Below are 57,671 nucleotides of genomic sequence, written 5' to 3' on the forward strand. Positions count from 1 at the left end.
GGCACGGGCTCCCCGTGCCCTCGACCCGCGGATCAACCGATCAGCGTCCGGCGTCCTGGTAGGCCTTCACCGCGGCTTCCAGCTCGTCGAGCGCCTTACCGAAGTCGGAGAAGTTGCCCGTCCGCATTGCGGTGCGCACCGCCTCGATCCTGCGGTTCAGTTCGGCGGCCGCGGCATCCTGGGCTCCTGAGGAACCCGCTGGTGGCGGCGGTGTCGAACCTTCGACCGGCGGAGGTCCGCCATTCTCCGCAGGCGGCGGCGTCGAGCCCTCGACCGGCGGCGCGGTCCCCGGCTGCGGCCGGATCGCCGGATCACCGCCCGGCGGCGTCGCCAGTGCACCCGCACCCGGCAGGACCTGGTTCAGCGCTTCGGCCAACGTCGAGGCATAACCGACCTTCACACTGCCCGCCTGGTCGCGGTAGCTGACCAGCACGCGCAGCAGCTGCGGGAAGGTCGCGGTGTTCGGGCCGGTATTGCGTTCGTTGTAGAACGGCTCGACGTACAGGATGCCGCCGTCGGCGACCGGCAGCGTCAGCAGATTGCCGTATCTGATCTTGTTCGAGTTGGACAGCAGCGTCTTCTCCTGCGAGACCTGTGGCGCTGTCGTCATCGTGTTCTGCGTCTGCTGCGGACCCTGGGTCTGGGTGTCGGTCGGCAATTGCAGGATCCGGAACTTGCCGTACCCCTCCGGATCGGACCGCACCGAGATGTAGGCCGACAGGAACTGCCGGTTGTAGCCCACCATCGCGCTGGTCAGGTTGAACACCGGCTTGCCGGTCTCCGGATCACCGAGCAGCACGTAGTACGGCGGCTGGCTGGCCGTCACGCCCTCGACGGTCGGATCGGCGGGCACCGACCAGAACGCGTTGTTGGTGAAGAATTCGCGCGGATCGTCGACGTGGTACTTGGTCAGCATGTCGCGCTGCACCTTGAACAGGTCCTCCGGATACCGGAAGTGCTCGCGCAGCTCGGGGCTGATCTCGCTCTCCGACTTCACGGCGTCCGGGAACACCCCGCGCCAGGCTTTGAGCACCGGATCCGAGGAGTCCACCTCGTACAGGTTCACCGTGCCGTCATAGGCGTCGACAGTGGCCTTGACCGAGTTGCGGATGTAGCTGACCTCCTTGCGTGGCAGCAGCCTGCCGGTCTTGCGGTCGATGCTGTCCTCGACCGCGCCTTCCAGCGAGGAGATCTGGGCGTAGGGGTAGTTGTCCAGCGTGGTGTAGGCATCCACGATCCAGACGATCCGGCCGTCGACGACCGACGGATAGGTGTTGCCGTCGGTGGTCAACCACGGCGCGACCTTCTGCACCCGGTCGCGCGGGTCGCGGTTGTACAGGATCTTGGAGTCCTCGCCGATCGCCGAGGAGAACAGGATGTTGCGCTCGGCGTACTTGGCCGCGAAAGCCAGGCGATTGAACCAGTTACCGATCGGCACGCCACCGGTGCCCTCATAGGTGTAGCGGGCGTCGTCCTTGTCGTATTCGCGAGGCGCCTCGCCCTCGACAGCGCCGACGATCGCGTAGTCCGGGTTGGACTGCGAGATCAGTTCGCCGTAGTAGATGCGTGGCTGCTCGACCTTGATGCGCTGATCGTCCGGCTTCGTGAACAGGTCACTGACCATGAAGATCGGATAACCGGAGTCGCTACTGCCGCCAGCAGCGTTGGGATCATCCGATTGCGGCCGGTTGACGCGGTTGGCGGGCGCGGCGACGAAGCCGTTGCCATGGGTGTAGACGGTGTGCTTGTTGATCCAGTCGGTCTGGTTGCCGGTCAGCGAGGACGGCGACAGTTCACGTGCACCGACGATGAAATCCTGGACCTGACCGTTGATGGTGTAGCGGTCGATATCCAGTGACTCCGGGAAGCCGTAGAAGTTCTTCAGCTGACGCAGCTGGGTGAACGTCGGCGACAGGATGTTCGGATCGAGCAGCCGCGCGTTGGCGATGGTGGCGTTATCGACCGGAATGCTGGCCGGGTTCTTACTGCTCTCACCGGAATACGGGACGTAGTCGATCTTGTCATCTGTGATCCCGTAGGCCTTGCGGGTAGCGGCGATGTTTCGCTCGATGTACTCGCTTTCCTTCTCCGCGGCGTTCGGGCGCACCGAGAACTGCTCGACCATCAGCGGCCATACCGCACCGACCAGCACCGACGACAACACGAGCAGGGCCGCGGCCATGGCGGGCACCCGCAGATCGCGCAGCACGATACCTGCGAAGAACGCGACCGCGCAGATGATGGCGATCGACATCAGGATCAGCTTGGCGGGCAGCACCGCATTGATGTCGGTGAAGGAGCCACCGTTGAAGGTTGGCTCCTTACGGCTGCTCATGAGCAGTTCGTAGCGGTCGAACCAGTACGCAATGGCCTTGAGCAGCACAAAAGTTCCGGCCAGTACCGCGAGCTGGATACGCGCAGCATTGGTGAGGGTGCCCTCGCGACCGGACAGGCGCAGGCCGCCGAACACGTAGTGGGTCACCAGATTCGCGAAGAACGCGATGACGATGGCGACGAACAGCCAGTTCAGGATCATCCGGTAGAACGGCAGATCGAAGGCGTAGAAGCCGACATCGAGATTGAACTGCGGGTCGGTCTCACCGAAGGAGCCGCCGTGCAGGAACAACTGAACGGTAACCCAATTCGACTGCGCCACCAGGCCGGAGAGCACGCCGAGCAGCACCGGGATCCCGATGCCGAACAGCTTCAGCCTGCTCATCACGGTCGTGCGATAGCGCGCGATGGGGTCGTTGGGCCCCGCAGTGGGTACGAACACGGGCCGGGAGCGGTACGCCAGCAGCAGCGCACCCCACACCACCAGCCCGACGAACAGCCCCACCACGGCGAAGATCAAGATCCTGGTCCACAGGACCGTGACGTAGACGCCACGGAAGCCGACTTCGCCGAACCACAGCCAGTTCGTATAGGTGTCGACCAGTCGTGGTCCCACCAGTAGTAGCGCCGCCAGAACGACGGCCGCCACCAGCAGCACACGGCTGCGGCGGGACAACGAAGGTAAGCCCGAGGGGGGCCGCATGCCCACGATGCCACTCTCCAAGGTCCGGCGGCGCCAACGCCTGCACGCCGCAGTCCGATGTTGCGGATGGTCCGATTCGGACCGTTGGCGCCCACTCTACGGAAAATCGGACACCGCGCAGATGGCAGGGCGGTATCCGGTGCCGCTGCGCAAGCCGAAGGCAAGCAGCGGCACCGGAAACGCGAGACACAAGGGGGCCGCGAACACGCGGTGCCTCAGGCGGCGCACAACAAACACAGCCCCGCGAACACTCGGTGCCGCAGGCGGCGCAAAATAGACACAGTGAGCGCTGACCTGCATGCCGAAGTGGTGTTGTCCCGTGCCGTCCGGGAGGTGGCCGAATTCGTCGACTCCGAAGGGTGGGGACGTCCGCCGCAGATGTTCGCGCTGGTGCCGACTGCCGATCTGGTGGCCGCTGAGCCGGGGCTCATCGATCAGGTGGATGCCGGTGACGAACTCACTCCGGTCGCCCAGGAACCGTTCCCCGAGGACGTGACCGGTGGCTCGATTGCGCTGGAGGAAGTCCTGGCCACCACGAGCTGGCCACCCGCGGTCGCCGGATGCGTGCTGGTGCAGGAGATCGTGGTGCTGCCGCCGACTGCCGAGAGCACCCTCGATGACGCGTTGACGCCGCTGCTCGCCGATGACGATGCGGCCGACGCCGCCGGGCGCGCCGCCGCCCACTCCCATCCGGAACGCCGGGAGGCCCGGTTGTTCGCGGCGGCCCTTCGGGCGGGCACCACCCTGTGCCTGTTGCAAGTGCGTCCCGACGACGACGCCGACGAGTTCGCCGACCTCGAACTGCGGACCTACCCGAACCTGGCCGCGAATGTGGCCGAGGCCCTGCGGCACACGCTGGACTGAGCCCGCGCGGCGTCCCGTCTAGCCGCAGCCGACCGTCGGACGTCCGGCACTGAGATCCTCGAGCGACTGCACGGCGCCGGCGAGGTTGTCCACCTTCACCAGGCGCAGGCCGTCCGGGGTGCGCTGCCTGGCCTCGTTGCAGTTGGCGGCCGGGACAAGGAAGGTCTCGGCGCCCGCCTCGCGCGCGGCCATCATCTTGTACTGGATGCCGCCGATCGGGCCGACCTTGCCGTCCTGATCGATCGATCCGGTGCCTGCGATGAACGTGCCGCCGTCGAGTTCACCGGGAGTGAGCTTGTCGATAAGGGCGAGGCTGAACATCAGGCCCGCGGATGGTCCGCCGATATCGGCCAGATTGAACGTGACCTCCATCGGCGGACGTGCGCCCGCACCGGGCGTGACACCGAGATAGCCCTTGTTCGGGTCGTCCTCGCGGGCGCCAAGCGTCACGGTGACGGTCTGCTCGGCACTCCCGCGACGGGTCACCATGGTGACCTCGCTGCCAGGAGGCAGTTTTCCGATGGCGTCGACCACGTCCTTGGGTTCGACCATCGGGACGCCATTGATGCTGACGATCTCGTCGCCTTCTTCCAGCACCGCCGTGGCCGGTCCGTTGTCGGCAACTGTGCGAGCAAGCACCGCGGTGGGCAGGTCGAGGAAGTTCATCGTCGCGATCTCGGCGTTGCTCTCGGAGTCCTTGAAGTCCTGCTGGTTGGACTTATCGATCTCCTCCCGCGACACACCGGGCGGATAGACCTCCGAGCGTGGGACGAGCCCGTGCTCACCGCTGAACCAGAAGCCGATCGCCTCGAAGATATTGAGCCCGTCGCGCACCGACACCGTCGTCATATTGAGGTTTCCGGTCGTCGGATCCACCTCCACACCGGTGACGTCGACGACCTGTTTGCCGTCCACTTCGCCAAGAGTGTTGAACGTCGGCCCGGGGCCGAGAGCGACGAAGGGCACGTTGAACCAGTTCCCCGCGACGCCCAGCACGAGCACCGGGAGCAGCGCGGCGAGCAGAGTGATGATCCGACGATTCACGCGGCCAACAGTAGCGATCGCGGCGGCCACGGGGCGGCACCGGCGGAGATTTCGCGGTTCGCGGGTGCTCGGATCGACCGTCGTGAGAGTGCTCACGCGTGCGCGCGGCCACCGCGCCGATTTCGCGGCGCGCGAACATCGCCGCCGGTCCACGCCGCGTAACGTAATGGGTATGAGTGACCACCCGTTCGGATTCTCGAACCGCGACGACGACGATGACCGCAAACGCGGCGATGAGCCGAGCGGTCCCGGCGCGGGCGACCCGTTCGGCTTCGGCATGGCCGGTTCCGGTGCGGGTGGATTCGATCCCGCCCAGCTCGGACAGATGCTGACGTCGCTCGGCCAGATGCTCAGCGGTATGGGTCAGGGAATGGCCCAGCCGGGCTCGGAACAGAGCGGTCCGGTCAATTACGACGTCGCCAAGCGGCTGGCCCGTCAGCAGCTCGGTGCGAGTGTCACCCCGGTGTCCGCGGGCACCGCCAGTGCCGTTACCGACGCCGCACACCTGGCAGAGCTGTGGCTCGATGGTGCGACAACTCTGCCCGCCGGCGCGACCAAGACCGCCGCGTGGACAGCCAACGACTGGATCGAGGAGACCCTGCCGACCTGGCAGCGGTTGTGCGATCCGGTGGCGCAGCAGATCTCCGGCATGTGGACGGCGAACCTGCCCGAGGAGGCCAAGCAGTTCGCGGCGCCGATGATGGGGATGCTCGGCCAGATGGGTGGACTGGCCTTCGGTTCGCAGCTCGGCCAGGCGCTCGGTCAGCTCGCCAAGGAGGTGTTGACCTCCACCGATATCGGCCTGCCGCTGGGTCCCGCGGGCACCGCCGCCCTGCTGCCCGCCGCCATCTCGGAGTTCAGCGCGGGTCTGGAGCAGCCCGAGAGCGAGATCATGGTGTTCCTCGCTGCCCGCGAGGCGGCCCATCAGCGTCTGTTCGGGCATGTGCCGTGGCTGCGGCAGCAGGTGCTCGGCGCGGTCGAGGACTACGCGCGCGGTATCAAGATGGACTTCTCGGCGCTGGAGGAGGCGGCCCAGGGCATCGATCCGATGTCGCTGACCGATCCGAGCAAGCTCGAGGAAATCCTGTCCAAGGGCACGTTCGAGCCGCAGACCACGCCCGAGCAGAAGCAGGCGCTGGAACGGCTGGAGACACTGCTCGCCCTGATCGAGGGCTGGGTGCAGGTCGTGGTGTCCGAGGCCGTCGGCGAACGGCTGCCCGGTGCTGGTGCACTGGCCGAGACGCTGCGCAGGCGCCGCGCCACCGGTGGCCCGGCCGAGCAGACATTCGCCACTCTGGTGGGTCTGGAGCTGCGGCCGCGCAAACTGCGTGAGGCGGCGGCACTATGGCAGCGGTTGACCACCGATGCTGGGATGGAGGCGCGCGACGGTATCTGGGCCCATCCCGATCTGCTGCCCGATGCCAGCGATCTGGACTCCCCCGTAGGCTTCATCGATGCGGTGATCGGCGGCGGCACGAATGCTTTCGACGATCCACTGGCGCAGCTGGCCGAAACCGAGGCGCGCGAACGCGACGAACGCAACAAGGCCGGTGGAACGGGCGATAAGCCAGGCGAATCCGGCGGCGACACCGCCTCCTGAGCACGGGATCCACCGAGCCGACAGGGTCGCCGCGTCGGGCGATCGACGCGGCGGCGCCCTGTGGATAACTCCGGTTGTCGTCCCGGTTCGGCTGTGGGCGGATCCGCATACTGCTCGCCATGACATCGCTGTGCTTGCGCGGGCCGATGCTGCACCCGCACTTGCTGATCCTGACCCGGTCCTCCGGTGCGGTTCAACTCGGCTGGAATCCTGATTCCGCGCGTCAGCTCGCGGTCCCCGGCCTCGACCCCGATACCGTCCTGCAGTTCTTGCAGCTGCTCGATGGGTTACGTACTCGTCCACAGATCATGTGGCTGGCAAGCGAACTCGGTATCGGTGCACACCGCGCGAGCGAGCTGCTGGCCACACTCGACGACGCGGCGTTGCTGGTGTATCCCGACGCCCCTGCCGGTCGCGTCCGTCGAGTCCGGATCCACGGGCTCGGCCCGCTTTCTGATGCGGTCACAACGGGGCTGCGCCGGTTCGGGCTGCGGCCACAGCGGTCCCGCGGCCCGCGCATCGACCTACGCCAACGACCGGATCTGGTGCTGCTGACCGACACGCTCGTCCCGGACCCCCGTTTGATCGAGCAATTGCTGCGCGCACGGATCGCCCATCTTCCGGTGCGCTTACGTGACGGTGCCGGTCTGGTCGGGCCGCTGGTGCAGCCGGGGCGAACCAGTTGCCTGCGCTGCGCCGACCTGCTGCGCGCGGACTACGACCCGGACTGGCCACGCCTGGCCGCGCAACTGCTCGGCCGGGTCGGACACGCCTCCCGCTCCGGAATCGAGGCCACCGCGGCGCTGGCGCTGCGCGAACTGGAGTCGATCATCGCGTGTTCGGCCCGGCGGCCACCGGCCGTTCTGGAGGCTCAGCTGGAGCTGGATCTGGATTCGTACCGGCTCGACATCCGGCACTGGGCGCCACACGCGCGCTGTGTTTGTCGGCACATCCGTCCCGGTACCGAGGGTTCGATGTGACGCGCACCACTCCGAAAGCGGGATTCTCAGTGGATTTCAATGGCACAGCAGCGGCCCGGTCGGCCATGATGGGTACGTGTCCGAGATCGTGCGCCGCAGCTCCTCCCGCAATGCGAAGTTAGCCAAGATTCCCCTCGGGATCGCTGGACGAGCCGCCGTAGGTTTCGGCAGGAAGCTGGCCGGGGGCGATAAGGGCGAGATCAACGCGAAGCTGAACCAGAAGGCTGCCGAGCAGCTGTTCACCGTCCTCGGCGAGCTCAAGGGCGGCGCGATGAAGTTCGGCCAGGCGCTCAGCGTCATGGAGGCCGCAGTCCCCGAGGAGTTCGGCGAGCACTATCGGGAAGCGCTGACCAAGCTGCAAGCGGCGGCGCCACCGATGCCGATCGAGACTGTGCATCGGGTACTCGATCAGCAGCTCGGCACCCAGTGGCGGACCCGCTTCCACTCCTTCGACGACTCGCCCGCTGCCTCCGCGAGTATCGGCCAGGTGCACCGAGCGGTGTGGTCGGACGGTCGCGCCGTCGCGGTGAAGGTGCAGTATCCGGGTGCCGACGAGGCGCTGCGCGCTGATCTGAAAACGCTGTCGCGGATGACCGGACTCATCTCATCGGTGATTCCCGGCGCCGATGTGAAGCCGATCCTCGCCGAGATCACCGAGCGCACCGAGGAAGAGCTCGACTATCGCAACGAGGCGAACAATCAGCGCGCCTTCGCCAAGGCCTTCGACGGCCACCCGGAATTCGTTGTACCCAAGGTGGTGGCCAGCGCACCGAAGGTGATCGTCACCGAATGGCTCGACGGCACAGCGGTTTCCGCGATCATCGCCGCGGGCAATGCCGATCCCGAAGGCACTCGCGAACTCCGTAACCGGGTCGCCACCCTGATGGGCCGATTCCATTTCTGCTCACCCGAACTGGCCGGGCTCCTGCATGCCGACCCGCATCCGGGCAACTTCATGGTGACCCCGGAGGGCAAACTCGCCGTGATCGACTTCGGTGCCTGCGCACCGCTGCCCAACGGCTTTCCCGAATTGCTCGGCCGGATCCTGGCGTTGGCGGTCGATGAAGAGTTCGAGGAGCTCACCGCACTGTTGCACGACAACGGATGGGTGATCCCCGGACGGGTCATCACCCATCAGGAGATCGCCGACTATCTGCGGCCGTTCACCGATCCGATCAAGTCCGATTCCTTCCACTTCACCCGCAAGTGGATGCAGCGTGTGGCCGGGCGTGCCTCGGACTTCAACAGCCCGGAGATGAAGACAGCGCGTGCGCTGATGCTGCCGCCCGACCATGTGATGATCTTCCGGGTGCTCGCAGGCTCGATCGGTATCAGCGCCCAGCTCGACGCCGAGGTGCCGTTCATGCAGCTGGCAGCGACCTGGATGCCCGGATTCCGGGAACAGCGCGACAGCGCGTAAGTGGCCAACCCGAAAACTCAGCTACCCCAACGATAAACAAAGAACCCGCCGATCACCGGCGGGCGCAACCCGATACAACGGCCGGTCACACCTCACATTTCGAGCGAAGCGAGACCGAGCACAGTTCGCGGCCCGTCTCGCGTTTCCGCTGCCGCTGCTCGAGCCGAAGGCAAGCGGCGGTAGCGGAAACGCGAGACACCAAGGGGCCGCGAACACGCGGTGCCGGAGGCGCCGCAATTAAACACAGGCAACAACCTTGCGGGGGCGACCACGGGGCCGCTTGCGGGCGATCACGACACCCTGGTCGAAGATCTCCCCACCCCACACGCCCCACGGCTCACGGCGATCCATGGCTGCGCTCAGGCAGCCCTTACGGATCGGGCAGGATGCGCACAGCGCCTTGGCCTGCTCCAACTGGACCGGGCTCTCAGCGAACCACAGGTCCGGGTCCCCGGCCCGGCACGGCACGGTGGTGGTGACCTCCTGGTCACGGGGAGCGGTTGCCACGGTTCGGCATGTCACGTCAGTAGTGGCCGTCGGCCAGCTCTCTGCGGTGAACACGTCGTTCTCCTTCAGCTCGTTTGCAGCGGTTCGGTGTCGTTCATTCCGCGAAACCGGGGCTGCCGGCTGAAGGGCCGGAGAAATATGGCCACGGTTTCGCTTCGTGCGATCCGTGGCCAGGAGGTCGGGGAGAGTTCCCTACCTAGGTCGACATCTGTGTCGAGTCCTGATCACGGACGCTGGGTGTGCGTTGCGGAGGCGTGCTGCCAGCAGCTGCACCGGCTCATTACCGGTTTCGGCTGCGTAGGCGCCGACGACTGCGGGTGCAGCGGCCAGATGCCAGTCCGCGCTGGGCTTGTCCTGCGGATCGATGAGAATCGGGGTGAGCGTGTTATCCACGTGTGTGCCGAATGCACCGACGCCGGACAGACCGATCCCCTGCATGGCGAGGATCCCCCGGGAGGCAGAAACAGCCGACAAGGACACGTCGGTCCCGATCACGTCGAATGCTGTGATGCTGTTCATTTCGTCTGCCTCCCTCCTGTACTCGTAATCTGTCTGAACTGTCCGCGCCGAGATACCCTCCCGGTGCGTGCTTCCCACCGTATGCGATCTCGGAAGAACCGACAACCTATTTTCTACCTGCGGTTTTGTGATTCGTTGCGGTGCGGGACCTGACCAATGCGATGACGTCGGCACCGTACTGTTCGATCTTGCGCGGTCCGATACCGGAAATCGCGGCGAGCGCTGCATCGTCGGTGGGTAGCTGTTCGGCGATAGCCGTGAGGGTCGTGTCGGTGAACACACTGAACTCCTTCAGCCGCTGGTCCTGTGCCTTCTCCGCGCGCCACTCGTGCAGCGCGGCAAGCAGTTCGACGTCGAGTTCGGCCGGGCATCTGCGGCAGCGGCCGAGCATCGTGGAATAGGTGCCGATCAGCGGTTTGGCGCAGACCCGGCACAGCGGGCGGGTGCCGTCGGCGGAACGGTCGGTCGAGGGTGCGGCAATGCGGGACGCCGGGGAATCGTCGGGGACGAGCCCGTTGAGGAAGCGGGAGCGGCGCCGGGTCCGACGACCACCCGCGTTGCGCGCCAGGGCCCACGACAGCTGCAAATGCTCGCGTGCCCTGGTCACACCGACGTAGAGCAGGCGACGTTCCTCCTCCAGGGCGGCCTGATCGGCGACGGATCCGTCATCGGCGAGGACGTGCGCGATCGGCAGCGTGCCATCGGAGAGGCCGACCAGGAAGGTGGCATCCCATTCCAGCCCCTTGGCGGCATGCAAGGATGCCAAGGTGACGCCCTGGACCGTCGGTGGGTGCCTGGCCTCCGCGCGCGCGGCGAGCTCGCGCAGCAACCCCGGCAGGTCGAGGCGCTCGTCGTGAGTGGTGAGCTCCTCGGTGAGCTGGACCAGCGCGACCAGCGACGACCACTTCTCCCGAGCCTGCGCCCCCGTGGGTTCGGTGGCGGTGAGCCCGAGCGGGGCGAGCACGGCACGAACCAAGGTGACCAGGGCATCGCCGGTGCGCGCCTGGTCGGGCAGGTCGTCGCGCGCGGCGGCCTGCCGCAGCGCCTGCACGGCCTGGCGGACCTCGGCGCGGGTGAAGAAACCTTCGCCGCCGCGCACCTGGTAGGGGATGCCGCGTTCGGTCAGCGCCTGCTCATAGGTTTCCGATTGCGCGTTGATCCGGTAGAGCACCGCGATCTCGGCCGCAGGGGTACCGGCGGCGATGAGTTCGGCAATGGCGCGCGCGACCCCTGCCGCCTCGGCGGGGACATCGTCGTATTCGGCGAAGGTCGGCTCTGGCCCATCGGCGCGCTGGCCGATCAGCTGCAAGCGGGTGCCTGCGATGCGTCCGCGGGCCATCCCGATCACCCGGTTCGCCAACGACACCACCTGGGGTGTCGAGCGGTAGTCGCGCTCGAGTCGGACGACGGTGGCGTCGGGGAATCGACGCGAGAAATCCAGCAGGTGAGCGGGGCTCGCGCCGGTGAACGAGTAGATGGTCTGGTTGGCGTCGCCCACGACGGTGAGATCGTCGCGCTCGCCAAGCCAGGCGTCGAGCACCCGCTGCTGGAGTGGGGTGACGTCCTGGTATTCGTCGACGACGAAACACCGGTAGCGGCCGCGGAATTCGTCGGCAACGGCGGGATAGTCCTCGAGCGCCGCCGCGGTGTGCAGCAGTAGGTCGTCGAAATCGAGCAGCAGCCCGTCCGGTGTGGTCTTGAGTGCTTCGTAACCGGTGTAGACCTGCGCGATCCGGTTCGCGTCGAACGGAGCGTCGCGGTGGTGACGGGCCACCGCCGCCGGATAGTCCTCGGGGGCGATGAGCGAGGATTTCGCCCATTCGATCTCGCTGAGCAGATCGCGCACGCTTTCGGTGCCCGATGGCAGGCCGGCACGGTGGGCGGCCTGCGCGACCACCGGGAACTTGCTGTCGAGCAATCGCCACGGCACATCGCCGACGACCTGCGGCCAGAAGTAGCGCAGCTGACGTAGCGCGGCGGCGTGGAAGGTGCGCGCCTGCACCTGGTTGGCCTCACCGCCGAGGCCGAGCGCCCGCAGCCGCCCGCGCAGCTCCCCCGCCGCCCTGGCGGTGAAGGTCACCGCGAGCACCTGATCGGCCTTGACCTGCCCCGCGGCGACCAGATGCGCGATCCGATAGGTGATGGTCCTGGTCTTGCCGGTGCCAGCGCCTGCGAGCACACACACCGGCCCCCGCGGTGCCCGCACGGCGGCGGCCTGCTCGGGGTCGAGGGCGGTGAGGTCGAGTGCGGGCACGCGCTCCATCATGTCAGCGCACACCGACAGCGGGGCGGCTGCCATGTCACCGGCCTGCCGACCGCGCGGACTGCCCATCCTCCGGTGGGCCCCGCCGGAACAGGAACGGCGCATCGGGCGTTGCACGATCCGTGACCGAGCAGAACATCGACCTGACCATGTACTCGACCACCTGGTGCGGCTACTGCCGCAGGCTGAAGAAGCAGCTGGATGAGGCGGGAATCACCTACGCCGAGATCGATATCGAGCAGGACCCCGCGTCCGCCGAGTTCGTCGGCAGCGTCAACGGCGGCAATCACGTGGTCCCGACGGTGAAGTTCGCCGACGGTTCGACGGCGACCAATCCGTCGCTGGCCCAGGTCAAGCAGGCGCTGGCCGCCATCTCCTGAGATAGCGATCACCGCGCTCAGTCGAGCGCGGCCCAGGACTCCACAATGGTGCGGGCGATCGAGATCGAACCAGGCAGCAGCAACCTGGCACCCTCCGAACGCGTCGACCAATCGCCCGCGTCCAGCGCCGCCCGCACTTCGGCGCGGGTGAACCAGTGCGCGTCGGCGATCTCGCCGTCGGAGAAGACCAGCGGCTGATCGGGGTCGGCGACCGCACTGAATCCCAGCATCAGCGAGCGCGGGAACGGCCACGGCTGGCTGCCGAGATAGTGGATGTCACCGACATCGAGGCCGACCTCTTCGCGCATCTCACGTTCCACGCAGCGCTCCAGCGATTCGCCCGCCTCCACGAAGCCTGCGAGCAGTGAGAACAGCGTCTCTGGCCAGCTGTGCTGCCGGGCAAGCAGCACCCGATCGCCGCCGTCGTGGATCAGGCAGATCACCGCCGGGTCGATGCGCGGGAATTCCTCGAACCCTGTCTCGGTGGAGCGTGACCAGCCACCCTTGACCGACAGGGTAGGGGTGCCATCGGCCGCGTGATAACCGGCCTTGTCGTGCCAGTTGAGCAATGCCAGCGCGGTGGACAGCAGGCCCGCGGTGAAATCGTCGACGGTGGCGGCCATAGCGCGCAGGTCCAGCAGCGATCCGGCGAGTTCGGCATCGCGCACCGCCCACAGATGCACACCATCGGCGATACCGAGGAACACCGCCGCCGGATCCGGTTCGGCGGCCAGCTCGACGGCGGAGCCGAAGACCAGCGCACCCTCGTCGAAGCGCACTTGGCCGCGCCGGTTGATCCGCAGCAGTTTGGCGGTGGACCAGCCTTCCTTCAACGCCTGCGGGTCGGCGCGCACCTCCTCGGCCCGATCGACGGCGGAACGAGACAGCAGCGGAACGCTATTGAGCTGGAATGCCACAACCCGAGCTTAGTGGAGAGCTGCCGGGTGAAATCAGCGCCCGGCGCGGCGCAGATACAGCAGCTTGTCGCCGTGGTCGAGCGCATCGACCTCCGGTTCGCCGACCCTGATCAATTCGCCCGCACGCACGACACCGAGCACGATATCGCTGAGATGGCGCGGGGAGCCGCCGACCTCACCGGGATCGACCTCGCGTTCGGCCACCGCGAATCCTTGCTCCGGGGTGAGCAGATCCTCGATCATCTCCACCACCGTCGGCTTGGTGGTCGCGATGCCGAGCAGCCTGCCCGCGGTCTCGGAGGACACCACCACCGAATCGGCCCCCGACTGCCGCAGCAGGTGGGTGTTCTCGGCCTCACGGATGGAGGCCACGATCTTGGCGCTCTTGGTGAGTTCACGTGCTGTCAGCGTGACCAGCACCGCGGTGTCGTCGCGGTTGGTGGCGACCACGATGGACGAGGCGTTCTGTACACCGGCCAGCCGCAGCACATCCGACTGGGAGGCCGAGCCCTGCACGGTGACCAGACCGGCGTTGGCCGCCGCTTCCAGCGCGACGGAGTCGGTGTCGACCACGACGATCTCCGACGGCGACGCCCCGTCACCGATCATGGCGTCGATCGCGGTGCGGCCCTTGGTGCCGTATCCGATGACGACGGTGTGATTGCGCACGCTGTGCCTCCAACGCTGAATCTTGAATGCCTGGCGGGACCGTTCCGTCAGCACGCTGAGCGTGGTACCGACGAGCACGATGAGGAACAGCACGCGTAGCGGGGTGATGACGATGATGTTGATCAGTCGCGCCAGCGGGGTCACCGGCGAGATGTCGCCGTATCCGGTGGTCGACAGTGACACCGTCGCGTAGTACAGCGCGTCAAGGAACGACAGTGGATTCTCGGAGGCGTCACGGTAGCCGTCGCGGCCGATGTACACCACCAGCGCGGCGCCGAACAGCAGTCCGATCGCGAACAGCACCCGGCGCGTCAATGAGGTCCATGGGCTGGCTTGCGCTTCGGGGATGCGCAGCACACCCACGAGAGCGAAGTCCGGCTTGTCGGTCATCCGCCCCAGCCCACTGCGCGCGCGGTCACCCAGATCATCGAGCAACGCACTCACCGCTCCCTGATTCCCCGGCGCCGATTCCGGCCGAATTCACCGGCTCCGGCATAATTTCTCCCTCCGGCACAGCACCGGAGCCTACCCGGTCGGCCCACCGGACGACGGTCTCGACGCGACGGACGACGGCAGACGCAGCCGGGCCTGCCGCTTAGAGTGGGGCGCATGGCCGTTTCCGAGTCCGTCGAACCCGATACCAGCCGTAGACCGGCGCTCGCTCTGGCCGCGTTGTTGTTCGGCTCAGGCGTGCTGCATTTCGTGGTGCCCAAGCCCTACGACTCGATCGTGCCGCACAAGCTGCCCGGCCGCGCCCGCACCTACACCTACGTCTCCGGTGTGGCCGAACTCGGTGTGGCCACCGCGCTGGCCGTGCCGCGCACCCGGCGCCTCGGCGGACGACTAGCGGCCGCGTTGTTCGTCGCGGTGTTCCCGGCGAATGTTCAGTTCACGGCGGATTCGCTGAGGAGCTCGAAGGCCGGATGGCCGGTGAAGCTGATCTCGGTGCTGCGGCTGCCGCTGCAAATTCCGTTGATCACTAGCGCGCTCGCGGTGAGTCGTCGGGCGCCGCGGATCTGATCAACTCGGTCAACTCGCTCGCGCCGGGCAGATCGGCAGGCGCGACGGTGCGACCGCTGCGAACGTAGTGGAACGCGGCGCCGATCCGATCGAGCAGCTGCTCCGGATCCGCGCCGGTGCGCGCCGCCATCAGCCGAGCCCAGGCCAGCCGATACACCGCCAGCTGCACGGCGACGGCGGGCTCGTCGGCGGCGTTCGGTTCGGCGCCGGTCTTCCAGTCCAGGACGGTCCACCGGCCGTCCGGTTCGGCGAAGACCGCGTCCATCCGGCCTCGGATCACGGTGCCCGCGATGGTTGTTTCGAAGGGGACCTCCACCTCGATGGGGCTGCGGTGCGCCCAGCGCGAGGACAGGAACGACTCCTGCATGCGAGCCAGCTCCACGTCGGCACTGTCGACGGTGTCGGCGGCGCCGGGTAGTTCATCCAGGCCGAGCAGGCGATCGGCGGCGAACCACCGCTGCACCCAGGCGTGGAAGGCGGTGCCGCGCCGGGCCAACGGGTTCGGCGGATAGGGCAGTGGACGACGCAGCCGCGCCGCCAGCCTGGCCGGATCGGCCCGCATCTCCACCAGCGCGGTCGCAGGCAGTCTGGTGGGCAGTTCCACTTCTTCGGCAACCACACTGGCACTGCGGTGCTCGGCCAGCAGTGCCTCGACATCGGCGGCCCAGCCGTCGGGGTCGTCGCCGTCGACGTCATCCGGTGCGGCCCCGGCCGATGGGTCCGCCGCGAGTTCGGTCATGGCGGCCCGGACCAGCCGCGCGCCCTGTTCGATCGGGTCGCGGCGCCTGCCGAGCGGGTCGCGCGGCCAACGCGCGGTGGCAGGGTTGTCGGTGAACGGATTGACCGCCTCCGGGTCCGGCGGATCGTCCCAGCGGGCGAGTTCGGCGGCACCGTAGGCGGGGCTGTCGGTGTTCTCGTTCGCCTGCTTCAGTTCGAGCAGGAACTCCGAGGGTCCCTTGACCGACGGGCTGGTATCGGACCAGTAGTGGCCCGAAACCAGCAGTACTCGTTCGGTTCTGGTGAGCGCGACGTAGAACAGCCTGCGGTCCTCGTCGAGGCGGCGGCGGTCAAGCGCGGCCTTGTGCGCCTTGATGGCGCGGTCGAGATCGGAGCGGTCGTAGAGGTCGGACAGGTCGAGCACCGGAACACCGTCGGCGCCATCGTCGTCGTGGGCACGGTCACCGCGCAGGGTCGTTGGTAGTTCGGCGAGGGCGCCGAGCCAGCTCCCGGAGGCCTTGCCCGACGGGAAGACATCGCGCACCACATGCGGTACGGCGACGATCTCCCATTCCAGTCCCTTGGCCGCATGCACGGTGAGCACCTGCACCCGGTCCTTGGCAACCTCCACCTCACCCGGTTCCAGTCCGTTCTCCACCGATTCGGCGGCGGTGAGGAAGGCGAGCAGCCCGCTCAGCGATGCGCCGGAATCGCCCGCATATCCGGCGACGACCTCGGCGAAGGCATCCAGATGTTCGCGCCCCGCTCCCGCACCGGACATCGCCCGCCTTGCCTGGGTCTCCACACCGACGCCGATGGTGCGTTCCACGTCGGCGACCAGCTCCGTCAGCGGCTGGCCGCTGCGTTCGCGCAGGGTGGCCAGTTCGCGGCCCAAGGCCACGATGCGCCGGAACCCGTCGGCCGAATACTGTTCCGGCGAACCAGGGTCGGCGATGGCGTCGGCGAGCCCGGCCTGTTCGGCCGGTTCGGGGGCGACCTCACGCAGCGCGACGGCCAGCGCGGCACCATCGGTGATATCGCCGGTACCCGCGGTGCCGCGACCGATGGACAGATCCCTGGCCCGGCGGGCGAGCGCGGACAGATCGGACACTCCGATCCGCCAGCGCGCGCCGGTCAGGATACGCACCGCCGCGCTACCCGCGCCTGGTTCGGCGATCAACCGGAGGGTGGCCACGATATCGGCGACCTCAGGGGTGGCCAGCAGCCCACCGAGGCCGACGATCTCCACCGGCAGCCCCTGCTCACGCAGCGCTTCGGCGATGGGCGCGGCATCGGCATTGCGGCGCACCAGGACCGCTGAGGTCGGCGGCTGCTCACCCGCGTCGTGCCGCGCGGCCCAGTCCGCCGCGATTCGGGTGGCGAACCATTCCCGTTCGTCGGCAACGGTGTCGGTGAGTGCGACAGCGACCTCGCCCGGTTCGGCGGCGGGCTTGGCGCGCAGGGCGTCAACGGTGACGCCGCCCCCCTCGATCGCCTTGCTGCGCAGTGGTTCCGCGACCAGGTTGGCCAACGCCAGCGCTTCGGGTGGGTTGCGCCAACTGGTCAACAGCGACAGTGTCGGTGCGGGTACACCCGGTGCGGTGGGGAAGTCGGCGGCGAACCGCGGGAGGTTCGCCGCCGAGGCGCCGCGCCAGCCGTAGATGGATTGCATGGGGTCGCCGACCGCGGTGACCGCCGGACGGTCGGTGCCGGAGCCGTGCCCGCCGAACAGTGCGGCCAGCAGGATGCGCTGGGCATGGCCGGTGTCCTGATACTCATCGAGCAGGACCAGCCGGAAACGGGCGCGTTCGGCGATACCGACCTCGACATGCTCGGCCGCGAGCCGCGCCGCCAGCGACATCTGCGCACCGAAATCCAGTGCGCCGCGTCGCCGCAACGCCTCGGCCAGCTGCCGTACCAGCGGCAACAGCGCCACGCGCTCGCGCTGCACCTTCAGTATCTTGAGCAGTTCCTGGCTCGGCCCGCCGCGTTGGCGCGGACCCGCGGGCAGGGTATGCACCAACTTCTCCAGTTCGGTGTGCGCCTCGGCGAGGTCCTCCGGCTCCACCAGATGTTCGGCGAGCTGACCGGACAGCGCCAGCACCGCCTCGGTCACCGAGACGGGCGTGCGTTCGGTGTCGAGATCGGCGTCCCAGGCGCGCACCACCTGATGCGCCAACTGCCACAGCTGGGTTTCGGTGAGCAGCGTCGCCGACGGCTCGACCGGCAGCAGCAGACCGTGCTCGGTCAGCAGCCTGCCCGCATACGAGTGGTAGGTGCTGATCTCCGGTTCCGCGCCCGCAAGCGACGCACGCAATCCGCCGGTCGGATCGAGTTCCCGCAGCAACGGTGCCCCCGCGAGCCGGGCAAGGCGGGTCCGGATACGGGTGGTCAACTGCTGCGCTGCTTTTCGAGTGAACGTCAGGCCGAGGACCTCATCGGGCAGCACCAGCCGATTGGCCACCATCCAGACCACCCGCGCCGCCATCGTCTCGGTTTTGCCCGCACCCGCACCCGCCACGACCAGCGTCGGGCCGGGCGGTGCCGCGATCACCGCGGCCTGCTCGTCGGTGGGTGGGGGCAGACCGAGTGCCTCGGCGAGCTGCCACGGCGTGACCCGGGCGCGTACGCTTCGCTCACTCATTCGTCGGTCACCTGGCGTCCGGTGTCCTGAACCGGGCAGCTGCCCGCGACGGCGCAGTGGCGGCAGCCGTCATTGCGCATGGCGAGGTAGCTGGGGCCTTTGGTCGCCGCGGCGGCATCGTGGATGGTGCCGCGCCAGGTGTGCAGGGCTTCGCCGTCGAGCGGTTGCTGGGTGCGCTGGGTCGCGCCGTCCTTGGTGCTTGGCTTGGCGACGTAGACGAGGCGGGCGCCGCCTGGTTCGCCGAGTTCGAGGGCGGGATGCGGGTTGTTGCCGGGTTCAGCGGCGTCGATTCGGCCGGGTACGTCGTTCTGGCCGGGGTCGTTGCCAACGGCGGCACCGGAACCGGAATGTCCTTCATCTGCCGGCACGTCGTCGAATTCGCGCCACGCACGGTCTGATTCGTCAGAATCAGCGTCGAGCGCGCCGAACGCGGCGGCAACCTGGTAGGTGGCCAACTGCGCGTGGTCCTCAACGGCCTTGACCGAGACAGGGTTCTTGCCGGTCTTCACATCGACGATGACGAAGCGCCCCTGCCCATCACGTTCGAGCCGGTCGACGCGGCCGCGGATGCGCACCGGAGGTTCGTCATCGGCGCGTGGCGGCAACACACAGTCCACGGGCACCTCGATACCGACCTGGGTGAGCTCGCCGCGAGTGTTGTCGACCCAGGCCAGAAAGGTTTCCAACATGGCTTCGGTGCGGCGGCGCTCCTGCCGGGAATGCCAGCCCGCGTCTGCGTCGACCGACTGCCAGACCGCGTGCAGCGCTGCCCGCACCTGAGCGGTCGGCACCTTCCCCGCCAATGCCTGGACCAGCGTGTGCACCAGATTGCCCTTGACCGCGTGTGGGTTGTCGCCATCGGTGCCGCCGTGCCGTTCCAGCGCCCAGCGCAGCGGGCAGGTGCGCAACAACTCGACCGTCGACGGTGACAGGGCCACTGCGGATTCGTCGTCGTCCCACAGAGGCTGTTCGGTACTGAGTTCGGCGATGCCGTACCAGTCGTCGGGGCCGGTGCCGCGCACACCCGCCTCCGCCAAGCGGGCCAGATGCCGTGCGGCGCGGCGTTTGCGGTCCGGGTCGGCCTCGGGATCGCAGACCACACCGCGCAATTCGGCCACCAGTGACCCCATGACCAGTGCGCGACCGGGATCGGCCACCGGGAGCGCGCCCGGTTCGCTGTCGTCGTCATGGCCGAGCAGTTCGGCGAGGAACCGTGACGGCACCAGATCGCGATCACCCGTCACCGACTCCACCGCCGTGACCAGCAAAGATCGCCGGGCACGGCTACACGCCACCAGCAGCAGCCTGCGCTCTTCGGCCAGGATCGGCGCCGCCCGACTGACCCGTTCGCCGTCGGTGAGAACGCCTGCCGCGACGTCGACCAGGTCCTCGGTATGCAGTAGCGTGCCGCGCGGACGCGGGTCCGGCCAGATCCCCTCCTGCACACCGGCGACCGCGACCACGTCCCATTCCCGGCCCGCGGCCGAGTGCGCGCTCAGCAGTTCCACCGCTTCGACGGGATTGGTTCTCACCGCGGCATCGTGCGGGATCTCCTGGTGCAGCAGGTATTCCACGAAACCCTCGATTCCGGCTCGCGGCAGCCGGTCGACGTAGGCGGCGGCGGCATCGAACAGCGCGACCGCCGCGTCCAGATCACGGTCGGCCTGCGCACCGGCGGCGCCGCCGCGTTCGGACTGCGCGACCCAACGCCGCTCCAGCCGCGCCCCGGTCCACAACGCCCACAGCACATCCTCGAGCCCACCTCCACGCCGCCGTGCTTTCCGTGCCCGCTCCAGCGCGGTCAGCACCCGCCGCAGCGGGGCCGACTCGACCTCGGTGAGCCCGGCGACGAGCCGCGCATCACCCACACCGAGCAGTAGGTCGCGGAGTACCTCGGCGGAAGATTGTTCCGAGGGCGAGTGCTCGGCGGCGGGCTCGGCCCTGAGGTCCGGCAGGTCGCCCTGGTCGGCGCCGGTCGGCGTGTTGTCGGCGCCGTCCTCATCGTCGGCGCGAACAGTCTGCACGCCATCGAGTTCCATTGGGCGTTCGAGGATCTCATTCTCGCTACCGGAATCGTTGTCCCAGTGTGCGTCTCGATCGTCGATGGGATCCGGAACAACATCGGTATCAGGCGTTTCCGCCGTGAGCCCGTAGCGGTCTTCTTCGCGATCGGGTGGGTCGATATCGATGCCGTACCAGTCGGCATCGGCCGACATCCTGGACGCCTGTTCGATCGTCCATTCCGGGGTGAGGTCGGCGCCGGCTGGATCCGGGGGTGGTGGGATGTCCTCCGGCTCCGGTGCCGGTTCGGCATTCGCCAAGGGGATATCGGCCGCGCGAGCGGCGACGACGCGTTCCAGATCGAGTGCGGTGCGGCGGATACCGCGGCGCAGGCGGCGCAGGGCGATCTGGTCGGCGCCGCCGAGGGGGCTGGACAGCAGATCCAGAGCGTCATCGGGAGTGAACATGGCCTCATGGCGATGCGGGCCCGCCATCGAGTCACCCGCCACGGACGCTTCCGAGGCGAGGATGGCTCGCAACGACGACAACATCCACGCGGCGCCGCGCCGACGGGCCAAGGGAGTGTCCAGCGCGGGCTGACGTACCGGAACACCGGCAGCCAGCAAGGCGCGACGCAAGGGCGGAAGCGACAGCGGCACCGAGCGCACCACCACCGCCATCCGCGACCACGGCACACCCTCGGTGAGATGGGCGCGACGCAGATGGTCGGCGATCAACGCCGCCTCCTTGGCCGGGGTGGCGAGCACCCTGACCCTGACATCGGCCCCCTGTTCAGGCGTGCGGACGTCATCGTTGCCCGGCCGTGGCCGCTGCGGTGCACTTCCGGGCAGTCTGGTGGCGACCCGGGCGACGGCCAGCCGCACCCCGGGTACCGCACGATGGTTGTCGCGCAGCACGATTCGCTGCCGGGCGGGCACGTCGAGGTCGAGCAGGAAGCGCGAATCCGCACCGCGGAAGGCGAACACGCCTTGATCGGGATCACCGGCGATCACGGTGACCGCTGCGCCCGCACTGAGAACTCGCACCAGCATCGCGGCCTGCGGATCCAGATGCTGGGCGTCGTCGACCAGTAGGTAGCGCAGCCGATCACGTTCCTCGGTCAGCAGATTCGCGTCGGTAGCCAGCGCGTCGAGCGCGGCGCCGACGAGTTCGGCGGCATTGAGCGCGGGCGCGGAGGCTTCCGGCGCCGCCACTCCCACCGACCAGCGCAGCAGCATCGCCTGTTCGTAACGCGCGGCGAAACTGCCCGCCGCCACCCACTCCGGCTTGTCGCGCTCACGGCCGAGCCGGACCAGATCCTCAGGGCCGAGACCACGCTCGGTGGACCGCAACATCAGATCGCGTAGCTGATCGGCGAACCCAGCGAGTCCCAGCGCCGGATGCAGGCGCTGCGGCCAGAGATTCGTCGCCCCCTCGGCGATATCCATCAGATCGCCACGCAACATCTCCCGCAGCACGGCATCCTGCTCCGAGCCGGTCAGCAAGCGCGGCGGCGGATTGCCATGGGCGACGGCGTGGCGACGCAGGACGGCGAAGGCATAGGAGTGGATGGTGCGAACCAGGGGTTCTCTGGTCGCGCCGGGAACACCGAGGAAGTGCGCCGGGTCGGTCTCTGGATCTGGGACCGGCGCGGCGGCTTCCGGAGCCAACCCGTGCCGAGGGGCCGCGCCGAGCGGGCTGATCTCCGGCTCCACGCCCGGCCACTCGAGTGCCGCATCCAGCTCATCGACCGCGAACAGGCCCTCCCCATCCCACGGCGCCTCCGGATCGGGTGGAGGTTCGAAGAGTGAATCATCGTGATCGGTGACGACCGCGCCGTAAGCCTTCTGCTCCCCCGCCGAGCTGCTCTCGGCCGGCGCCGACAATCGCGCGGTAATCGCGTCGCGCACCACCGCGGCCGCGTTCTTGGAGTGCGCGAGCAACAGCACCGACTCCGGATCGGCACCCGCGGCGATCCGATCGGCCGCCACATCGACCAGCAGCGAGGTCTTGCCGGCGCCCGGCCCGCCGAGTACCTGCCACATACCGTTCCCCGGCCGGACCGCGCCCGGATCGGCAGCGGCGGCGAACAACGCGCGAACGTCGGCGCCCCAGACCCTTGGCCCGGGCGCCGCCACCTTCCGGCGAACCAGCCGCACCGCGTTATCCGATCGCACCACGTGGGCTATTGCAACAGACGAGGCCGACACACCCGATGTCGGCGCCGCACCGCCTGGTGCTGCGCCCGAATCGGTCAACCGTCAAAATGTCACCGTGCCCCCACTTCACGTTCACCGTTTCGGCCCACGCACCGGCCCGGTGGTGCTCGCCCTGCACGGGGTGACCGGTCACGGCAGGCGCTGGGCCGATCTGGCCGAACGGTTCCTGCCCGATGTCCGGATCCTCGCCCCCGACCTGCGTGGACACGGCCGCTCGACCTCGCTGCCACCCTGGAATTTCGAGACGATCGTCCAGGATTTGGTCGAGCTGCTGGCCGAGGAGACCGACGAGCCGGTGGTACTGGTCGCGCATTCGTTCGGCGGCGCCTGCGCGTTGCATCTGGTGCGCAACCATCCGCAACTGGCCCGCGATCTGATCCTGCTCGACCCGGCCATCGCCCTCGACCCGACGCGGCTGCACGAGATCGCCGTGTCCACCCTTGCCTCCCAGGACTACGACGACGTCGAGCAGGCGCGGATGGACAAACTGCACACCGGCTGGGGGGATGTCGCCCCCGAGCTGTTGCGGGCCGAACTGGACGAGCACCTGATGCCCACCGCGAACGGGCGGGTCGGCTGGCGCATGAGCCTGCCCGCGATCAACTCCTACTGGGGACAGCTGGCCCGCCACTTCGTGTTGCCACCCGAAGATCTGCCGACGGTGCTCGTGCAGGCCATGAAGGTCGATCCCCCCTTCGTCACGCCGGAATTCCGTGAGGCCATCACCGCCCATATGGGCCGGCACCTGACCGTGCACGAATGGGACTGTGACCATATGGTCGCCCAGGCCTTGCCCGCGGAGACCGCGACGCTCATCCGCACCGTGCTCTGATGGCCACCTCCGACGCCGAGATCGAACGAGTCCGCGATCTGGTCGCGTCGATCCCACGCGGCCGGGTGGCCACATACGGCGACATCGCCGCGGCCGCCGGGCTGTCCACCCCGCGCACCGTCGGCTGGATCATGCGCACCGACTCCGCGGACCTGCCCTGGCACCGTGTCCTCGGCGCCGCAGGCCGTCCGGCATCTCACTTGGCGGACAAACAACTGCGCTTGCTCGCGTCCGAGGGCGTCCCGGTGCACGACGGCCGAGTGAATCTGCGAACCGTCCGATTCTCCTTCCCTGACGACCTCGCACCGTAGCGGTGTCGCCGGCCAGGCAGACCGTTCCCGCACAGAACCCCGGGTCACAGACAATTCGCCCCTGCCCTCCCGATCTGCGGCTACCGTGGAGTCATGACCACCCGTCTGGCGTGTGTGGTGTTCGATGCGGACCAGCCACGTATGGTGGCGGATTTCTGGGCTCGGCTGCTCGGCTGGACAGTGACGCTGGATCGGCCGGGTGAAGTCGATGTGGCGGCGCCGGACGCCGCGGGCCCCGACCTGGCCTTGACCTTCCTGCCCGCGTCCCGGGCCAAGAACGGCAAGAACCGGATTCACCTCGATGTGGCCAGCCGATCCACCGATCATCAGCGTATGCAGGTGGACCGGGCGCTCGCGCTCGGCGCGCGGCCAGTGGACATCGGGCAGGGCGAGGTGCCGTGGATGGTGCTCGCCGATCCGGAGGGCAACGAATTCTGTGTGCTCGAACCACGCGAGGAGTACGTGGACACCGGCGCGGTGGCCGCCATCGTCGTCGACACCAAGGATCCACAGCGGTTGGCGGAGTTCTGGTCGGCCGCCTCCGGGTGGCCGGTCGCGCGTGGCGGCCCACCGGTGACGGGCCTGCGCTCGCCGACCGGTCTCGGTTCCTGGCTGGAATTCGTCCAGACCGCCGAGACGAAACAGGGTCGCAACCGGCTACGCCTGGATGTGACGGCATTTCCCACCGACGACCCGGCCGCCGAGGTCAACCGGCTGCGTGCCGCGGGAGCGAGCACGATCGAACCGCTCGGCGCCGAACCGGGCCTGCCGCTCGCCGACCCCGAAACCAACGAATTCTGCCTGCTCGCCCCCGCCAACGACAGCTCGCCGATCTGATCGGTCCGCACCCATCCGACGGCGCGGGCCGCACGGCGGCGGTTGATCGTCGAACTAGCATGGACACATGTCGAACCACAGCGAGGATCGCGGCCGGTGACGGCTGCCGATGCGATCGTGCTCGCCGGGGGCCGGGCGAGCCGGATGGGTGGTGTCGACAAACCGGCGATCGTCATCGGCGGGCGATCCATGCTGAATGTGGCGTTGGGGGCGGTGTCGGGATGCGTCCAGACCGTCGTCGTCGGACCGCATCGACCGGAGCTGGACCCGACTGTCCGGCAGGTGCGTGAGGTGCCGCCGGGCGCGGGACCGGTGGCTGCGATCGGAGCGGGACTACGCGCGCTCGGCACCGAGGCCGCACCGCGGGTCGTGGTGCTGGCCGCGGATCTGCCGTTCCTGACCGAGTGGGCGGTGGCCGACCTGCTGCGGCGCAGCGATCAATCCGGCGCCGACGCGGTGTTCGCGGCCGACGAGTCCGGACGTCCGCAGTATCTGATCGGCGTGTGGCGCCGCAGCGCGCTGACAGCCAGGCTCACGCGGCTGGACTCGTTGGTCAATCAGCCGATGAAGGCGCTGGTCCCCGACGACACGGTGATGGTGACGCTGGACGGCGTCACCGACTGTGACACCGATGAGGAGGTGCGGGCGGCGCGCGCTGTCATCGACGGCGGGCACGATCCGGGCCATCAGCGGCCGCCGCTGCTTTTGAATGAAGCGCGACAGACCTTGCGCGACAACCTCACTCGCCTCACCCCCTATCACACCGACCTGTTCGAGGTGGCAGGCGCCGCATTGGCGGCGCCGATCCGGGCGGCCGGGCCGCTGCCACGCTTCGATGTCTCGGCCATGGACGGTTACGCCGTCGCGGGCGATGGTCCGTGGCGGCTGCGCGCCGATATCGGATTCGCCGGAGGACAGCGTCCGGTCGGGCTGCTGCCCGGTGAGGCGGTGCGCATCGCGACCGGCGCGCACGTCCCCGATGGCACCACCGGTGTCCTGCGCGACGAATTCGCCGGCGTCACCGACGACCACCAGCTGCGCCGACTGCCGGACTCCCCGATCCGCAGCGATATTCGCCGCCGCGGCGAAGACCTGGACCGTGGTGATCTCATCGCCGATGAGGGCGCCCCGGTGACGGCCGCCTTGATCTCGGCCGCTGCGGCCGTCGAGGTCCCCGAGGCCGCCGTCCGCGGTCCGGTGCGGGCTCGAATCATCATGACCGGCGATGAGATCCGCGCCTCAGGCCCGTTGCACGGCGGCCAGACCCGTGACTCGATCGGCCCGATCCTGCCGGATCTGTTGGCGCGACACGGTATTCGCACCGTCGACCGCGTACATCTGCGCGATACCCCACACGGATTCGATGAGGTGCTCGCAGGCACCGACGGTTTCGATCTGCTCGTCGTCGTGGGGGCGACCGGGTCGGGCGCCGCCGACCAGCTCCGCGCCGCCCTGAGCCGCGCCGACGCCCACGTCCTGGTGCACCGTTTACGGCTCCGACCGGGCGGTTCCACCGTTGTCGCCGAATTAAGCACGGGCGCAACAGTTCTCGGCCTACCAGGAAACCCGTTCGCCGCAGTCGCGGTGCTCACCGCCCTGGCCGGGTCGCTGGTGGAAGGCCGCACCGGCTCGCCACCGGCACACCCACTGCTCGGTCCGCTGCACAACGCGAGCGAGATCGCGGGCCAGGTCCCCCGGATCGTGCCCGCCGTTGCGGACCCACGTGGCGGCTGGCGCGGCGAGCCCGCGGTCCGCACCGCACATCTGGGCGGGCTGCTCGGGCGTGACGGCATGGTTGTCGTCCCCGCCGATGCTCATGATGGCGCGCTGGTGGAGTTCTTGCCGCTACCCGGCTGAGTCCTGTCGATCAGCCCAGGTCGCGCACGATGGTGTCGATCCGGTTGACGCGGGTCTGCTCGCGTTTGGCCTCGGTGACCCGGCGTACCGCGTCGCGACGCTTGGAGTAGGACAGCTCGTCGAACCGTGGCCGCAGGCCGGCCGTCTCGAGGACCGCCGCCAGGTCGTCGGGGACGTCCACCGTCCGTTCGGCGGTATCACGTTCGACGGTGACCGTCACCAGATCGCCGGGTTCCTTCCCGAGTTCACTGCGGATCGCCATCAGCATGCCGAGGCACGGGCCTGCGCCCATCGAGACGATCGACCCGGTGTAGCCGATGTGGTCGAAGCGGGCGCGTACCGGGATCCGTCCGCCACCGCCGAGCGCGTCGATCACCTCGGCAGGCACGGCGACGTACGCACCGCCGCCGACCGCGGACTCGATTCGTGCTTCGAACTCGGCCACCACCGCAGAATATCGCGTGCATGATCAATATTCGGCAATTATTCGGCGAATGGGAGTGGCGCCCGCCACTTTCGCCGTGTTAACAAATGTAAAGCGCCCGAGAAGCGGTGGTTTCCAAAGCTTCACCGATGCTCACGGAACCGCCCGTCGGCGCGCCGTTCGCCTACCGTCCGCGGCAGGTTTCCCCAGGTCGGACCGGATGGCACGGGAGTACTCGTACCCTGCGGAATGACGCTCGGGTTGCGCCGACCTCACAGCTCACAATGGTGCCTTGCGCGCTGTGAGAGATTCGTTTGGACGCCGGTCGTGACCTCCTTACAGTCGGGACATCAGCCCGATTTCACCGCTCGAAGGGGGCGTCGTGGTTAATTCACGCACTCAGGGTTCCGCGCCCTCCGATTCGGCCCACAGGCCCGACGCCGGCGACGCGCTGCTGCGGCTGGGCAAATACTTCACCAAGGGCGAAGTATCGGCCGATCATCGGACGCTGCACAAGACCGGTGGCCGCAGTGCCGACGAGTTCTACCGCGATCGCTGGTCCCATGACAAGGTCGTGCGCTCCACCCACGGCGTCAACTGCACCGGGTCGTGTTCCTGGAAGATCTACGTCAAGGACGGCGTGATCACCTGGGAGTCGCAGCAGACCGACTATCCCTCGGTGGGCTCGGACAAGCCCGAATACGAGCCGCGCGGCTGCCCGCGTGGCGCGTCGTTCTCCTGGTACACCTACTCCCCCGCGCGGGTGCGCTACCCGTATGTGCGTGGCACGCTGCTCGAGCTGTACCGCGAGGCCAAATCGCGGCTCAAGGACCCGGTACTGGCCTGGGCCGAGATCGTCGAAGATCCCGCGAAGGCCAAGGCGTACAAGGCCGCTCGCGGTAAGGGCGGATTCGTGCGCGCGGAATGGTGGGAAGCCGCCGAGATCGCCGCCGCCGCACACGTGTACACGATCAAGCAGTACGGCCCGGACCGCGTCGCCGGATTCTCGCCGATCCCGGCCATGTCGATGGTCAGCCATGCCGTCGGCGCCCGGTTCATCTCGCTGCTCGGCGGATCGATGCTGTCGTTCTACGACTGGTACGCCGACCTGCCGGTGGCCTCACCACAGGTCTTCGGCGACCAAACCGACGTGCCGGAATCGGCCGACTGGTTCGACGCCGGCTACCTCATCATGTGGGGCTCCAACGTTCCGGTGACCCGCACCCCGGACGCGCACTACATGACCGAAGCCCGCTACCGCGGCCAGAAGGTCGTGGTGGTCTCCCCCGATTACGCCGATAACACCAAGTTCGCCGACGAATGGGTGCCCGCCCGTCCCGGCACCGACGCCGCGCTGGCCATGGCCATGGGTCATGTGGTGCTCAAAGAATTCTTCGTGGAGAAGAGCACACCGCGGTTCCTCGACTACATCAAGCGCTACACCGACCTGCCTTACCTGATCACCCTGGATGAACGCGACGGCGTCTTCGTCCCCGGTAAGTTCCTGACATCCGCCGATCTCGGCAGCGATTCCGACAGTGCCGAATTCCGCACGGTGTTGCTGGATGCCGACGGTAGTCCGGTGGTGCCGGGTGGTTCCCTCGGCGATCGGTTCGGTGAGGACGGCACCGGACGCTGGAATCTCGATCTGGGGGACGTCGATCCCCTGCTGACTCTGCACGGCCGTACCGATGACGCTGCGGCCGTGCAGTTCCCGCGCTTCGACACCGACACCCCCGATGTGCTGACCCGCGGCGTCCCGACCATGTTCCTGGCGGGCAAGCGCGTCACCACCGTTTTCGACCTTCTACTGGCCCAGTACGGTGTCGCCCGCAGCGGGCTGCCCGGTAGCTGGCCCACCGGCTTCGACGACGCCTCCGAGCCCTACACCCCGGCCTGGCAGGAATCGATCACCGGCGTGCCCGCCAAGCAGGCCGCGCGCATCGCCCGCGAGTTCGCCGATAACGCCGACAAGTCCGGTGGCCGTTCGATGATCCTGATGGGCGCGGGCACCAACCACTGGTTCCACTCCGATCAGATCTACCGCGCGTTCTTCACGCTGACGCTGCTCACCGGCTGCCAGGGCGTCAACGGCGGCGGCTGGGCCCATTACGTCGGCCAGGAGAAGTGCCGTCCGGTGACCGGCTGGTCCACGCTGGCCTTCGCCTCGGACTGGCAGCGTCCGCCGCGCCAGATGCAGGGCACCGTGTTCTGGTACCTGACCAACGATCAGTGGCGCTACGACCCGTTCACCTCCGATACCTTCGCCTCCCCACTCGGCGACGGCCGGTTCACGGGACGCACGGCGGCCGACAATATCGCGCTGGCCAGCCGTCTCGGCTGGATGCCGACCTACCCGACCTTCGACCGCAACCCCCTCGACCTGGCCGATGAGGCCGAGCAGGCCGGTAAGTCGGCGGCCGATCATGTGGTCGACGGCCTGAAATCCGGTGAACTGAACTTCGCCTGCGAGGACCCCGACGCACCGGAGAACTTTCCTCGCGTGCTCACCGTATGGCGCGCCAACCTGCTCGGTTCCTCCGGTAAGGGCAACGAGTACTTCCAGAAGCATCTGCTCGGCTGCGGCTCCAACCTGCAAACGACCGACGACACCGGTGTCCGTCCGCAGGAGCTGCACTGGCGCGAGGAAGCGCCGACCGGCAAGCTCGATCTGCTGCTGTCGCTGGACTTCCGGATGACAAGCACCACACTGTTCTCCGATATCGTGCTGCCCGCCGCCACCTGGTACGAGAAGCACGACCTCTCCAGCACGGATATGCACCCGTTCGTGCACGCCTTCTCGCCCGCCATCTCTCCACCGTGGGAGGCCAAGACCGACTTCGACGCGTTCCACCGGATCGCGCGCGGGTTCTCCTGGATGGCGGAAAAGCATCTCGGCGTCCGCAAGGACATCGTTGCGGTGCCGCTCCAGCATGATTCGCCCGACGCCATGGCCCAGGCCGGCGGTCGCGTGCTGGACTGGAAAGCCGGTGAATGCGAACCGATTCCGGGCAAGACGATGCCGAAGCTGGTGGTGGTCGAACGTGATTATGGCAAGATCGCGGAGAAGATGGCCGCGCTCGGGCCGCTGGTCGAAACGCTCGGCCTGACCACCAAGGGCGTCACCACCCTGCCCGACCAGGAGGTCGAATACCTGGCAGGCGTCAACGGCACGGTGGTGTCCGGTGTGGCGCAAGGACGCCCGTCGCTTGCCAAGGACACCCACGCCGCGGAGGCAATTCTCGCGCTGTCTGGCACCACCAATGGCAGGCTCGCGGTCGAGGGTTTCGAGGAGCTGGAACGGCGCACCGGCACCAGAATGGCCGATTTGGCCGCCGAGCACGAGGGCAAGCGGATCACCTTCGCCGACACTCAGGCTCGCCCGGTGCCCGTCATCACCTCACCGGAATGGTCGGGCAGTGAGACCGGCGGCCGCCGCTACTCCCCCTTCACCATCAACACCGAGCGGCTCAAGCCCTGGCACACCCTCACCGGACGCCAGCACTTCTACCTCGACCACGACTGGATGATCGAACTCGGTGAGCAGCTGCCGATCTTCCGGCCGCCCCTGGATATGACCGCGCTGTTCCGGGAACCGAATGTCGGCGAGGTCGGCGAACGCGGGGTGACAGTCCGCTACCTGACCCCGCACTCGAAGTGGTCGATCCACTCCGCCTACCAGGACAACCTGCACATGCTGACGCTCTCGCGCGGCGGTCAGACGATCTGGATGTCGGACAAGGACGCCGCCAAGATCGGGGTGGCCGACAACGATTGGATCGAGGCGATCAACCGCAACGGTGTGGTCGTCGCCCGCGCCATCGTCAGCCATCGGATGCCCGAGGGCACCGTGTTCATGTACCACGCCCAGGACCGGGCGGTGGACGTGCCGCGCATCGAGGGCCCCGACGACAGCGCGGCCTCCGGTAAGCCGTTCAACGGCAAGGGCAAGCGCGGCGGTATCCACAACGCGCTCACTCGGATCATGATCAAACCCTCCCACCTCATCGGCGGCTACGCCCAGCAGTCCTTCGCCCTGAACTACCACGGGCCGACCGGAAACCAGCGCGACGAAGTCACCACCATTCGTCGGCGTAGCCAGGAAGTGGAGTACTAACTATGCGCGTCATGGCACAGCTGGCGATGGTCATGAACCTCGACAAGTGCATCGGTTGCCACACCTGCTCGGTCACCTGCAAGCAGGCATGGACCAATCGCGGTGGCACCGAATACGTCTGGTTCAACAATGTGGAGACCCGGCCCGGTCAGGGCTACCCGCGCCAATATCAGGACCAGGAGAAGTGGAAGGGCGGCTGGGCGCTGAACAAGCGCGGGAAGCTGACCCTGAAATCCGGTTCGCGAATGAAGCGGCTGCTCAACATCTTCGCCAACCCGGACCTGCCAACGGTCGAGGACTACTACGAACCGTGGAGCTACGACTACGACAATCTGCTGTCCTCCCCGGCCACCGACACCACACCGGTCGCCCGGCCCAAATCGCTGATCACCGGCGAGGACACCAAGGTCACCTGGGGCGCCAACTGGGACGACGACCTGGGCAGCGGCCCGGAGCAAGTGGGCAAGGACCCGCTGCTCGGCAAGCTGGAGGACAAGGTGAAACTGGAGTTCGAAGAGACCTTCATGTTCTACCTGCCGCGCATCTGCGAGCACTGCCTTAACCCCTCGTGTGCCGCGTCGTGCCCGTCGGGTGCGATCTACAAGCGCGCCGAAGACGGCATCGTGCTCGTCGACCAGGACAAATGCCGTGGCTGGCGTCAGTGCATCACCGGCTGTCCGTACAAGAAGATCTACTTCAACCACAAAACCGGCAAAGCGGAGAAATGCACGTTCTGCTATCCGCGCGTCGAGGTCGGAATCCCCACCGTGTGCTCGGAAACCTGCGTCGGGCGCCTGCGCTACATCGGCGTGATGCTCTACGACGCCGATGCCGTGCTCGAGGCCGCGTCGGTCACCGAGACCAAGGATCTGTACCCATCACAGCTCGGTGTGTTCCTCAACCCGCACGACCCGCGGGTAGTCGCCGAGGCCGAACGGGCCGGTATCTCGCCGGATTGGATTCAGGCCGCACAGGATTCGCCGGTCTACAAGCTGATCGTCGACTATCAGATCGCGCTGCCGCTGCATCCCGAATACCGGACCATGCCGATGGTCTGGTACGTGCCGCCGCTGTCACCGGTGGTGGACGTGCTCTCGGAAACCGGGCACGACGCCGAGGACGCGGGCAACCTGTTCGGTGCCATCGACGCGCTGCGGATTCCGGTGGAGTACCTGGCCGAACTGTTCACCGCCGGTGAGATCGGCCCGGTGCGGGCCTCCTTGCAACGGCTGGCGGCGATGCGCTCGTTCATGCGGTCGGTGAACCTCGGTGTCGAGCCGGATCCGTCGATCGCGCCGTCGGTGCGGTTGGAGCCGGAGGAGATCGAGGCCATGTACCGGCTGCTTGCCATCGCCAAATACGAGCACCGCTACGTCATCCCGCAGGGCGCGACCTCCAAGGCGCACGAACTGGATTCGCTGGCCACCGGCTGCTCGCTCGATACCGACGGCGGACCCGGTATGACCGCCTTCGACCAGATGGTGGAGAAGTTCCAGCTCGCCGACACCAATGAGGCGGCGCCCGAAGAGAAGTCGGGGCGGATCAACCTGCTCAACTGGGATGGGAAGAGCACCTCGGGGCTGCTGCCGGGTGCCAACGGGAGCGCCGAAAGCAATGGTGCGGATGTGAAAGGCAATGGTCACGCCGCCAACGGCAACGGCAACGGCAACGGCAACGGCAACGGCAACGGCAACGCTGTCACCAGCGCCAACGGCAGCGAACTCGCCGACACCTCCGGTAGCGCGACGGGCGGACGGCCATGATCCGGCGGCAGCCGCATGGCTGTGCCGCGAGCGTCTTGCCCGCGCTGACGCGTAGCTTCGCGCCCGGCCGGGTGCATCCGGTGGCCGAGGCAGGTGCGTCGTCGCGGCACCCGTTCGGCTCGGCACCGGCGCCGACGGGCGCTCGCACGCCTGCGGTGGTCCCCGCCCGGCCGAGGCGCGCCTCGCACGCCATGCGACCACCGATGGATGGGGGCCAGGCATGTCCCTGTTGAGGATTCGACGACGACCGGAAGCCGTTGTCGCACTGAGTGACCGCGATCGGCGGTTGGTGTGGCGGACAGCCGCCCTGCTGCTGGACTACCCGAGTGCGGACACACTGAAGGTGCTCGATCAGCTGACCGATGCCGTGGCGCAGCTACCGGATTCGATGCGGCTTCCACTCGATGCCGTGATCGACCATCTGCGTGCGACACCGGCACTGGAGCTGGCCGCGCAGTATGTCGAGACCTTCGATATGCGTCGCCGAGCCAGCCTGCATCTCACCTTCTACGCCTACGGCGACACCCGCAAGCGCGGAATGGCGCTGCTGCGGTTCAAGCACGCCTACCGGCACGCCGGAGTCGAACTCGGCGACGAGGAACTGCCCGACCATCTGCCGGTGCTGCTGGAATTCGCGGCGACCGTCGACACGATCGGCGGCGAGCGTCTGCTCGGTGAGCATGTTCCAGTGCTGGAGTTGCTGCGGTTGTCCTTGTCGGACAACGGTTCCCCGTATGCGAGCGTGCTCGCGGCCGTCGTCGCAACTCTGCCGCCGCTGACCACCGCCGACCGGCGCAAGATCGCCGAGCTCGCCGCCCAGGGCCCGCCGGAGGAAGAGGTCGGCCTCGACCCCTTCGCCATGGATCCGACGATGTTCGCACAAGCAGAAGGCCGCCGATGAACACCCCACTGCACCTGCCGACCGAACTGTGGCTGATCCTGCCCTATATCGCCTTCACTTCGTTCGTGCTCGGCCATATCTGGCGCTATCGCAACGACCAATTCGGTTGGACCACCCGGTCCTCGCAGGTCTACGAGAGCCGGTTGCTGCGGCTGGGCAGCCCGCTGTTCCACTTCGGCATGGTCGGCGTGTTCGGCGGACATGTACTCGGCGTACTCATCCCGGAGTCGTGGACCGAGGCGGTCGGCATCAACGAGCACACCTACCACCTGATCGCCGTCGGCGCCGGTTCGGTGGCAGGGCTGTCGGTGCTGGCCGGTGTCGGCATCCTGCTCTACCGCCGCTTCACGGTGACCGCCGTCCGCAAGGCGACCACCGCCAACGACAAGCTCATGTACGCGCTGCTCACCGCCGCACTGGTGACCGGCCTGATGAACACCTGGGGCGCCAACCTGCTGTTCGGCACCTACAACTACCGCGAAACCGTCTCCCCCTGGTTCCGCAGCCTGTTCACCCTCAACCCCCAGCCGGAACTCATGGTCGACACCCCCTGGCCGTTCCAACTCCACGGCCTCGTCGTCCTCACCCTGGTAGCCCTGTGGCCCTACACCCGCCTGGTCCACATGTTCAGCGCCCCGATCGGGTATCTGGTGCGGCCCTATGTGGTGTACCGCAGCAAGGAAGTCGCGGCACCGGACAAGCGCCGGTACTCGCGGGCATGGGATTCACCGGTGACGCCGGAGCGGTGGCGGTAGCTCGGCCAACCGGCCTGGTTTGGGTTGCGTGAGCCGCTCACGCCGCGGAGCCGCATCCGGCCATCCGTCCGGCCAGAAGATTGTCGGTGAACAGCCGGATGCGGTCGTGCATCTGCTCGCGCACCGACGGCGCGGGAACCTCCACGGCAAGTACTTCTCGCATATGGTGAAGAGCCCCGTCGACGAGGTCGGATGCGGCTCGTAGGCCCCATTCTTCGATCTCGGCCACGAGATGATCACGAGTGAGCGCAGCGTGCCGATACTCACCGCCGACAGCTAATGCCATTCGGCCGTCATTCCCGGTCAGATGCGTATGTGGCACCGCGTCATAGGTCGGAGCCAGCCGTGCCTAGCTATCAGGATGATGGATCAAACCGATGTTCTTCGCATGCATGTCGAGATTTCCGATCGCAACCGCGAACACAACCATCCGAGCAAGAGTGGCTCGATCACTCGCTGCACCGACAACTTTCAGGACATCGGCCACCCGCGAGAGGCTGACAACACCACCTAATTCCTGATACTTCGCAGCACCAGAAGCTCCGAGTGCCTGGTTGAAGTCCTCTTAGTGTATCCGCCCGCCAGGCGTGGCGGGGTCACGGTCGTATCGTTCGATCACCAAAGCCGGTATGCCGGCGAAGTCATCGATGTCATCTCCAGGTGCCAACCCAGCCGCAATGTTCATGGCGGTCAGCTGATCACCTTCTGGCAGCAGCTCCTGGAAGAAACTGCGACGTCGTTTCGCCTTGGCACGGCTGGGTTTCGGAGAAAGTGGGATCGACGCTGACAACACATGACTGTTGATTCCGAAGCGGTCAATAGCATTCGGATCGGAATGGAAGTCGGCGGACGCTCTGTCGGTACCTTCCAGCGTTCCCACCAGTGTGCCGTACAGCTCGACAGCCAGGCGCCTCACTCGTCGTCATCCCATTCAGCCGTGAGCGAGACCCCACATTCGGAGAGCAGGTCGAACAATCGCTCGGCATAACGAGTGTGCTTGCCACCTTCCATGTCGCTGATCACGCTCTGCGGATAGCCGACCCTTCCCGCCAAGTCGCGCTGCGTCCATTCGAGGGCGAGTCGGGCCTGCTGAATTGCCAGCCCGAGGTCGTGGGGACTCCGGATGCGCGCTCTGCGATGTGCCACAGCCTTCACCTCCGCCATCGTGATCGCGATTCCACGATCATACTCCATGATCGCGATTTAACGATCACGCAGCCTGATCGTGATTTCGCGATCAGGCTGGAAAGGCTCGGCCACGGCGCGCACTGGGCTGATCGCCGACAACGCCAGGCTGGAACCCGAACAGCCCGTCGAGCCGAGCAAGGAAGCGGTCTCGGCCTTTTGCATCGCGCCTGGGACGACACCTTCGCGGCGCTCGTCCGGATTCCGGATAGTCGGCGTGATCGCGATATGGCGATCAATTCGGGACCGCCGCATCACTTCACCCGTCGACGACTCGATGAGAGAGCGATGGCACATCCGGATCGGCGCGATGGTGCGGCGGCACTCCGGACCCCGCATGCTCCGCATTGTGGATCGCGTCGATCACCAGTTGCCGGACGTGGGCGTTCTCGATGCTGTAGTACACCGTCGTGCCCGAGCGGCGGGTGCGGACGAGGCGGGCCATACGGAGTTTGGCCAGGTGTTGGGACACCGAGGCGGGGGCCTTCTCGACGTACTCCGCGAGTTCGTTGACCGATAGCTCTCCGCTGGTCAGGGCCCATAACACCCGGATTCGAGTGCCGTCGGCGAGCATGCGGAAGATCTCAACCACCAAGTCGAGCTCATCGTCGGGAATGCGACGCGGCAGCTTATTGCTATCTGCATCCATGCGTAGATAATAGACTTCGTAGGAAGCGGGGCCCCGATGATCACTTCGTTGTTCGCCAACCGCGACTACCTGCGGCTGTTCATCTCCCAGGTATCCGCGCTGTTCGGGACCGGGCTCACCACGGTCGCGCTCGTCCTGCTCGCCTACGAGCTGACCGGGGCCGGCGCCGCGGCGGTCCTCGGTGCCGCGCTGACCATCAAGATGCTCATCTACGTCACGGTCGCGCCGATCGTCGCGGCTTACGCCGACCGGTTCCCGCGACGGCTGCTGCTGGTCGGGCTCAATGCGATCCGGGCACTGGTGGTGCTCGCGCTGCCGTTCGTCGACCAGGTCTGGCAGATCTTTGTTCTGATCGCAGTACTGCACACCGCCTCGGCCGCCTACACCCCGACCTACCAGGCGATCATTCCCGACATTGTGCTCGATGAGCGCGAGTACACCAGGGCGCTGTCGGCCTCGCAGCTGATCGCGACGATGGAGACCCTGCTCAGCCCCGTGCTCGCCGTGGCCGCGCTGGCTCTGGTCAGCTTCCACTGGCTGTTCGTCGGTACCGCCATCGGTTTCATGGTGTCGGCGCTGCTGGTGATCGCCACTCGGATACCGGACGCGAGCGCCACTACGGACGGGTCGTTCCTGGGACGCATCTCGGTGGGTATGCGAATCTTCGCCGCCACCCCGCGGCTGCGCGGGCTGGTCGGCCTGAATCTGGTGGTCGCGGCCGCAGGCTCGGTGATCATGGTCGATACCGTCAACTATGTGCGCGACACCCTCGGCGGTGCGCAGTCCGGTGTGGCGATGCTGCTGGCCGCCAATGGGTTCGGCACCATGGTCGTCGCGCTGTCGCTGCCCCGTGTGCTCGACCGGGTCGGAGCCCGGCCCGTCATGCTGACCGGCGCCGGCGTCCTGCTCGCCGGACTCGGCTCGGCTGTCGTCCTGTCCGCCGCCGCCACCGGCGACTGGCGCTGGGGTGCGGTGCTCGCGGTGTGGTCGGCAATCGGTGCGGGCACGGCCGCGGTGCTGACGCCCACCGGTCAGGTGCTGCGGCGCTCATCGAGACCGGCCGACCGCCCTGCGTTGTTCGCCGCCCAGTTCTCGCTCTCCCACGTGGCCTGGCTGATCACCTACCCGATCACCGGATGGCTCACCACCGCAGTTGGGTTCACCATCACCTGGGCGACCCTGATAGCACTCGCCGCCTCGGGCGTGCTCGTGGCGCTGCGCGCGTGGCCGAGGCACGACCCTGCTGTGATCACCCACCTGCACGACGTGGACACCATCGACCCGGCCCGGTTGACCGACGCCATCCAGGTGAGCGAGCGGCTGTTCCAGCACACCCATGAGTTCGTCATCGACGCCGAACACCCGCGCTGGCCGAGCCGGACCTCGCGGGAAACCGTACATTCCGCCTGAGGTCGAAGCACGCGGTCCCAAACCCTCGGAAGGACAACGATGTTCCAGCCTGGAGCACGTCGAGCACCCGGTAGGCTGTCCATGGGCTCCGAGGGGGCGGGGCCCGTCGCCCGACTCGAACGTCCCCCCGCTGAACACACAAGCGAAGGGCCTTCGACATGAAATCCATCATCGTGTGCGCATCGGTATCGCACGGCAACACCAAGCGAATCGCCGAGGTCATGGGCGAGGTGCTGCAGGCTCGGGTGGTGGATCCGCAACAGGTCGATGCCGCCGAACTCGCCTCCTACGATCTGGTGGGTTTCGGCTCGGGGATTCGCAATATGGACGTCTACCCAGAGCTGCGCGCACTCGTGGCCTCGCTCGCGACGCAGCAGCGGAGCAAGGCCTTCGTCTTCGCCACCAGCGGATTTCCGGAACCGCCGTTCCGGCGCTACCTCAGCGGCCTCGCCGGGAAACTCGAGCAGAAGGGCTTCGAGGTGGTCGATACCTTCAGCTGCCGCGGGTTCGACACCTGGCTGCCGTTGAAAGTCGTCGGCGGCATCCGCAAAGGCCATCCCGACGACAACGACCTGCAAGCGGCACGCGCATGTGCCGAAGGCCTGCGCGCCGGAGCGTCAAGCCTTCGGCGGAAGTGAGCGGGCGAACTCCACGCCGCGGGTGACCCACTCGCGCAGGTTGGCGTCGTCGTCGACATGTGACGCTGTCACCCGCACCCAGCCGGTCATTTCGCGACTGCCCATGATCGCGGGGGCGACGGCCTCGTCTTCGACGATCTGCTCACTCAACTCGGCGCCGACCCGTACCAGCAATCCGCCCTTGCCGCTGACCGCAAGCGCCATATTGCCGCCCACCAGGAAGGACAGACCGCCGAACATTTTGCGTTCGCTGACCGTCGGCCCGGGTTCGATGAGGTCCCGGATGCGTTCGGCCAATTCCTCGTCGTATGCCATGGGTCACAGTGTGGACCCCGGCACCGACATCCTCGGCCCGGATCGGTGCCGGACCGAGGATGTCGCGACCGGTCATGCGCGGTCGTAAGCGTCCTGCAAGGCCCGCACGTCGAGCTTGGACATCGTGCGCAGGGCCGTGCCGACGGCGATGGTCTTGGCGGGGTCGTCACCACCCATCAGCTTGGGCAGCACCGACGGCACCACCTGCCAAGACAGTCCGTAGCGGTCGGTGAGCCAGCCGCACGGGCCGGGTTCCCCGCCCTCGGTGAGCGCATCCCACAACCGGTCGAGCTGCTTCTGCGAGTCGACGACGATCTGCAGTGAGGCCGCATCGGTATGCGGGTGGCCCGGCCCGCCGTTCATCAGCGTGACGGCCTGCCCGTCGAGGTCGAGTGCGACGACCAATGCCGACCCGTCGCCATTGCGGCTGATCTCGACGACTCGCGAGTTCGGCACCACCGACGCGTAGAACTCGCCGGCCTCCTCGGCCGCGCTCTCGAACCACAGGAATGTGTTGATGCTGGACATGATGTTCTCCTCCACTCGGTAATGGCGTGCTGTCGTCCGGTGGTCGGAGCCGGGCCGGCCGGATCGACACATCTCGACGGACTTCCTCGAGATTTCGACCGCAGTCCGCGGATGGCGTCCAGGCATAAACGGTCCACCCCGACATCGAGCACTGATAGCGTTTCGACATGATTACCGGTGCGCACTCCATCGTCTACGCGAGCGACGCCGAGGCGGCGCGAGCGTTCTTCCGGGACGTCCTCGGCCTGACCACCGTGGACGCCGGGCACGGCTGGCTGATCTTCAAGTCCCCGCCCGCCGAGCTGGCGGTCCATCCCACCGGTCCACCGGACAGTGGACGCGTCGAGCTGTATCTGATGTGCGACGACCTCGCGAAAACTATCGCTGACCTGCGTGACAAGGGTGTCGAGGTCGCTGATCAGGTCGAGGAGGCGGGGTGGGGCCGGGTCACCAGGGTGACCGTGCCCGGCGCAGGCGAGATCGGCCTGTACGAGCCGCTGCATCCGACCGCGTACGACCTGGACTGAACGGTCGGCGCCGGTCGCGATGGCGGTCACGGTCTTGCTCGGCGGGGACGTCATGCTCGGGCGTGGCGTCGACCAGATCCTGCCGCATCCTGGGCGCCCCGAGCTGCGTGAGCCATGGGTACGCGACGCTCGGCACTACGTCGAGGCAGCCGAGCGCGCCAATGGTCGGATCCCACACCCGGTCGACTTCGCGTGGCCGTGGGGCGAGGTGCCGGGCATCCTCGACGATCTCGCGCCAGATGTCCGGTTGCTCAATTTGGAGACCGCGATCACCGCGGACGGCGCCTTCGAACCGGACAAGGGCATTCACTACCGGATGCATCCCGGCAATATCGCGACCCTCACCGCGATTCGGCCCGACGCCTGCGCGCTCGGCAACAATCACGCCCTCGATTTCGGACGTCGCGGTCTGGCCGACACCCTGGCATCGCTGGTCGATGCGGACATCCAGCCGGTGGGTGCGGGTAGCACGCCGGCCGAAGCCCGTTCACCGGCGATCGTGCCGTTGGTGGGCGGGCATCGAGTGGTCATCGTCTCGGTGGCCGCACGAACCAGCGGAACGCCCGCGTCATGGGCGGCCGAATCCGACCGATCAGGGCTGTGGTGGATCGACCATCCGTCGGCCAGGCACGCCGACGAGATCGCCGCGCAGCTGTCGGCTCACCGGCGCACCGGCGATGTGATGATCGTGTCGGTGCATTGGGGGCCGAATTGGGGTTATGGGATCAGCAGGAGCGAACAGGAATTCGCACACCGGCTGATCCAGGCGGGGGTCGATATCGTGCACGGGCACTCGGCACACCACCCACGGCCGATCGAGGTTTACCGCGGTAAACCCATCCTGTATGGCTGCGGCGACGTCATCGACGACTACGAAGGCATCGGCGGGCATGAGACGTATCGACCCGACCTGCGGCTTCTGTACTTGGTCACCGTCGACGGTGAAACCACGGTGCGGATGCTTCCGCTGTGCGTCCGGCGGATGCGGTTGCAGCGCGCAGGAACGACGCAGACGCGATGGTTGCGCGACCGGCTCGGCGACATCAGCGCTCGGTACGGCACCCGAGTCCACCTCGGCGAGCACGACCTGTTGACAATCTGATCGACCGGCGCCGGTCGTGCGTCTTCAGTCGCGGAGCACCGATCCGATCCCACACAGCGAACCCTCGGGGCTGCTCGGCGAGATTCGACCGGCACTATATCGTCGGATGAATATCGGCTGCTCCTGAGCAGGACGCCTCGGAGCTCCTCACAGCCGCGGCCGGCGACGACAGTTCTTACGACGATGAGGTGCGCGGGATGTCCGAGGGCGGCGCGAAGCAATGGGCAGGCTTGTCCGATGACGACACCAGAACGGCGTTGGCCGACGCACTGAGCCTGTTCCCCCGCCGAACCGTCGCCCCTGATGATCACAAGCCCGCCGCAGTGGCGATCGCCGTCGTGACCTCCCCTGCGGGGCCCGCGATCTGGCTGACCGAACGCGCACCGACCCTGCGTGCCCACGCCGGACAGTTGGCCTTGCCGGGCGGCAGGCTGGACGCCGGTGAGGACGCGGTCGCGGCGGCGCTGCGCGAACTACACGAGGAGCTGGGAGTCGAACTACAACGATCGGATGTGCTCGGGCAGCTCGACGACTACCCCACGAGATCCGGCTACATCATGACGCCGGTGGTGGTGTGGGTCGGCGACGATCCCGGCGTGATACCGAATCCCGACGAAGTGGCCATCGTGCACCGGATCTCGTTCACCGAACTCGATGTCGCGCCCGAGTTCGGCCGGATCGCCGGATCCGATCGGCCACTCATCCGATTGCCGCTGCTCGGCGGTCACCTGCACGCCCCGACCGCGGCGATCATGTATCAGTTCCGTGAGGTGGCGCTGCACCGCAGAAACACCAGGGTCGATCACATGGAACAGCCCCGCTTCGCCTGGGAATGAGGCGGCGGGGCTGCTCCTGACGGCCCTACACCCCGAGTGCAGGCGCGAACACCGACCAGGACTGATGCAGATCGTCCTGCCAGTACGCCCACGCGTGCGTGCCCTGCCGCAGGTTGACCGTCGCCGGGATGCGCTGAGCAGCGAGGCTGTCGACGAGCGGACGGGTGCACCCGCTGACGAAGGTCTCCATGACACCGCCGACGAGCATGCGATCGGCCAGTTTGACCGGGTTGCCGTTGATATCGGGCGCGGCAAGGGTTTCGTGCGCGCCCGGTCCGCCGTTGCCGGATGAGACGTAGACCGCGAGCCCACGCAACCGGTCGAGGTGCAGCATGGGGTCGTGGTCGGCCCACGCCGGATGTCCGGGCGGCCCCCACATATTGGCGGCGTTGGCCCCGAAGACACCGAGCTGGGAGAACACCGTGGCGACGGCCATCGGGTCACTGGTTCTGGTGCAACCGCTGAACGCGCCGACCGCCTGGTAGAGGCCGGGCGAGCGGATCGCCAGGTTCAGTGCCGACGTGGCCGACATCGACAGGCCCGCAACGGCGTTGCGTCCGGTCGTCTGGAACCTGTCCGCGAGCAGCGGCGGAAGTTCCCTGCTCAGGAACGTCTCCCACTGATTGCGGCCGAGCACCGGATCGTCGGCGAGCCAGTCGGTGTAGTAGCTGGCCCGCCCACTCATCGGCACGACCACGTTGACATGTTTGTTCGAGAAGAACTGCGCCACATCGGTGCGCCGGGTCCACGGCCCACCGTCCTCACCACCGTCCACCGCGTTGAGCAGATACAGCGTCGGCGCACCGGCGCCGGGGTGCGACATCCACAGGGTGATCGGCCGATTCATGGCAGCCGAATGGACAACGACCTCGAGTTCCCGGCCCCCCAGCGGGCGCACCGACAGAATCGCGGATTCACCGGGCGCGGCGGCCGCGGGCGCGGGAAAGATCACCGACACCATCGCGGTGGGTAGCAGGAGTGCGCTGAGCGCGAGAAGGGACACCAGGCATCGCGGGAGCCGGTACATATCTGGTGTTCTATCACGCGGTCACGGCGCGTCGGCCGCAATGATCGGCGTGTTCATCGAGCGTGTCCGCGCGGGATCCCACCCCGACCACAGAATCGAATGGCACATTGCCGCAGCGAACGTCGAGTAGGAACCGCAGTCATGTACCACTCGGCAACGGCGCTCAGCGGACCCGAGTCTGTACCAATTCCCTGGCCGCGACCCGATACCGATCCGCGATCAACCGCACCACCGCCGGGTGGACGCCGATCGGCGCGGCGACGCCGTCGGCTCCCGCCTCGTACAGCCGCTGATGGAACAGGCCGTGGGCAAGCAGGTACGACGCGATGAAGACGCGCTCGGCACCGGATTCGCGCAGTTCCGCGACGACCTCGGGCACCCGGGGTGCGCCGGTGGCGACGTAGGCGATGCGGACGGGGCTGTCGAGGTGTTCGGCGAGCATGCCTGCGGCGCGGCGGACGTCCTGACGGGCGCGAGCGTCGGAGGAGCCGGCAGCCGCGAAGACCACCGCGTCGCCCGGACGCCAACCAGCCGAACGCAACCGCAGCTGCATGATCCTGGCCAGCGCGGGGTCGGGCCCCATGGCGGGTGTTACCGCGACGGCCGGGTGGGCGCTCTCGGTGATCTCGCGGGGCACGTCCTGGTAGACGTGGTAGCCGGACGCCAGGAACGCCGGAACGACCACGGCCGGAACGGAATCCGCGCGGTCGGCCAGATCTCGCAGCACCTCCGACGGTGAAGGCCCGAGCACATCGACGAACGCGGTGCGCACCCTCGGCACGCCGCCGAGTTCGTCGACGCTGCCGTCGAGGGCCGGGCGGTCGAGCTCGCGCGCGACCGCCTCGGCCAGGCTCGCGATCATCTGCACGCCCTTGGTGCTGCGGGTGCCGTGCGCCACCAGCACCAGCGCAGGCGCGCTCACCAGGTCACCGCCTGCGCAAAGCGTGGTGCCCGGGTCGGCGTTCCGACTCCGGGCACCACGGGACGCGGGTTGTTGTCGGTACATTCGGCCGGGTCGAGCGCCAATCGGTAGCCGCGTTTGACCACGGTCTGAATGGCTTTGGGCGTGCCGAGACCCGCACGTAGCCGGGCGATCGCGGTCTCCACGGCATGGGTGTCGTCACCGCCGCCGGGCAATGCCGAGAGCAGGTCCTCCCGCGACACCACCCGGCCGGGCTGGCGCGCCAGCGAACGCATCAACGACATCGGCGCGGGGGCGAGCTGACGCACGGTGCCGTCGACGACCACACAGCCGCCACGCACGCTGATGGTGTGCCCGGCCGCATGGATCCGGTTGGCCCGCCGTGGCAATTCCTCGGCGACGTGACGGGCCAGCGCACCGAGCCGTGCCCGCGCGGGCTGGGATGTCGGCACTCCGAGCTCCTCGAGCGGCGCCGCGGTGATCGGGCCGACACATGCGGCCAGCACCCGACCACGCAGTGCGTGCAGCAACCCCTCCAGCAGCCCGGTTTCCTTGGCGCGCATCAACATCGACGCCACGGCCGGGGCACTGGTGAAGGTGACGCAGTCCAGGCTGGAGGTCACGACGGCCTCGATCAGCTGGTCCATCGGGCCCTGATCGTCGGGCGGAGTCCAGCGGTACACCGGCACCGGCACCACATCGGCACCCGCGCAGCGCAGCACCTCGCAGAAGTCCGGAACCGGCTCCCATTCGGTGGTCGCGCCGTGCAATTGCACCGCGATCCGCACACCTTCCACGCCTTCGGCGAGCAGATGGTCGAGCACTTCGGCCGAGGACTCGGACGCGGGTGACCATTCTTCACGCAGTTCGGCGGCGCGGATGGCGCCCTTGGCTTTCGGGCCGCGAGCCACCACCCTGGTACCGGCCAGAGTGTCGCGCAGCTGTTCGGCCAGCCCCCAGCCCTCGGCAGCTTCCATCCAGCCGCGGAAGCCGATGCCGGTGGTGGCGACGGTGATCTGCGGCGGATCGTCGACGAGCCTGCGGGTCACCCGCTCGAGCTCGTTGTCGTCGGCAAGCGGAATGATGCGGATGGCGGGCGCCGACATGATGGCCGCGCCGCGCCGGGTGAGTAGGGTGGCGAACTCTTCTGAACGCCGGGCGGCCGTCAGTCCGACCGTGAAACCCGCGAGCGACGCGCCCGCGTCCGGAGTCGTCATGCCGATCCGTCCGCGTCCGTACCGCCGACGACGGGTTCGTTGGATACCGAGACGACGCCGTTGTCGACGCGCACCCGGTAGACCGGCAGCGACACCGAGTCGTCGTCCAGGCAGCGGCCGTCGATCAGCGAGAACGCCTGCTTGAGCAGCGGCGAGGCCACCACGGGCACGCCGGCACGGTCGCCGACGATCCCGCGCGACATCACCGCGGCACGTCCGAACGGGTCGATATTGCCGACGGCGTACACCGAGCCGTCGGAATGCAGGAACAGCGCGGCCTGGCGGCCGCCCTTCAGCAACACCGCAACGCCGCGGCCTGGGATCAGGTAGTCGAGACGGCAGGCCTGGGTCCATCCAGTGGTGGCCGGGGCAGTGCCGGTGGTTTCGATCACGGTCATCGGGGTTCTCCTCCAAACGCCTTACTCATTGGTACCGGCGCCCTGTTTCCTCGCGGTTAAGCAGTCATTTCCCGGGCGTAGCAGTTGTGGCGGGACCGAGATCTCCGGCGCACACCGCCACCACGCCGTGCCCGATTACGCGCCGCCGGCAGCTGCGGGCATATCGGGCAGACCCAGCAGAACCGGAACCTTCCGTTCGCCGCTGTCGTCGAACGAGATGGTCGGGTCGGCCTCCTCGGGCGCGTTGACGAAGGACACGAAACGCGACAGCTTGTCCTCGTCTTCGAGCACTGCGGCCCATTCGTCGCGGTAGCCCTCGACGTGCTTGGCCATCGCCGCTTCCAGATCGCCCGCGATACCGAGGCTGTCCTCGCAGACCACCTGCTTGACGTAGTCGATGCCACCCTCGAGCGATTCCTGCCACGGCGCGGTGCGCTGCAGCCGGTCGGCGGTGCGGATGTAGAACATCAGGTAGCGGTCGATGTAGGAGATCAGCGTGTCGTCGTCGAGCTCACCGGCCAGCAGTACGGCGTGCTTGGGGGTCAGACCACCGTTACCGCCGACGTAGAGGTTCCAGCCGTTCTCGGTGGCGATGACGCCGACGTCCTTGCCACGCGCCTCGGCGCATTCGCGAGCACAACCGGAGACCGCAAGCTTGAGCTTGTGCGGGGAGCGCAGACCGCGGTAGCGCTTCTCCAGCAGCACGGCCATACCGACCGAATCCTGCTGGCCGTAGCGGCACCAGGTGGAACCGACGCAGCTCTTGACCGTGCGCAGCGACTTGCCGTACGCGTGGCCCGATTCCATACCCGCGTCGACCAGGCGCTTCCAGATCTGCGGCAGCTGATCCACGCTGGCGCCGAACAGGTCGATGCGCTGGCCACCGGTGACCTTGACGTAGAGGTCGAATTCCTTGGCGACCTCGCCGATCACGATCAGCTGCTCGGCGGTGACCTCACCACCGGGCATCCGGGGCACCACGGAGTAGGTGCCGTTCTTCTGCAGGTTGGCAAGGAAGTGGTCGTTGGTGTCCTGCAGCGCGGCCTGCTCGCCGTCGAGGATGTGATCGCTCGAGGTGGAGGCGAGGATGGAGGCGACGGTGGGCTTGCAGATATCGCAGCCAGCGCCCTTGCCGTACTTGCCGATCAGTTCGGAGAAGGTACGGATACCGGTGACCTGCACGATGTCGAACAGCTCGGCCCGCGACTGGTCGAAGTGCTCGCACAGCGCCTTGGACATCTCCACGCCGGACTGCTCGAGCAGCTTCTTGATCATCGGCACACAGCCACCGCAGGAGGTACCGGCGTTGGTGCAGCTCTTGATTCCGGCGATATCGCAGGCGCCGTCGGCGATGGCACCGCAGATGGCGCCCTTGCTGACGTTGTTGCAGGAGCAGATCTGGGCGTCATCGGGCAGCGCGTCGGCACCGAGTTCGGCACCGGCCGGGGAGATCAGCGCGGCGGGCTCGGCGGGCAGCGGACGCCCGACCAGCGGTCGCAGCGCGGCGTACTGACTGGCGTCACCGACGAGGATGCCGCCGAGCAGGGTCTGCGCGTCATCGGAGATGACCAGCTTGGCGTAGGTGCCCTTGGCAGCGTCGTGCAGCACCACCGACAGCGCGCCCTCGGTGGTGCCGTGCGCGTCACCGAAGCTGGCGACATCGACACCGAGCAGCTTCAGCTTGGTGGACAGGTCTGCGCCGGGGAATTCGCCCGCGCCGCCGAGCAGCCGGTCGGCGACGATCTCGGCGGTGGTGTAACCGGGCGCGACCAGGCCGTAGCAGATGCCCTCGACCGCGGCGCATTCGCCGACCGCGTAGATGTTCGGGTCGGAGGTCCGCAGACCGAGGTCGGTGATGATGCCGCCGCGCGGACCTACCTCGAGGCCGGCCTCGCGGGCGATCTCGTCGCGCGGGCGGATACCGGCGGAGAACACAACCATCGCGGCGTCGATGGTGGTGTCGTCGGACAGGGTGACCTTGAGCTTGGTGGCCGGGTCCGCGTCGGCGAAGTGTTCGATCGAGGACGTGCCGACACCGGTGTGCACCTGCAGGCCCAGGTCAGTGACCAGCTTCTCCAGGATGGCGCCACCGCCCTCGTCGATCTGGGCGGGCATCAGGCGGTCGTTGAATTCAACGACATGCGGGGTCATCCCGAGCAGCCGCAGCGCGTTCGCCGCTTCCAGACCGAGCAGACCGCCACCGACCACGACACCGTGCGCGCCCTCGCCCGCCGCCGCGGCGGTGTCGCGGATGCCATCGAGGTCCTCGAGGGTGCGGTAGACGAAACATCCGTCGCTGTCGTGGCCGGGCACCGGTGGCACGAAGGCGTACGAACCGGTGGCGAGCACCAGCGCGTCGTAGCCGATGGTCTCGCCGGAGGAGGTGGTGATCTTGCGGGCGGCTCGGTCGACGGACTCGGCGCGCTGGCCAAGCCGCAGCTCGACCAGCTCGTCTCCCGCGTACTCGTTACCGGGCAGGGCGAGCGCGCTCGCGTCCCAGGCGCCGACGTAGGACGACAGGCCGACGCGGTCGTAGGCGGCCAGCTTTTCCTCGCTGAGGATCACGACCTGCCACTGGCCTGCCTCGTCGCGGGAACGCAGCGCTTCCACGAACCGGTGCCCGACCATGCCATGGCCTGCGACCACCACGGTCTTGCGCTGAGTGGGTTCGACTGTCGAGTTCATGACTGTCCCTCCGTGGATGATCGGTGTCAGGCGCGAGCCGACGAGTTGGTGGACCGGGTGGTGGAGTTGGCGGCCTCGGCTTCCAGAACCAGGGCTTCGGCCTCGACCACGACGTCGGTGCCGGATTCGCGGGTCCGCAGGCTCGGCCTGCGCAGGAACACCGCCCAGGTGACGATGGCGCAGGCGACATAGAAGCCCATGAACACCCAGAAGGCGGTGGTCGCGGACTGCGTGGACGCGTAGGACGAGCGCAGCACCAGGTTGATGCCGACACCGCCGAGCGCGCCGATGGCGCCGACGAACCCGATCAGCGCACCCGAGGTGTTCTGCGACCAAGCGGCCTGCTCGGCCGGGCTCGCGTCCAGGCTCTTGGACTTGGCGTCGAAGACCGACGGGATGATCTTGGTGACCGATCCGTTTCCGAGGCCGGACAGGATGAACAGGGCGACGAAGCCGAGCGTCAGCACGGTCATGGCCGCACCGGACGGGCCACCCGCGGTGCCGTCACCGATGGTGGAAGCGACCGCGACCACCACGGCAGCGACCATCATCGCGCCGAAGATGGCCAAGCTGACCTTGCTGCCACCGATCCTGTCGGCCAGCTTTCCGCCGTAGGGGCGGGCCAGCGAACCGAGCAGCGGGCCGATGAACGCGATCTGCGCGGCGTGCAGGGTGGCCTGCATCGGGGTGTCACCACCGGCCACGAAGCTGATCTGCAGGATCTGGCCGAAGGCGAAGCTATAACCGATGAACGATCCGAAGGTGCCGATGTAGAGGAAGGCGATGGCCCACGACTGCGGCACCTTCAGCGCGGTGACCATGTAGGCCAGGTCCGCCTTCTGGTTGCGCAGGTTGTCCATGAACAGGGCCGCGCCGATACCGGCGATCGCGATGAGCACCAGGTAGATGGCGCAGATGATCGAGGCGTAGTCGGTGCCGAGGGTGGCGATGACCAGCAGCCCGAGCAACTGGATCACCGGAACGCCGATATTGCCGCCGCCCGCGTTCATGCCGAGCGCCCAGCCCTTGAGCCGCTGCGGGTAGAAGGCGTTGATGTTGGTCATCGAGGAGGCGAAGTTGCCGCCGCCGAGACCTGCGAAGGCAGCCACCACAAGGAAGGTGGTGTAGGAGGTGCCGGGCTGGTTGACGAAGTACAGCGTCAGCAGCGCGGGCACCAGCAGCGCGATCGCGCTGAAGACCGTCCAGTTACGACCGCCGAACTTCGCCGTGGCCACGGTGTACGGAATCCGCAGCACCGCGCCGACCAGGGTCGGAACGGCCACGAGGAAGAACTTGCCCGCCGCGTCGATACCGAAGGTTTCGGTCGGCATGAACAGCACCATCACCGACCAGATCGACCAGATGGAGAAGCCGACATGTTCGGCGACGACTGACCAGATCAGGTTGCGCTTGGCGATGTCCTTGCCGCCTGCTTCCCAGGCCGCGACATCCTCGGCATCCCAGTGCTCGAGGTTGCGGTTACGCGTCAGCGTGCTCAACGGGCCTCCCAAAATCGGTTGGCCCCACGGTAGGAAACGGGTATTGCCGAAATGCTGCGGGAAATGACCGTCAAATCAACGGTTGCTCACGAATCCCGGGAAATCGGGGTGAGATGTTTCAGGCATATGACGCAACCGTTTCCGGACGTGTCCAATCGCCTGATCGCGCGAATCGGCGCGGTGAGGTCGCCTGCCAGCATGACGTGCGTCACGCTCGGCCGCAAGTCCTACGCGCAACCGCCGCACGGGACAACGGCGCCGCACGCCGGAAACGGTGTGCGGCGCCGGATCGTCGACTCAGCGGGCCGACCAGCTGTCCTCGAGCATGCGCGGCTTGCAGGCCTGCCAGGCACCGGCCAGCAACACCAGCACCGCGACACCGAGGAAGGCGAACGGCGCCGCGTACCCACCGGTGGCCGAGTGCAGCATGCCGAACAGCACGGGTCCGGCACACGCCACCGCGTAGCCGACACCCTGGGTGAAACCCGATAGCGCTGCCGAGCCCGCCGGGGTGCGGGTGCGCAGGTTGATCAGGGTGAGCGCCATCGGGAAGGTGCTCGGACCGAGCCCGAGCACGATCACCCACAGAATCGGAGCGCTCATCGGCGCGACCAGCAGGGCGGTGAAGGCCACGAAGAAGCACACCGCGCAGCCGATCACCACGGGGAACGGATTGGTCAAGCGGGCGGCGACGGTCGGCGCGGTCAGCGCGGCGACCAGGCCGACCACCGCGAACAGCGCGACCATGGAGCCGCCGAAGGCCGCGCTCGCGCCCGCGTCGGCGAAGATCGTCGGCAGCCAGGTGAACATGGAGTACGCCGTCAGCGAGGTCATGCCGAACATGCCCGCCATGCCCCAGGCGACCGGTGAACGCCACGCCTTTCCGGTGGTGGCGTGTCCGTCGGCAGGCAGCGCGGTGGTGTCGATCTTGTCGCGACCGCGGCGGTCGCGCAGCACCCCGAACCACGGCACGGCCGCGATGAAGCCGAGCAGCGCCCACATACCCAGCGAGATCCGCCAGCCGTGCGATTCGGCGACCGGCACCGCGACCAGCGCGGGCAGCACCGTTCCGAGCTGCACCATGGTGATGTAGAGCGCGCTGACGATGGCGAGCCGGTCAGGGAAGTACCGTTTGACCAGCGGCGGGATCACCACGTTGCCGATGCCCATGCCACCGAGGGCCAGGGCGGAGAAGACGAACAATTCCGCGGTACCCGAGACGAGCACCCGGATGAGCATGCCGAGCCCGGCCATGAGCATGGCGGCCAGTGCGGTGCGCTCCAGCCCGAGCCTGCGCACCATGAGCGGCGTCAGCAGACCCGACAGCGAGAACATCAGGGTGGGGATCATGCCGAACACGCCGACGACGGCGGTGCCGTAGCCGATCTCGTGTCCGATCTCCTCGGCCAGCGGGCTGAAGGCGGTGACCGCGACGCGCAGGACGAGCGCCGACATGATGATTGCCGCGAGTACGAGCAGCCGGCCTTCGGTCAGCGCGCGGCGGCGCTGCGCCGTCTGCGAGCCGGCGGGGCTACTGGTGGTCTCGGGCAGGGTAGCGGTCACCGAGAAATCATAGGATGACCGGATGACGGGAGCAAGCCGATGTGACGAGCGGTACCCTGTTGCGGTGCAACCCGTCCGCCGCACCAGTCTCATCGCGCAGGTCACCGAACAGCTCCGGGCCGAAATTCGCTCGGGCCGTTGGGCGATCGGCTCGCGTATCCCCACCGAGCCGGAACTCGCCGAACTCACCGGCACCGGCCGAAATACGTTGCGGGAGGCGGTGCAGGCACTCGTCCATGCGGGCATGCTCGAGCGCAGACAGGGTTCGGGTACCTATGTGATCGCCAGCTCCGATGTCAGTGGCGCGCTGGCCAAGTACTTCGCCGACGCCCAGGAACGCGACATCCTCGAGTTGCGCCAGGCCCTCGACACCACCGCCGCCGCGCTCGCCGCCCAACGCCGCGACGAGACCGATATAGCGACGATGCGGCGGCTCCTCGAAGAACGCGGTCAGTCCTGGGACGAGGACAACCCCGCCGCCATCGAGGCCGACGTCCAACTGCACCGCGCCATCGTCGTCGCCAGCCACAACGCGGTGTACCTGGAGTTCTACGACTCGCTGCTGCCGGTCATCGAAGCGGGTATCCGCTCCAGAACCTCGAAGTACGGCGATTCCTACGACGCCGAGCACCGCGAACTGGTGCAGGCCGTCATCGACGGCGACGCCGACCGCGCCGCCCAGGCCGCGCGCTGCTTCCTCGGCTCCCTGCTCGCCGAATACCCGGCACCGGGTAGCGAGAGCGCGTAACCGATAGGTCACCGGTGTGCCGGATCACCGGTGAGCCGGAATTGCCGCGAACGTCACCGCGGGCCATGTGACCGCAACACCACGCTCCTACCTTGTGATTCGACCGCTCAGGCGCCCGGCGGACGTTCATGAGGGAACCGCCGGGGACACCACACCGCTGCAATGGGGCAGCGCTGCCGCGATGAGGGAGCGGTCGTAGTGCGATCGAGAGGGAGCCGATGACCGCGATATCCGACACCGGCAAGCACACACCGACGTTCGATTATCAGAAGCGCGGACGCTGGATCGACACCTGGGAACCCGACGATCCGGAGTTCTGGGCATCCGGCGGCGCGCGCACCGCCAGGAAGAACCTGGCCTTCTCGGTATTCGCCGAGAATCTCGGCTTCAGTGTCTGGGTCATCTGGGGTTCGGTCGTGACGAGCATGGGCGCAGCCGGTTTCGGCTTTCTGTCCGGGCTCGGCCAGGGAGACCCGACGGCGGTGAGCAACGCCCTGCTCCTCACCTCCACCCCGACGCTGGTCGGTGCGGCACTGCGGATTCCGTACACGTTCGCCATCCCCCGCTTCGGCGGCCGCGCCTTCACCGCGTTCAGCGCCGCCATGCTACTGATCCCCACGCTCGGGTTGGCCTATTTCGTCAACCAACCGAACACTCCGATGTGGGTGTTCCTGGTCTTGGCGGCCCTAGCCGGGGTCGGCGGCGGCAACTTCTCCTCCTCGATGGCCAATATCTCCTTCTTCTTCCCGGAAGGGAAAAAAGGTGCGGCCCTCGGGATCAACGCGGCGGGCGGCAATCTCGGCGTCGCGCAGACCCAGCTGATCCTGCCGCTGCTGATCACCTTCGGCACCCACCTGACGGCCAAGGATCCGGCGGGGTACCGGTTCGGTATCACGCTCGCGGTGCTGGTCTGGGTGCCGTTCATCCTGATCGCGACCGTCGGGGCACTGCGCTGCATGGACAGCCTGCGCACCGCGAAATCCGATGGAAAGTCCTACCGGCTCGCACTGACCAACCAGCACACCTGGGTGATGTCGGTGCTCTACATCGGCACCTTCGGTTCGTTCATCGGTTTCTCCTTCGCCTTCCCCACGCTGATCAAGGCCAACTTCCCCGATCTGGCGAAGATCGGCTGGATCACCACACTCGGCAATCTCGCCTTCCTCGGCGCCCTGGTCGGTTCGTTCAGCAGGCCGTTCGGTGGCTGGGTGTCGGACAAGATCGGTGGCGCCAAGATCACCCTGACGGTGTTCGCCGGGATGGCCGTCGCGGTGGCGTTGATCATGGCGGCGCTGGAACTGAAGAGCTTTCCGCTGTATCTGATGTCGTTCCTGCTGCTGTTCGTGCTGACCGGGATCGGCAACGGATCCACCTATCGGATGATCCCGTCGATCTTCAGCGCCGAGGCCGCGAAGTACGCCGCAGCGCACGATCTCGATCCCGGCGAAGCGGCCGCGTCGGCGAAACGACAGGCGGGTGCGGCCATCGGCGTCATCGGTGCGATCGGCGCCTCGGGCGGCTACCTGCTCCAGCAGGCACTTCGACTGTCCAACATCAACTTCGGCAGTATGGCGCCTGCCTTCTGGGGCTACGCGGTCGCCTTCGTGGTGATGGCGGGCGTGACGTGGTGGTTCTACCTGCGCTCGGCATTCGCGGTGGCGCGGGTTCCGTCACTGGCGTACGCGAACGTCTGAGTCCCGGTCGGATCGGGTGCGGCGCCGTCACCGTCGACGACACCGCACCCGGTCTCATGGCGATCTCATCGGCAACACCGGTTCAGAGCAGGAAGCGAACCATATCCGCGGTGCGTGCCAGACCGGGCAGCGCCTCCGGCGTCGACCGCGGATGCAGCGCATGCACCGCGAGCCGGAACATGGCCGCACGCAACAACATCTGCGGCCACTCCGGCAGATCCCCCCACCGCTCCAGTAACCCGTCGTCGGCGCCGCCCCACGACAGCGCGTCCACCACCACCACCCCCGCGGCCCAGGCCGCCGGGCGCCAGTACGGGGTGATGTCGCTGAGGCCGGGAGTGTCGGCGCCGGAGAACAATACGGTGCCGAACAGGTCACCGTGCACCAGCTGCGCCGGGGTCCGCACCGGTTTACGCAAGGTGGCCAGCTGCCCGATCAACTCCATGCTGTGCCTGCCGTCCGGCGACGTCGCGGGCATCGCGCCACCCGCGCGCAGGCTGCGCAGCGGTACGGCCTCCCAGGCGGCACGATCAGCGGCGACGAACACGTCGACATCCATCCACGGCGCGACCGGCGGTTGCACCAGAAACCGCGGCCGTTCGAGCTGGGCGGTGGCCGCGTGCAATCGCAGCGAGACCGACACCACCTCGTCATGACGCGGTTCGGGCGTACCTTCCAGGAAAGTGTCCGCCCGCCAGCCGGACACCACATAGCGTCCGTCGGTGGCGCGCACCGGGCGCGCCAGTCGCAACCCGTCGACCTTCAGCGATTCCCGCACCTTCGCCGACCAGGCCGCCCTCGCATGATCGGCGACCGGGCTGAGCACCACATCACCGAGGCGCCAGCCGCCTTCCCAGTCGCCGAGCGCAATCGGCGTCACCTCGCGCAGGCCGAACGTGGCTCGCACATGCTCGGGAGGTTCCACAGACGTCACGGCCGTACCGTACTCCCGGCGCCGCGCCCGAAACGGGCGCCGCGCCGAGATTGCCGGCGATGCGCCGGGCCGGTCAGTACACCGGTAGCGAGGGGTCGACCTGGTTTGCCCAGGCGATCACACCGCCCTGCAGATGCGTGGCATCGGCGAACCCCGCGCGTTTGAGCGCGGCCAGCGCCTCCGCCGAGCGGATACCGGTCTTGCAGTGCAACACGATCGGCCGGTTCTGCGGCAGCTCCGACAGTGCCTCACCTGACAGGATGCGGTCCTTCGGAATCAGCGTCGCGCCCTCGATGTGCACGATGTCCCATTCGACGGGCTCGCGAACATCGACCAAATGCACCGGCTTACCGGCGTCGATCAACTCCTTGAGCTCACGCGCGGTGATCGTGGAGCCGGCGACGGCCGCCTGACCTTCCTCGCTCACCACACCGCAGAACTCCTCGTAGTCGATCAGCTCGGTGATCGGCTGACGTTCCGGATCGCGGCGCAGCTTGATGGTGCGGTATGTCATGTCGAGTGCGTCGTACACCATCAGCCGGCCCAGCAACGGGTCGCCGATACCGGTGATCAGCTTGATCGCTTCGGTCACCATGATCGAACCGATGGAGGCACACAGCACGCCGAGCACACCGCCCTCGGCGCAGGAGGGGACCATGCCCGGCGGCGGCGCCTCCGGGTACAGATCGCGGTAGTTGATGCCGCGGCCGTCGGGGGCGTCCTCCCAGAACACCGACACCTGGCCTTCGAACCGGTAGATCGAGCCCCACACGTAGGGCTTGCCCGCCAGTACCGCGGCATCGTTGACCAAGTAGCGGGTGGCGAAGTTGTCGGTGCCGTCGACGATCAGGTCGTACTCGGCGAACAGCTCGACGGCGTTGTCCGGTTCCAGCCGGATCTTGTGCAGCCGCACGTCGATACCGGAATTGATCTCCAGAATGGAATCGCGGGCGCTATCGGCCTTGGAGCGGCCGATATCGGATTCGCCGTGGATGACCTGGCGCTGCAGGTTGGACAGGTCGACCTCGTCGAACTCGACGATGCCGAGCGTGCCGACACCGGCGGCGGCCAGGTACAGCAGTGCTGGCGAGCCGAGCCCACCCGCGCCGATCACCAGCACCTTGGCGTTCTTCAGTCGCTTCTGCCCGTCCACGCCCACATCGGGAATGATCAGGTGGCGGCTGTAGCGGGCGACCTCGTCCCTGGTCAGCTCCGCGGCCGGCTCGACCAGTGGTGGCAGGGACTTCGGTGATGACACGTCCAGAACTCCTCGAATCGAATGGGCCGATCACGATGCGATGGGCGCACGCCTGGGTGCGCTACCGGTGCAACACCGGGGACCCGGCCGTTCTTCCCCTCCCATGGTCCCGCATCCTCGATGCCGGGCGCCAACCGGCCCGGCGGGTCAGCCGCGCGGATACGGCCAGGGATTGAACCTGCAGCTCTTACCGTCCATCGGCACCACGCCATCCGGGTCGAGGGTGGCGATGACGTTGTTCTCGACACCGAAGGTCTGCTGCATCATCACCGGCGCCAGCCCGCCGTCGGTTTCGCAGGGCTGATGCTGGTGGTACCCGACGGCATGGCCGACCTCGTGGTTGACCAGATACTGCCGGTAGGAGCCGATATCGCCCTCGAAGGCGAGCGCCCCGCGCACCCACCGGGCCTCCGACAGCACCACCCGGCCGAGGTCGGAGTTGTAGCACGACGAATCGATCTCGATCTCGAAACCGCATGAGGTGCGGGTGGTTTCACGCGAGGTGAGCGAGACCCGGAAGTCCGGATCGCCCTGATCCACCCGACGGAAGGCGAACTTGCGGTCATGGGTCCAGCTCTTCGGATTGGCAAGGGTGGAATCGACCATCTTCGCCACCGACGCGTCGCCGCCGTAGCCCGAGGTGTCCAGGCCGTCCTCGATCTCGACGGTGTAGCTGAAGACGTACTCTTCGCCCGCGCCCACCTGGGCACTCGTCCCAGGAACAACCCGCCAGGTCCCGGCACCGGTCTCCACGAACTGCCCGCCCTCCGGCAGCATGCCCGTCGGCAGATCATCGGGGAATTTGCCGTCACCGGGTGGTGCGCCGATAACGCCCGCGCTCGCGGCAGGTGGGCTCAGCCGCCCGAACCCGGGTTCCCCTGAGGCCGCGGCCGGATCGGGGCCGGCGCGCACCGCGTCGACCACCACGATGACCGTCACCGCGAACAGCACCGGTAATGCGTACGCCCGCCAGCCGTAGGTCGAAACGAATCGGCCGATGGCGCTCTGCTTCTTCACATCACGAGGTGGGCGTGGGGCGCGCGATCGAGCCTTCTCGTCCGGTGCGGTCGGGTCCCAGCGGGCACGCAACGGCTGACGGGAGCGGTCGGATGCGGGAGGATCCGGCCATGCCACACTCGACGACACTGCGGAACCGGAGTCGTCGGAACCAGGGGGGCGGTGCGCATCGCGCCCGCCACCGGTCGGCATTTCCGGTCGGTCGGTCACGGGAAACAGACTCTCACAGTGCGAAAGGCCGCTCTACCGTGCATTGGCGGGCCGGTTGATCACTAGGAGATTTCTCACCGGTGCCGTGCGGTTGCCAGAGCGCATTTCCCACCCCCATCGGAAAGTGTGATGCGAGCGGGTATCGTGCTGTGGATAACCCGGTGCACACCCCTTTTGCCGGGGAATCGACTGGGAGATCCGAAATGACTGACCTCGTGGACCGGATGACGTCCCGCAGAACGTCGTCCGAGGCCATGACCCCGGCCAAGCGTGGCACCCGGCTGCCGCGCGACGAACGGCGAACGCAGCTGCTAGCCGCTGCCAGTGAGGTGTTCGTCCTCCGTGGCTATCACGCCGCCGGAATGGACGAGATCTCGCAATGCGCGGGCGTCAGCAAACCGGTGCTGTATCAGCACTTCACCAGCAAGCTCGAGCTATATGTCGCGGTGCTGCAGAACTACGTCGACATGTTGGTCTCGAGTGTGCGTCAGGCGCTGCGCTCCACCACCGACAACCGCCAGCGCGTGCGTGCGGCGGTGCAGGCCTACTTCGATTTCGTCGACAACGAGATGCAGGGCTTCCGGCTGGTCTTCGAATCGGACCTGACCAGCGAGCCGCAGGTGCAGCGTCGCGTCGAACAGGCCACCGAAGCGTGTGTGGACGCCGTCTTCGACCTGGTGGCCCATGACTCCGGCCTCGACCCGTACCGGG

The 57,671-nt window shown here is 67.5% G+C and carries 49 protein-coding genes and 1 pseudogene (1 of these 50 running past the window's edge); 22 read left to right on the forward strand and 28 right to left on the reverse strand.

Translation table 11 applies throughout. From position 1 onward, the window contains the following. Positions 1-40: 40 nt before the first annotated feature. Positions 41-3,043 carry a UPF0182 family protein gene (locus tag GV792_RS23090; RefSeq protein WP_163826389.1) on the reverse strand — a complete coding sequence of 1,001 codons (3,003 nt, stop codon included), beginning with the start codon at positions 3,041-3,043 and terminating at the stop codon, positions 41-43. 276 nt (positions 3,044-3,319) lie between these two features. Here GV792_RS23090 and GV792_RS23095 point away from each other — a divergent pair, with 276 nt between their 5' ends. After that, entirely contained in the window at positions 3,320-3,901 is a 582-nt protein-coding gene (locus tag GV792_RS23095) for a PPA1309 family protein (protein WP_375154308.1), read from the forward strand. Between the two features lie 18 nt (positions 3,902-3,919). On the opposite strand, the gene GV792_RS23100 is transcribed toward GV792_RS23095, so the two are convergent. After that, positions 3,920-4,945, reverse strand: coding sequence for a YlbL family protein (locus tag GV792_RS23100; protein ID WP_175582986.1), 1,026 nt, complete (start codon positions 4,943-4,945; stop codon positions 3,920-3,922). 172 nt (positions 4,946-5,117) lie between these two features. Between GV792_RS23100 and GV792_RS23105 the strand changes: the two genes are divergently transcribed. From GV792_RS23105 to GV792_RS23115, 3 genes are all read left to right on the forward strand, one after another. Then, on the forward strand, positions 5,118-6,545 hold the full coding sequence (locus GV792_RS23105; RefSeq protein WP_163826390.1) for a zinc-dependent metalloprotease: 1,428 nt from the start codon (positions 5,118-5,120) through the stop codon (positions 6,543-6,545). A 119-nt stretch (positions 6,546-6,664) separates the two neighbouring features. Then, the gene (locus GV792_RS23110) at positions 6,665-7,525 is read left to right on the forward strand and encodes a hypothetical protein (RefSeq protein ID WP_256668068.1); all 861 of its coding nucleotides are present in this window, start codon (positions 6,665-6,667) and stop codon (positions 7,523-7,525) included. 76 nt (positions 7,526-7,601) lie between these two features. Beyond that, positions 7,602-8,945 (forward strand): ABC1 kinase family protein, encoded by a 1,344-nt coding sequence (locus tag GV792_RS23115; RefSeq protein ID WP_163826391.1) that lies wholly within the window; start codon positions 7,602-7,604, stop codon positions 8,943-8,945. Positions 8,946-9,182: 237 nt separating this feature from the next. Here the strand turns inward: GV792_RS23115 and GV792_RS23120 are convergent, their stop codons facing one another. The 3 genes from GV792_RS23120 to GV792_RS23130 form a co-directional block, all read right to left on the reverse strand. Beyond that, complete coding sequence (locus GV792_RS23120; protein WP_163826392.1) at positions 9,183-9,506, reverse strand: WhiB family transcriptional regulator; 324 nt, start codon at positions 9,504-9,506, stop codon at positions 9,183-9,185. A gap of 138 nt (positions 9,507-9,644) precedes the next feature. Further along, a complete protein-coding gene (locus GV792_RS23125) occupies positions 9,645-9,971 on the reverse strand; it encodes a hypothetical protein (protein WP_163826393.1) in 327 nt (108 codons plus the stop codon). Positions 9,972-10,077: 106 nt separating this feature from the next. Beyond that, on the reverse strand, positions 10,078-12,234 hold the full coding sequence (locus GV792_RS23130) for an ATP-dependent DNA helicase UvrD2 (RefSeq protein WP_163826457.1): 2,157 nt from the start codon (positions 12,232-12,234) through the stop codon (positions 10,078-10,080). A gap of 149 nt (positions 12,235-12,383) precedes the next feature. On the opposite strand from GV792_RS23130, the gene GV792_RS23135 reads away from it, so the two are divergent. After that, positions 12,384-12,614 (forward strand): mycoredoxin, encoded by a 231-nt coding sequence (locus GV792_RS23135; protein WP_163826458.1) that lies wholly within the window; start codon positions 12,384-12,386, stop codon positions 12,612-12,614. A gap of 17 nt (positions 12,615-12,631) precedes the next feature. Here the strand turns inward: GV792_RS23135 and nudC are convergent, their stop codons facing one another. Next, complete coding sequence (gene nudC, locus GV792_RS23140) at positions 12,632-13,531, reverse strand: NAD(+) diphosphatase (RefSeq protein WP_163826394.1); 900 nt, start codon at positions 13,529-13,531, stop codon at positions 12,632-12,634. Between the two features lie 33 nt (positions 13,532-13,564). Then, entirely contained in the window at positions 13,565-14,590 is a 1,026-nt protein-coding gene (locus tag GV792_RS23145) for a potassium channel family protein (protein ID WP_163826459.1), read from the reverse strand. Positions 14,591-14,809: 219 nt separating this feature from the next. Between GV792_RS23145 and GV792_RS23150 the strand changes: the two genes are divergently transcribed. Continuing rightward, complete coding sequence (locus GV792_RS23150; RefSeq protein WP_163826395.1) at positions 14,810-15,220, forward strand: DoxX family protein; 411 nt, start codon at positions 14,810-14,812, stop codon at positions 15,218-15,220. On the opposite strand, the gene GV792_RS23155 is transcribed toward GV792_RS23150, so the two are convergent. Together GV792_RS23155 and GV792_RS23160 are read right to left on the reverse strand one after the other, a co-directional pair. After that, on the reverse strand, positions 15,180-18,581 hold the full coding sequence (locus GV792_RS23155) for an ATP-dependent helicase (RefSeq protein WP_163826396.1): 3,402 nt from the start codon (positions 18,579-18,581) through the stop codon (positions 15,180-15,182). The genes GV792_RS23150 and GV792_RS23155 overlap by 41 nt on opposite strands. Next, entirely contained in the window at positions 18,578-22,675 is a 4,098-nt protein-coding gene (locus GV792_RS23160; RefSeq protein WP_445738781.1) for a PD-(D/E)XK nuclease family protein, read from the reverse strand. The genes GV792_RS23155 and GV792_RS23160 overlap by 4 nt, the downstream gene beginning before the upstream one ends. A gap of 181 nt (positions 22,676-22,856) precedes the next feature. On the opposite strand from GV792_RS23160, the gene GV792_RS23165 reads away from it, so the two are divergent. The 4 genes from GV792_RS23165 to GV792_RS23180 all read left to right on the forward strand — a co-directional run bounded on the left by GV792_RS23165 (position 22,857) and on the right by GV792_RS23180 (position 26,638). Further along, on the forward strand, positions 22,857-23,633 hold the full coding sequence (locus GV792_RS23165; RefSeq protein WP_163826397.1) for an alpha/beta hydrolase: 777 nt from the start codon (positions 22,857-22,859) through the stop codon (positions 23,631-23,633). Continuing rightward, positions 23,633-23,944 carry an MGMT family protein gene (locus tag GV792_RS23170; RefSeq protein WP_375154307.1) on the forward strand — a complete coding sequence of 104 codons (312 nt, stop codon included), beginning with the start codon at positions 23,633-23,635 and terminating at the stop codon, positions 23,942-23,944. The genes GV792_RS23165 and GV792_RS23170 overlap by 1 nt, the downstream gene beginning before the upstream one ends. Positions 23,945-24,037: 93 nt before the next feature. Continuing rightward, a complete protein-coding gene (locus tag GV792_RS23175) occupies positions 24,038-24,781 on the forward strand; it encodes a VOC family protein (RefSeq protein WP_163826398.1) in 744 nt (247 codons plus the stop codon). Positions 24,782-24,877: 96 nt separating this feature from the next. Beyond that, positions 24,878-26,638, forward strand: a complete 1,761-nt coding sequence (locus GV792_RS23180) for an NTP transferase domain-containing protein (RefSeq protein WP_163826399.1) — start codon at positions 24,878-24,880, stop codon at positions 26,636-26,638. 10 nt (positions 26,639-26,648) lie between these two features. On the opposite strand, the gene GV792_RS30250 is transcribed toward GV792_RS23180, so the two are convergent. Continuing rightward, positions 26,649-27,083, reverse strand: a complete 435-nt coding sequence (locus GV792_RS30250) for a YdeI/OmpD-associated family protein (protein WP_163826400.1) — start codon at positions 27,081-27,083, stop codon at positions 26,649-26,651. A gap of 361 nt (positions 27,084-27,444) precedes the next feature. Here GV792_RS30250 and GV792_RS23190 point away from each other — a divergent pair, with 361 nt between their 5' ends. The 4 genes from GV792_RS23190 to narI all read left to right on the forward strand — a co-directional run bounded on the left by GV792_RS23190 (position 27,445) and on the right by narI (position 34,598). Beyond that, positions 27,445-31,179 (forward strand): nitrate reductase subunit alpha, encoded by a 3,735-nt coding sequence (locus GV792_RS23190; RefSeq protein WP_163826401.1) that lies wholly within the window; start codon positions 27,445-27,447, stop codon positions 31,177-31,179. Positions 31,180-31,190: 11 nt separating this feature from the next. Beyond that, positions 31,191-32,942: a nitrate reductase subunit beta gene (narH, locus tag GV792_RS23195; RefSeq protein ID WP_163826402.1), complete on the forward strand. Its 1,752-nt coding sequence runs from the start codon at positions 31,191-31,193 to the stop codon at positions 32,940-32,942. A gap of 220 nt (positions 32,943-33,162) precedes the next feature. After that, positions 33,163-33,843, forward strand: coding sequence for a nitrate reductase molybdenum cofactor assembly chaperone (gene narJ, locus GV792_RS23200; RefSeq protein WP_163826403.1), 681 nt, complete (start codon positions 33,163-33,165; stop codon positions 33,841-33,843). Then, the gene (gene narI, locus GV792_RS23205) at positions 33,840-34,598 is read left to right on the forward strand and encodes a respiratory nitrate reductase subunit gamma (protein ID WP_163826404.1); all 759 of its coding nucleotides are present in this window, start codon (positions 33,840-33,842) and stop codon (positions 34,596-34,598) included. Before narJ ends, narI begins: the two co-directional genes overlap by 4 nt. 37 nt (positions 34,599-34,635) lie before the next feature. Here the strand turns inward: narI and GV792_RS23210 are convergent, their stop codons facing one another. From GV792_RS23210 to GV792_RS23235, 6 genes and pseudogenes are all read right to left on the reverse strand, one after another. After that, a complete protein-coding gene (locus tag GV792_RS23210; RefSeq protein WP_163826405.1) occupies positions 34,636-34,884 on the reverse strand; it encodes a type II toxin-antitoxin system HipA family toxin in 249 nt (82 codons plus the stop codon). 63 nt (positions 34,885-34,947) lie between these two features. Next, positions 34,948-35,151: pseudogene (locus GV792_RS30400) on the reverse strand (HipA domain-containing protein); the annotation flags it as partial. Between the two features lie 12 nt (positions 35,152-35,163). Continuing rightward, the gene (locus GV792_RS23220) at positions 35,164-35,514 is read right to left on the reverse strand and encodes a HipA N-terminal domain-containing protein (RefSeq protein WP_309139146.1); all 351 of its coding nucleotides are present in this window, start codon (positions 35,512-35,514) and stop codon (positions 35,164-35,166) included. Beyond that, a complete protein-coding gene (locus GV792_RS23225) occupies positions 35,511-35,792 on the reverse strand; it encodes a helix-turn-helix domain-containing protein (RefSeq protein ID WP_218581211.1) in 282 nt (93 codons plus the stop codon). The genes GV792_RS23220 and GV792_RS23225 overlap by 4 nt, the downstream gene beginning before the upstream one ends. 9 nt (positions 35,793-35,801) lie before the next feature. Further along, the gene (locus GV792_RS23230) at positions 35,802-36,038 is read right to left on the reverse strand and encodes a hypothetical protein (RefSeq protein WP_163826408.1); all 237 of its coding nucleotides are present in this window, start codon (positions 36,036-36,038) and stop codon (positions 35,802-35,804) included. Between the two features lie 4 nt (positions 36,039-36,042). Further along, a complete protein-coding gene (locus GV792_RS23235; RefSeq protein ID WP_163826409.1) occupies positions 36,043-36,432 on the reverse strand; it encodes an ArsR/SmtB family transcription factor in 390 nt (129 codons plus the stop codon). Positions 36,433-36,468: 36 nt separating this feature from the next. On the opposite strand from GV792_RS23235, the gene GV792_RS23240 reads away from it, so the two are divergent. Both GV792_RS23240 and GV792_RS23245 read left to right on the forward strand, forming a co-directional pair. Then, the gene (locus GV792_RS23240) at positions 36,469-37,842 is read left to right on the forward strand and encodes an MFS transporter (RefSeq protein WP_163826410.1); all 1,374 of its coding nucleotides are present in this window, start codon (positions 36,469-36,471) and stop codon (positions 37,840-37,842) included. 158 nt (positions 37,843-38,000) lie between these two features. Continuing rightward, the gene (locus GV792_RS23245; protein WP_163826411.1) at positions 38,001-38,480 is read left to right on the forward strand and encodes a flavodoxin family protein; all 480 of its coding nucleotides are present in this window, start codon (positions 38,001-38,003) and stop codon (positions 38,478-38,480) included. On the opposite strand, the gene GV792_RS23250 is transcribed toward GV792_RS23245, so the two are convergent. Then, positions 38,460-38,795 carry a TfoX/Sxy family protein gene (locus GV792_RS23250; RefSeq protein WP_163826412.1) on the reverse strand — a complete coding sequence of 112 codons (336 nt, stop codon included), beginning with the start codon at positions 38,793-38,795 and terminating at the stop codon, positions 38,460-38,462. The two genes, GV792_RS23245 and GV792_RS23250, sit on opposite strands and share 21 nt — an antisense overlap. Positions 38,796-38,867: 72 nt before the next feature. Continuing rightward, complete coding sequence (locus tag GV792_RS23255; protein WP_163826413.1) at positions 38,868-39,323, reverse strand: VOC family protein; 456 nt, start codon at positions 39,321-39,323, stop codon at positions 38,868-38,870. Between the two features lie 167 nt (positions 39,324-39,490). Between GV792_RS23255 and GV792_RS23260 the strand changes: the two genes are divergently transcribed. The 3 genes from GV792_RS23260 to GV792_RS23270 all read left to right on the forward strand — a co-directional run bounded on the left by GV792_RS23260 (position 39,491) and on the right by GV792_RS23270 (position 41,788). Next, positions 39,491-39,850: a VOC family protein gene (locus GV792_RS23260; RefSeq protein WP_163826414.1), complete on the forward strand. Its 360-nt coding sequence runs from the start codon at positions 39,491-39,493 to the stop codon at positions 39,848-39,850. Between the two features lie 19 nt (positions 39,851-39,869). After that, positions 39,870-40,952 carry a CapA family protein gene (locus tag GV792_RS23265; protein ID WP_163826415.1) on the forward strand — a complete coding sequence of 361 codons (1,083 nt, stop codon included), beginning with the start codon at positions 39,870-39,872 and terminating at the stop codon, positions 40,950-40,952. A gap of 197 nt (positions 40,953-41,149) precedes the next feature. Continuing rightward, entirely contained in the window at positions 41,150-41,788 is a 639-nt protein-coding gene (locus tag GV792_RS23270) for an NUDIX hydrolase (protein ID WP_163826416.1), read from the forward strand. A 25-nt stretch (positions 41,789-41,813) separates the two neighbouring features. Here the strand turns inward: GV792_RS23270 and GV792_RS23275 are convergent, their stop codons facing one another. From GV792_RS23275 to GV792_RS23305, 7 genes are all read right to left on the reverse strand, one after another. Further along, a complete protein-coding gene (locus GV792_RS23275; RefSeq protein ID WP_163826417.1) occupies positions 41,814-42,815 on the reverse strand; it encodes an alpha/beta hydrolase in 1,002 nt (333 codons plus the stop codon). Positions 42,816-42,978: 163 nt separating this feature from the next. Continuing rightward, complete coding sequence (locus GV792_RS23280) at positions 42,979-43,737, reverse strand: sirohydrochlorin chelatase (RefSeq protein WP_163826418.1); 759 nt, start codon at positions 43,735-43,737, stop codon at positions 42,979-42,981. Then, positions 43,734-44,954, reverse strand: coding sequence for a uroporphyrinogen-III synthase (locus tag GV792_RS23285; RefSeq protein WP_163826419.1), 1,221 nt, complete (start codon positions 44,952-44,954; stop codon positions 43,734-43,736). The genes GV792_RS23280 and GV792_RS23285 overlap by 4 nt, the downstream gene beginning before the upstream one ends. Continuing rightward, positions 44,951-45,352 (reverse strand): nitrite reductase small subunit NirD, encoded by a 402-nt coding sequence (gene nirD / locus GV792_RS23290; RefSeq protein ID WP_163826420.1) that lies wholly within the window; start codon positions 45,350-45,352, stop codon positions 44,951-44,953. The genes GV792_RS23285 and nirD overlap by 4 nt, the downstream gene beginning before the upstream one ends. Before the next feature lie 135 nt (positions 45,353-45,487). After that, positions 45,488-48,037, reverse strand: a complete 2,550-nt coding sequence (gene nirB / locus GV792_RS23295) for a nitrite reductase large subunit NirB (protein ID WP_163826421.1) — start codon at positions 48,035-48,037, stop codon at positions 45,488-45,490. 26 nt (positions 48,038-48,063) lie between these two features. Further along, a complete protein-coding gene (locus GV792_RS23300) occupies positions 48,064-49,536 on the reverse strand; it encodes a nitrate/nitrite transporter (RefSeq protein ID WP_163826422.1) in 1,473 nt (490 codons plus the stop codon). A 297-nt stretch (positions 49,537-49,833) separates the two neighbouring features. Continuing rightward, entirely contained in the window at positions 49,834-51,099 is a 1,266-nt protein-coding gene (locus tag GV792_RS23305; RefSeq protein WP_375154472.1) for a CynX/NimT family MFS transporter, read from the reverse strand. Positions 51,100-51,163: 64 nt separating this feature from the next. Between GV792_RS23305 and GV792_RS23310 the strand changes: the two genes are divergently transcribed. Continuing rightward, positions 51,164-51,847: a FadR/GntR family transcriptional regulator gene (locus GV792_RS23310; protein ID WP_163826423.1), complete on the forward strand. Its 684-nt coding sequence runs from the start codon at positions 51,164-51,166 to the stop codon at positions 51,845-51,847. A gap of 218 nt (positions 51,848-52,065) precedes the next feature. After that, on the forward strand, positions 52,066-53,541 hold the full coding sequence (locus GV792_RS23315; protein WP_163826424.1) for an MFS transporter: 1,476 nt from the start codon (positions 52,066-52,068) through the stop codon (positions 53,539-53,541). A gap of 82 nt (positions 53,542-53,623) precedes the next feature. Here the strand turns inward: GV792_RS23315 and GV792_RS23320 are convergent, their stop codons facing one another. From GV792_RS23320 to GV792_RS23330, 3 genes are all read right to left on the reverse strand, one after another. Then, positions 53,624-54,475: a TIGR02569 family protein gene (locus GV792_RS23320; protein ID WP_163826425.1), complete on the reverse strand. Its 852-nt coding sequence runs from the start codon at positions 54,473-54,475 to the stop codon at positions 53,624-53,626. 73 nt (positions 54,476-54,548) lie between these two features. Continuing rightward, on the reverse strand, positions 54,549-55,733 hold the full coding sequence (moeZ, locus tag GV792_RS23325; protein WP_163826426.1) for an adenylyltransferase/sulfurtransferase MoeZ: 1,185 nt from the start codon (positions 55,731-55,733) through the stop codon (positions 54,549-54,551). Positions 55,734-55,880: 147 nt separating this feature from the next. After that, positions 55,881-56,942, reverse strand: coding sequence for a DUF3152 domain-containing protein (locus GV792_RS23330; RefSeq protein ID WP_375154310.1), 1,062 nt, complete (start codon positions 56,940-56,942; stop codon positions 55,881-55,883). Positions 56,943-57,163: 221 nt separating this feature from the next. Between GV792_RS23330 and GV792_RS23335 the strand changes: the two genes are divergently transcribed. After that, positions 57,164-57,671: the 5' portion of a TetR/AcrR family transcriptional regulator gene (locus GV792_RS23335; RefSeq protein WP_163826427.1), read on the forward strand. 176 nt of this gene lie beyond the right edge of the window; 508 of the gene's 684 nt are visible here — the first part of the coding sequence; its start codon is at positions 57,164-57,166; its stop codon lies off the right edge, out of view.

Source organism: Nocardia cyriacigeorgica (genome assembly GCF_010868145.1).
Lineage (GTDB): Bacteria > Actinomycetota > Actinomycetes > Mycobacteriales > Mycobacteriaceae > Nocardia > Nocardia cyriacigeorgica_D.

Excerpts from the sequence above, each read along its gene's own strand:
- GV792_RS23105 (WP_163826390.1), top strand. The coding sequence starts at position 5,118 with ATGAGTGACCACCCGTTCGGATTCTCGAACCGCGACGACGACGATGAC.
- GV792_RS23110 (WP_256668068.1), top strand. The coding sequence starts at position 6,665 with ATGACATCGCTGTGCTTGCGCGGGCCGATGCTGCACCCGCACTTGCTG.
- GV792_RS23125 (WP_163826393.1), bottom strand. The coding sequence starts at position 9,971 with ATGAACAGCATCACAGCATTCGACGTGATCGGGACCGACGTGTCCTTG.
- GV792_RS23130 (WP_163826457.1), bottom strand. The coding sequence starts at position 12,234 with ATGGAGCGCGTGCCCGCACTCGACCTCACCGCCCTCGACCCCGAGCAG.
- GV792_RS23135 (WP_163826458.1), top strand. The coding sequence starts at position 12,384 with ATGTACTCGACCACCTGGTGCGGCTACTGCCGCAGGCTGAAGAAGCAG.
- GV792_RS23145 (WP_163826459.1), bottom strand. The coding sequence starts at position 14,590 with ATGACCGACAAGCCGGACTTCGCTCTCGTGGGTGTGCTGCGCATCCCC.
- GV792_RS23150 (WP_163826395.1), top strand. The coding sequence starts at position 14,810 with ATGGCCGTTTCCGAGTCCGTCGAACCCGATACCAGCCGTAGACCGGCG.
- GV792_RS23155 (WP_163826396.1), bottom strand. The coding sequence starts at position 18,581 with ATGAGTGAGCGAAGCGTACGCGCCCGGGTCACGCCGTGGCAGCTCGCC.
- GV792_RS23170 (WP_375154307.1), top strand. The coding sequence starts at position 23,633 with ATGGCCACCTCCGACGCCGAGATCGAACGAGTCCGCGATCTGGTCGCG.
- GV792_RS23175 (WP_163826398.1), top strand. The coding sequence starts at position 24,038 with ATGACCACCCGTCTGGCGTGTGTGGTGTTCGATGCGGACCAGCCACGT.
- narH (WP_163826402.1), top strand. The coding sequence starts at position 31,191 with ATGGCACAGCTGGCGATGGTCATGAACCTCGACAAGTGCATCGGTTGC.
- narJ (WP_163826403.1), top strand. The coding sequence starts at position 33,163 with ATGTCCCTGTTGAGGATTCGACGACGACCGGAAGCCGTTGTCGCACTG.
- narI (WP_163826404.1), top strand. The coding sequence starts at position 33,840 with ATGAACACCCCACTGCACCTGCCGACCGAACTGTGGCTGATCCTGCCC.
- GV792_RS23210 (WP_163826405.1), bottom strand. The coding sequence starts at position 34,884 with ATGGCATTAGCTGTCGGCGGTGAGTATCGGCACGCTGCGCTCACTCGT.
- GV792_RS23225 (WP_218581211.1), bottom strand. The coding sequence starts at position 35,792 with ATGGAGTATGATCGTGGAATCGCGATCACGATGGCGGAGGTGAAGGCT.
- GV792_RS23230 (WP_163826408.1), bottom strand. The coding sequence starts at position 36,038 with ATGCGGCGGTCCCGAATTGATCGCCATATCGCGATCACGCCGACTATC.
- GV792_RS23235 (WP_163826409.1), bottom strand. The coding sequence starts at position 36,432 with ATGGATGCAGATAGCAATAAGCTGCCGCGTCGCATTCCCGACGATGAG.
- GV792_RS23240 (WP_163826410.1), top strand. The coding sequence starts at position 36,469 with ATGATCACTTCGTTGTTCGCCAACCGCGACTACCTGCGGCTGTTCATC.
- GV792_RS23245 (WP_163826411.1), top strand. The coding sequence starts at position 38,001 with ATGAAATCCATCATCGTGTGCGCATCGGTATCGCACGGCAACACCAAG.
- GV792_RS23250 (WP_163826412.1), bottom strand. The coding sequence starts at position 38,795 with ATGGCATACGACGAGGAATTGGCCGAACGCATCCGGGACCTCATCGAA.
- GV792_RS23255 (WP_163826413.1), bottom strand. The coding sequence starts at position 39,323 with ATGTCCAGCATCAACACATTCCTGTGGTTCGAGAGCGCGGCCGAGGAG.
- GV792_RS23260 (WP_163826414.1), top strand. The coding sequence starts at position 39,491 with ATGATTACCGGTGCGCACTCCATCGTCTACGCGAGCGACGCCGAGGCG.
- GV792_RS23265 (WP_163826415.1), top strand. The coding sequence starts at position 39,870 with ATGGCGGTCACGGTCTTGCTCGGCGGGGACGTCATGCTCGGGCGTGGC.
- GV792_RS23270 (WP_163826416.1), top strand. The coding sequence starts at position 41,150 with ATGTCCGAGGGCGGCGCGAAGCAATGGGCAGGCTTGTCCGATGACGAC.
- GV792_RS23275 (WP_163826417.1), bottom strand. The coding sequence starts at position 42,815 with ATGTACCGGCTCCCGCGATGCCTGGTGTCCCTTCTCGCGCTCAGCGCA.
- GV792_RS23285 (WP_163826419.1), bottom strand. The coding sequence starts at position 44,954 with ATGACGACTCCGGACGCGGGCGCGTCGCTCGCGGGTTTCACGGTCGGA.
- nirD (WP_163826420.1), bottom strand. The coding sequence starts at position 45,352 with ATGACCGTGATCGAAACCACCGGCACTGCCCCGGCCACCACTGGATGG.
- nirB (WP_163826421.1), bottom strand. The coding sequence starts at position 48,037 with ATGAACTCGACAGTCGAACCCACTCAGCGCAAGACCGTGGTGGTCGCA.
- GV792_RS23315 (WP_163826424.1), top strand. The coding sequence starts at position 52,066 with ATGACCGCGATATCCGACACCGGCAAGCACACACCGACGTTCGATTAT.
- GV792_RS23330 (WP_375154310.1), bottom strand. The coding sequence starts at position 56,942 with ATGCCGACCGGTGGCGGGCGCGATGCGCACCGCCCCCCTGGTTCCGAC.